At 38.4% G+C, this 56,659-nt stretch carries 44 protein-coding genes and 1 pseudogene; 25 read left to right on the forward strand and 20 right to left on the reverse strand.

The window, feature by feature from the left end; genetic code table 11:
* Window positions 1-451, forward strand: a pseudogene (locus Q7J63_RS12275) (hypothetical protein); the annotation flags it as partial.
* Between the two features lie 271 nt (window positions 452-722).
* Here the strand turns inward: Q7J63_RS12275 and Q7J63_RS12280 are convergent.
* The 4 genes from Q7J63_RS12280 to Q7J63_RS12290 form a co-directional block, all read right to left on the reverse strand.
* Window positions 723-1,253 carry a hypothetical protein gene (locus Q7J63_RS12280; RefSeq protein ID WP_304886474.1) on the reverse strand — a complete coding sequence of 177 codons (531 nt, stop codon included), beginning with the start codon at window positions 1,251-1,253 and terminating at the stop codon, window positions 723-725.
* A gap of 29 nt (window positions 1,254-1,282) precedes the next feature.
* The gene (gene yidD, locus Q7J63_RS12285) at window positions 1,283-2,419 is read right to left on the reverse strand and encodes a membrane protein insertion efficiency factor YidD (RefSeq protein ID WP_304886475.1); all 1,137 of its coding nucleotides are present in this window, start codon (window positions 2,417-2,419) and stop codon (window positions 1,283-1,285) included.
* A gap of 411 nt (window positions 2,420-2,830) precedes the next feature.
* Window positions 2,831-2,932, reverse strand: coding sequence for a hypothetical protein (locus Q7J63_RS20880; RefSeq protein WP_370691905.1), 102 nt, complete (start codon window positions 2,930-2,932; stop codon window positions 2,831-2,833).
* A 548-nt stretch (window positions 2,933-3,480) separates the two neighbouring features.
* A complete protein-coding gene (locus Q7J63_RS12290) occupies window positions 3,481-4,503 on the reverse strand; it encodes a LacI family DNA-binding transcriptional regulator (protein ID WP_019600123.1) in 1,023 nt (340 codons plus the stop codon).
* Between the two features lie 241 nt (window positions 4,504-4,744).
* Between Q7J63_RS12290 and Q7J63_RS12295 the strand changes: the two genes are divergently transcribed.
* From Q7J63_RS12295 to Q7J63_RS12385, 19 genes are all read left to right on the forward strand, one after another.
* The gene (locus Q7J63_RS12295; RefSeq protein ID WP_304886476.1) at window positions 4,745-7,852 is read left to right on the forward strand and encodes a TonB-dependent receptor; all 3,108 of its coding nucleotides are present in this window, start codon (window positions 4,745-4,747) and stop codon (window positions 7,850-7,852) included.
* A 12-nt stretch (window positions 7,853-7,864) separates the two neighbouring features.
* Window positions 7,865-9,232, forward strand: coding sequence for a RagB/SusD family nutrient uptake outer membrane protein (locus Q7J63_RS12300; protein WP_304886477.1), 1,368 nt, complete (start codon window positions 7,865-7,867; stop codon window positions 9,230-9,232).
* Between the two features lie 43 nt (window positions 9,233-9,275).
* Window positions 9,276-10,721 carry a DNRLRE domain-containing protein gene (locus Q7J63_RS12305; protein WP_304886479.1) on the forward strand — a complete coding sequence of 482 codons (1,446 nt, stop codon included), beginning with the start codon at window positions 9,276-9,278 and terminating at the stop codon, window positions 10,719-10,721.
* A 97-nt stretch (window positions 10,722-10,818) separates the two neighbouring features.
* The gene (locus Q7J63_RS12310) at window positions 10,819-11,586 is read left to right on the forward strand and encodes a 6-phosphogluconolactonase (RefSeq protein WP_304886481.1); all 768 of its coding nucleotides are present in this window, start codon (window positions 10,819-10,821) and stop codon (window positions 11,584-11,586) included.
* Window positions 11,587-11,733: 147 nt separating this feature from the next.
* A complete protein-coding gene (locus Q7J63_RS12315; protein WP_304886483.1) occupies window positions 11,734-13,296 on the forward strand; it encodes a family 20 glycosylhydrolase in 1,563 nt (520 codons plus the stop codon).
* 2 nt (window positions 13,297-13,298) lie between these two features.
* Window positions 13,299-14,780, forward strand: coding sequence for a sodium:solute symporter family protein (locus tag Q7J63_RS12320; RefSeq protein ID WP_304886485.1), 1,482 nt, complete (start codon window positions 13,299-13,301; stop codon window positions 14,778-14,780).
* 3 nt (window positions 14,781-14,783) lie between these two features.
* Window positions 14,784-15,932 carry an N-acetylglucosamine-6-phosphate deacetylase gene (locus Q7J63_RS12325; protein ID WP_304886487.1) on the forward strand — a complete coding sequence of 383 codons (1,149 nt, stop codon included), beginning with the start codon at window positions 14,784-14,786 and terminating at the stop codon, window positions 15,930-15,932.
* Between the two features lie 44 nt (window positions 15,933-15,976).
* Window positions 15,977-17,581: a beta-N-acetylhexosaminidase gene (locus tag Q7J63_RS12330; RefSeq protein WP_304886489.1), complete on the forward strand. Its 1,605-nt coding sequence runs from the start codon at window positions 15,977-15,979 to the stop codon at window positions 17,579-17,581.
* 538 nt (window positions 17,582-18,119) lie between these two features.
* Entirely contained in the window at window positions 18,120-18,674 is a 555-nt protein-coding gene (locus tag Q7J63_RS12335) for an RNA polymerase sigma factor (protein WP_304886491.1), read from the forward strand.
* A 119-nt stretch (window positions 18,675-18,793) separates the two neighbouring features.
* Window positions 18,794-19,762, forward strand: coding sequence for a FecR family protein (locus Q7J63_RS12340; RefSeq protein WP_304886493.1), 969 nt, complete (start codon window positions 18,794-18,796; stop codon window positions 19,760-19,762).
* A 74-nt stretch (window positions 19,763-19,836) separates the two neighbouring features.
* Window positions 19,837-23,295, forward strand: a complete 3,459-nt coding sequence (locus Q7J63_RS12345; protein ID WP_304886494.1) for a SusC/RagA family TonB-linked outer membrane protein — start codon at window positions 19,837-19,839, stop codon at window positions 23,293-23,295.
* 11 nt (window positions 23,296-23,306) lie between these two features.
* The gene (locus Q7J63_RS12350) at window positions 23,307-24,776 is read left to right on the forward strand and encodes a SusD/RagB family nutrient-binding outer membrane lipoprotein (protein WP_304886496.1); all 1,470 of its coding nucleotides are present in this window, start codon (window positions 23,307-23,309) and stop codon (window positions 24,774-24,776) included.
* Window positions 24,777-24,785: 9 nt separating this feature from the next.
* Complete coding sequence (locus tag Q7J63_RS12355; RefSeq protein WP_304886498.1) at window positions 24,786-26,312, forward strand: alkaline phosphatase family protein; 1,527 nt, start codon at window positions 24,786-24,788, stop codon at window positions 26,310-26,312.
* 485 nt (window positions 26,313-26,797) lie between these two features.
* Complete coding sequence (locus Q7J63_RS12360; protein ID WP_304886500.1) at window positions 26,798-28,399, forward strand: class I SAM-dependent DNA methyltransferase; 1,602 nt, start codon at window positions 26,798-26,800, stop codon at window positions 28,397-28,399.
* Between the two features lie 92 nt (window positions 28,400-28,491).
* Window positions 28,492-28,788, forward strand: a complete 297-nt coding sequence (locus Q7J63_RS12365; RefSeq protein WP_019600136.1) for a type II toxin-antitoxin system HigB family toxin — start codon at window positions 28,492-28,494, stop codon at window positions 28,786-28,788.
* A 9-nt stretch (window positions 28,789-28,797) separates the two neighbouring features.
* Window positions 28,798-29,166 (forward strand): type II toxin-antitoxin system HigA family antitoxin, encoded by a 369-nt coding sequence (locus tag Q7J63_RS12370; RefSeq protein WP_304886501.1) that lies wholly within the window; start codon window positions 28,798-28,800, stop codon window positions 29,164-29,166.
* Between the two features lie 41 nt (window positions 29,167-29,207).
* Window positions 29,208-29,534, forward strand: coding sequence for a KilA-N domain-containing protein (locus Q7J63_RS12375; protein ID WP_304886503.1), 327 nt, complete (start codon window positions 29,208-29,210; stop codon window positions 29,532-29,534).
* Window positions 29,534-30,799: a restriction endonuclease subunit S gene (locus tag Q7J63_RS12380; RefSeq protein WP_304886504.1), complete on the forward strand. Its 1,266-nt coding sequence runs from the start codon at window positions 29,534-29,536 to the stop codon at window positions 30,797-30,799. The genes Q7J63_RS12375 and Q7J63_RS12380 overlap by 1 nt, the downstream gene beginning before the upstream one ends.
* Window positions 30,796-33,807: a type I restriction endonuclease subunit R gene (locus Q7J63_RS12385; protein WP_304886506.1), complete on the forward strand. Its 3,012-nt coding sequence runs from the start codon at window positions 30,796-30,798 to the stop codon at window positions 33,805-33,807. The genes Q7J63_RS12380 and Q7J63_RS12385 overlap by 4 nt, the downstream gene beginning before the upstream one ends.
* Window positions 33,808-33,924: 117 nt before the next feature.
* Here the strand turns inward: Q7J63_RS12385 and Q7J63_RS12390 are convergent, their stop codons facing one another.
* From Q7J63_RS12390 to Q7J63_RS12415, 6 genes are all read right to left on the reverse strand, one after another.
* The gene (locus Q7J63_RS12390) at window positions 33,925-34,665 is read right to left on the reverse strand and encodes a hypothetical protein (protein WP_304886508.1); all 741 of its coding nucleotides are present in this window, start codon (window positions 34,663-34,665) and stop codon (window positions 33,925-33,927) included.
* 206 nt (window positions 34,666-34,871) lie between these two features.
* Entirely contained in the window at window positions 34,872-36,362 is a 1,491-nt protein-coding gene (locus tag Q7J63_RS12395) for a P-loop ATPase, Sll1717 family (RefSeq protein ID WP_304886510.1), read from the reverse strand.
* A gap of 368 nt (window positions 36,363-36,730) precedes the next feature.
* Complete coding sequence (locus Q7J63_RS12400; RefSeq protein WP_304886512.1) at window positions 36,731-37,237, reverse strand: hypothetical protein; 507 nt, start codon at window positions 37,235-37,237, stop codon at window positions 36,731-36,733.
* A gap of 67 nt (window positions 37,238-37,304) precedes the next feature.
* Complete coding sequence (locus tag Q7J63_RS12405) at window positions 37,305-39,239, reverse strand: UvrD-helicase domain-containing protein (RefSeq protein ID WP_304886514.1); 1,935 nt, start codon at window positions 39,237-39,239, stop codon at window positions 37,305-37,307.
* A complete protein-coding gene (locus Q7J63_RS12410) occupies window positions 39,221-41,302 on the reverse strand; it encodes an ATP-dependent endonuclease (RefSeq protein ID WP_304886516.1) in 2,082 nt (693 codons plus the stop codon). Before Q7J63_RS12410 ends, Q7J63_RS12405 begins: the two co-directional genes overlap by 19 nt.
* A 594-nt stretch (window positions 41,303-41,896) precedes the next feature.
* Window positions 41,897-43,021 (reverse strand): SDR family oxidoreductase, encoded by a 1,125-nt coding sequence (locus Q7J63_RS12415; protein WP_304886518.1) that lies wholly within the window; start codon window positions 43,019-43,021, stop codon window positions 41,897-41,899.
* Window positions 43,022-43,880: 859 nt separating this feature from the next.
* On the opposite strand from Q7J63_RS12415, the gene Q7J63_RS12420 reads away from it, so the two are divergent.
* A complete protein-coding gene (locus tag Q7J63_RS12420) occupies window positions 43,881-44,111 on the forward strand; it encodes a hypothetical protein (protein WP_304886520.1) in 231 nt (76 codons plus the stop codon).
* Window positions 44,112-44,674: 563 nt separating this feature from the next.
* Here the strand turns inward: Q7J63_RS12420 and Q7J63_RS12425 are convergent.
* The 5 genes from Q7J63_RS12425 to Q7J63_RS12445 all read right to left on the reverse strand — a co-directional run bounded on the left by Q7J63_RS12425 (window position 44,675) and on the right by Q7J63_RS12445 (window position 48,581).
* Entirely contained in the window at window positions 44,675-45,547 is an 873-nt protein-coding gene (locus Q7J63_RS12425; RefSeq protein WP_304886522.1) for an exonuclease domain-containing protein, read from the reverse strand.
* 123 nt (window positions 45,548-45,670) lie between these two features.
* Window positions 45,671-46,462, reverse strand: coding sequence for a M15 family metallopeptidase (locus Q7J63_RS12430; RefSeq protein ID WP_304886524.1), 792 nt, complete (start codon window positions 46,460-46,462; stop codon window positions 45,671-45,673).
* 297 nt (window positions 46,463-46,759) lie between these two features.
* On the reverse strand, window positions 46,760-47,419 hold the full coding sequence (locus Q7J63_RS12435) for a hypothetical protein (RefSeq protein ID WP_304886526.1): 660 nt from the start codon (window positions 47,417-47,419) through the stop codon (window positions 46,760-46,762).
* A 9-nt stretch (window positions 47,420-47,428) separates the two neighbouring features.
* Window positions 47,429-47,791: a hypothetical protein gene (locus tag Q7J63_RS12440; RefSeq protein ID WP_304886528.1), complete on the reverse strand. Its 363-nt coding sequence runs from the start codon at window positions 47,789-47,791 to the stop codon at window positions 47,429-47,431.
* A complete protein-coding gene (locus Q7J63_RS12445; protein ID WP_304886530.1) occupies window positions 47,781-48,581 on the reverse strand; it encodes a hypothetical protein in 801 nt (266 codons plus the stop codon). Before Q7J63_RS12445 ends, Q7J63_RS12440 begins: the two co-directional genes overlap by 11 nt.
* Before the next feature lie 1,054 nt (window positions 48,582-49,635).
* Between Q7J63_RS12445 and Q7J63_RS12450 the strand changes: the two genes are divergently transcribed.
* From Q7J63_RS12450 to Q7J63_RS12465, 4 genes are all read left to right on the forward strand, one after another.
* Entirely contained in the window at window positions 49,636-50,643 is a 1,008-nt protein-coding gene (locus tag Q7J63_RS12450) for an AAA family ATPase (RefSeq protein WP_304886532.1), read from the forward strand.
* A 115-nt stretch (window positions 50,644-50,758) separates the two neighbouring features.
* Window positions 50,759-51,982 carry a hypothetical protein gene (locus Q7J63_RS12455; protein WP_304886534.1) on the forward strand — a complete coding sequence of 408 codons (1,224 nt, stop codon included), beginning with the start codon at window positions 50,759-50,761 and terminating at the stop codon, window positions 51,980-51,982.
* Window positions 51,876-53,207, forward strand: a complete 1,332-nt coding sequence (locus Q7J63_RS12460; RefSeq protein WP_304886536.1) for a S8 family serine peptidase — start codon at window positions 51,876-51,878, stop codon at window positions 53,205-53,207. The genes Q7J63_RS12455 and Q7J63_RS12460 overlap by 107 nt, the downstream gene beginning before the upstream one ends.
* A gap of 37 nt (window positions 53,208-53,244) precedes the next feature.
* Window positions 53,245-53,961, forward strand: coding sequence for a hypothetical protein (locus Q7J63_RS12465; RefSeq protein ID WP_304886537.1), 717 nt, complete (start codon window positions 53,245-53,247; stop codon window positions 53,959-53,961).
* 592 nt (window positions 53,962-54,553) lie between these two features.
* On the opposite strand, the gene Q7J63_RS12470 is transcribed toward Q7J63_RS12465, so the two are convergent.
* The 5 genes from Q7J63_RS12470 to Q7J63_RS12490 all read right to left on the reverse strand — a co-directional run.
* On the reverse strand, window positions 54,554-54,775 hold the full coding sequence (locus Q7J63_RS12470) for an integrase core domain-containing protein (RefSeq protein ID WP_370691907.1): 222 nt from the start codon (window positions 54,773-54,775) through the stop codon (window positions 54,554-54,556).
* A gap of 111 nt (window positions 54,776-54,886) precedes the next feature.
* Window positions 54,887-55,315, reverse strand: a complete 429-nt coding sequence (locus Q7J63_RS12475; protein ID WP_304886541.1) for a hypothetical protein — start codon at window positions 55,313-55,315, stop codon at window positions 54,887-54,889.
* Window positions 55,312-55,701: a helix-turn-helix transcriptional regulator gene (locus Q7J63_RS12480; protein WP_304886543.1), complete on the reverse strand. Its 390-nt coding sequence runs from the start codon at window positions 55,699-55,701 to the stop codon at window positions 55,312-55,314. The genes Q7J63_RS12475 and Q7J63_RS12480 overlap by 4 nt, the downstream gene beginning before the upstream one ends.
* Window positions 55,698-56,228 (reverse strand): hypothetical protein, encoded by a 531-nt coding sequence (locus tag Q7J63_RS12485; RefSeq protein ID WP_304886545.1) that lies wholly within the window; start codon window positions 56,226-56,228, stop codon window positions 55,698-55,700. Before Q7J63_RS12485 ends, Q7J63_RS12480 begins: the two co-directional genes overlap by 4 nt.
* Before the next feature lie 67 nt (window positions 56,229-56,295).
* Window positions 56,296-56,659, reverse strand: a 364-nt coding sequence (locus Q7J63_RS12490) for a helix-turn-helix domain-containing protein (protein ID WP_304886547.1), incomplete at its 5' end; no start/stop codon positions are given.

Below are 56,659 nucleotides of genomic sequence, written 5' to 3' on the forward strand. Positions count from 1 at the left end.
TTATACCTTGAACCAAGGTTTTTCTTCCCCAACCAGGTTACCAAAACTGGCAGATGCAGCTACTTATGCGATCATCCGAAATGAAATAGCCTATTACAACAACAACCAAAATGGATTGAATCAAGTCTACAGTCCAGATGAAATTGAGCTATTCAGAAATGGATCAGATCCGCTGGATTATCCAAACACAAATTGGCAAAGAGAAACCCTTCAGAATTTCGCTTTGCAAAATCAGCATAATTTTGAGCTCAAATACTTTTTGTCGGACCGCGAGAATGTCATCAAGATCCAAATATGGGTGGCGTTGATCCTTAACCTCTTGTTTACAGTCCTACACAGGCGGTTAAGGGAGGCGGAGGATTTTTCCACCATGGTCATAGTAGCGGCAAAAAAATTTATTTTCCTATGTCAAGTCTGGAAAAAATTTCACCCATGCCAAAGCTTATTATAAAAGGATGTACCAAAAAGACCTTTAAAACGTACAAAACCATTTATTCATGATAGGATAGGGGGCACTTTTTGTGTTTTAACAAAAATCCTTTACAACGATATTAGAGGACTTTATTTTGATTTTTTTAGTTTAGTCGGATGACAGTAATTATTTTTCAGCTATTCAAATAGCTTTGATTTAATCAAAAAGCCATTTAAATAAGTTTAGTGAAGCTGCCAGGATAAAGACAGCTTCACTAAAACCAATAAACTTCTAAGTCAATATCCTTTTGTTAATCTACTGCAATCATTACATCGTTCCCAACACGGGCATCAACAGAATATCCCTGTGGGATAACTCCATTTTTACCCTTCATCGTTAAAAACAAAAGGCAAACCAATACACCCAAAACGATAGACAAGGTTTGTTTGTCTTCTCCTTCCTCATATATTTTGGCACCAGTTAATAAAATTTCAGAACCATCGACTGCAGGTAAGGAACGAATGTCTATTTCTACATAACCTTCTTTTCCAATACCTTTTGCTTTTTGTACGCGTTGTACCAGCCCTTTGGCAACAGTTCCTTTTCTTACAACAACTTTGTCATCGACTTTTATGTCAGTTCGCACAAAGAAATCGATGGATTGGCCTGCAATCACAGTGGCAGAGTTAATTTCTTGAGCGGATTCGAGTGCAATCAATGTTCCTGATTTCAAAAGTATTTTTTCATAATTTTTTGGCACAAAAGACATGAATGAAATGGAAAATGTCAGGAGTAGTGATAATACCCAAACTGAATTTGAATTGGAGATTTTTTTGATCATGATTTTAGAAATTAAATAAGTGAAATTGTTTATTGTGTGATGTATAAAAGTTTGGATTTTAAATTCTTTTCCTTGTTTAGGTTTTGTCTTTTTATTGAATTGATTCCACCTGTAATGCTCCCTGAATAAAAAGTCACCGTGAAAATTCCAGCTAAAATACCAACTCCATGATTTCCGGTTTTGAAACTGGTATAACTGGCATACCCCATAAGCCCAGTTAGTATTAAAGAAGTCAAACCCGTAGTATTCTGACCTGCATAAAAATAACCGCCGCCAGGTACCAGTCCCAAAACTCCAGCGATATATGGTTTTTTTCTTTTAAATGTTTCGATACTATTTATTATCAATACATTACTTTTCGCATAATCCAAATAAATAAAATCTTGATCTACATCATTAAATTCAGTTAACGCTGCTTCATAATTGTTTAGATAGGCATACGACACCCCAGATAATAAATTTTTATAAGGATAGTATTTATCATGCAGATTTATAGCCGTTAGCGTAGATATAGCATCTTCAAAGTTATTTAATCTAAATCGTGCATCTGCCAACTCTAATAAAATTTCTGGCTCCTTTTTTATATGATCTTCCAATCGGTTTTCAAAATAAAAAATTAATTTTTCATGTTCTCCTATGGCATTTAATGCGATCAAATGATTCAATTCAAGTATTAATACTTGCTTGTTTTTTTCACCAAAATGGACTAGGCGTTTGTATTCAATAATTGCGCTTTCATAATCTTTAGCGTTTATCAAAGAAAGGAAAAAGGTAGTGTCATTTTTATCGTCGTAAAAAGTAATATTTTTGGAAAATTTCGCCGGATAACGTTGTGATAATGGGCTTTTACTAAATTCCCAAGTTGGAAAATCCTCAAATTTTGGTTCTCCTTTTTTCCAATTAAGATCATAGAGACGCTGTTCATGACCACATCTGATGAGTCTATCTGAAGTTAGTAATAGACCTTTTAAGGCACCAAATTGACTGAAAGCCTGCATTGAATAATGTGAACAACTCGGATACATTGGGCAACTCTGACCACGAGTGTCACTTATAAAATCCGTATAAATGTAAAACAGATCAGAAATACTACTATCCTTGTCCTGTCCATATCCTTTTGAAATATGTAAAAAAATTAACGTCAAAATTAATATAAAAGATTTCATTAAATAATTTTATTTCCAAGCATTTAAAAAAAAAACTACATTTCGAATGCGAACTAGCAAATTAAAACACAGTTTTGCAAATTAAATTTTATTTTTATGAAAATAGTTCAAAGCTGTATGTGTAGTAATGATGAAAATTTTATAAAAAATAACAACAAAATTTTGTTTAATAATCTATTAAATTGAATGTTATTTATAATTTATTTAATTATTTCTTTTTGAGAAGTTTAATTAAAATACTATAAACCCGAGTTCGACTTTAAAATAGAGTATTCTGGTTAAAAAAAAGACCTAGTCATATTTGATGGCCTGCTTTTTTGGGAAGAATGAGTACAAGTCTTGGATAAGGCTGGGAATGAAATTCTCAAATGAATCATGTCTGGAATACTCAATCTGACTGATGTTTTTCAGTTAATTGATGACCGTTTCGATCACTGATCTTTTTTTAAGCAATATTTTGACTTTAAGCTCCAAAAGTGTATTCTTCGTATTGTCGCGAATACTGAAGATCAAATGTACTATATCCCTAAATAAAGCTCATACAACTCCTTGGAAATGCATCCATTATCCGCATATAGTTTGCCCTTTGATCCGAAATTTGCACTCGCTTTATTAATGAGGTTGAAACGCCATGAAAATCAGACTATCTGGAGAATAGGCTGTGGTGCCCAAAGGGTACATTCATAAACATTTAACAAAGACTGATTTTTAATCAATTTCAGGATGGAATAAAATTGAAAATGGAGAAAATTGTTTAACCCGTTTTATGCATTGCGAATCCACATCCATTTATCAACATTGGTGGATACAGCAATCCCTCATGCAGAGAATGGGGTCTAAGAACAATTATGCCAAAGTAATCCGAGCTGGATGGGTAGGGGATTAGGATAATTGGCGGGCTCGGATTTCCAAGACCTTTGTTTCAAAAAAACTGGTTTTTTAAGGAAGAAGGGTCCTTTTTTTTATTAGAATCCCTCCTCCGGAAAACTGAAATACAAAGTGAAAAGGGACGATTTTTACATCGTTTTATCAAGAGTGCTGGATTCCAGTCACCAATGAAATTATCTTGAACTTGATTCTCGAATCAAAAGCTCTGTTTTAATGGTGATGATTTCAGTTTGGATGATTTCTTCCTCCTCCTCAATTTGACCAATCAATAATTTTGCAGCCGCCAAACCCATTTCGAAAGCGCGATCGTTTACGGTTGTTAGATGCGGTTCTATGATTTTTGAAATAGGATAATTACTGAATCCGACAATAGCGACTTCTTCCGGGATTTTGACCAGCTTTTTTTGAAAAACCTGAATGGCACTGACAGCTGTATAGTCATTGGAACAAAAAACACCGTCAGGTCTGGGAACTAGATCAACTAGTTTTTCTGCGAAAAGAGCTCCTTCCTCATAACTCAAGTCTTTTGTGAAATAGATCAAACTTTCATCAATTGGGAAATCATGCTTTGTCAATGCAGCCTTATAGCCTTCAAATCTTGCTTTGAAGATACCTGTAGATTGGTTACCACCAATATGACTGATTCTTTTACAACCGATTTCGATAAGATGTTCAGTTGCTTTGAAGGCAGATTCAAAATCATTGATAACGATTTTATTCGCTTCCATACCAGTAGGCACCCTGTCATAAAAAACCAAGGGCACTTTCATTCTGTTGAGCTTTTCAAAATGCTCATAACTATTGGTTTCTGTTCCTAGACAAATGATTACACCCTCTGACATTTTGTTTTGGAGGATTTTGGTGATTTCTTTTTCTCTTTCTAAGGAATCCCTTGATTGAAAAATAGTCACATTGTAACCCGCTTTGTAGGCAAACTCCTCAATACCACTGATGACCAAAGAGTGAAAGTGGATGTCAATTCGTGGGACAATCACTCCAATCGTCAAAGTTTTGTTTTTCTTGAAACTTGAGGCGATTGAGTTCCTTGTGAAACCCAGTTCTTCTGCTTTTTTTAAGACTTTTTCTTTTGTCTCAATGCTTATTCCGGGGTGATTGTCAAGAGCCCTGGAAATTGTTGAGGCAGCCAATTCCAGTTCTTTTGCAAGGTCAACGAGGGTAATTCTCTTTTTTTTCATAAAGTTACTGGTTGCAAACGTTTGCAATATAATGAAAATTTTAATTTTTTTATTATATGTGTTTATGTGAATAAAAGGCTGTTTAGCCTGTTTTATTTACTGATTTTGACTAATTATTCAAAAATCCCCCGCTCTTTCTTGAAAAATATCATGCAAACGTTTGCATGATATTGTCTAAAATTTTACATTTGAAGCAGGTACTTAAATAAAATTCTATTGAAACACATTTAACTTCAATTCTATGAGCCAAAGAATCAGAAATGCCCTATTTAAATATATGGGCAGTCGCTTAGCACTCAAAATAGGACTTTCTCTTCTCGTCATGTTCTTTTGTTCAATTTCAGGATATGCACAAACCCCTGGCATTACCATTAAGGGTAAAATTACAGATAGTAAAACAGGAGAACCCATTTTTGGGGCAAGTGTATTGGTAAAGGGGACCTCAAACGGCACGTCAGCTGATTTAGATGGTTTGTACACGTTGGGAAATATTTCCGGTCAAGATATAATAAGATTTTCTTATTTGGGTTTTGAAACACAAGAAATCCGGGTAGGAAATTTCAGTGAACTGAATATATCCTTGCAATCATCGACCAGTGATTTGAATGAATTTGTAGTAATCGGCTATGGAGTTCAAGAAAAGAGAAATTTAACAGGTGCTGTTGTATCCGTTGGCAGTGATGAAATCTCGAAAACAAATTTTCAAGACCCGATTTCTGTCTTACAAGGTAGGGCAGCAGGGGTTCAGGTTACATCAAATTCCGGAGCACCTGGTGGCGGGATGACCATTAACATCAGAGGTAATTCCTCCTTAAATGCGGGAAATTCTCCACTCTATGTAGTGGATGGCGTGCCGATAGAGACAAACGTGTCTTCTTCATTAAACGGAACGGAGAATTTTGGTTTGAATCCCTTGGCGGATATTAATCCGACAGACATAGAGTCGATTGAAGTTTTGAAAGATGCCGCATCTACTGCGATTTATGGGTCACGTGCCGCAAATGGAGTAGTCATGATCACTACCAAAAGAGGGAGATCTGGTAAACCCCAGGTGGATGTGAACTTTAACTCAGGCATCAGTACTGTTTCCAGAAATCTGGGTGTCTTGAATGCAAGTCAATACAGGAGTGCTGTTTTGGATTCTTATCGAAATGCAAACAGTTCAGAGCAAATAATACCTGCGGTTCTTGATTCATTAAGTGCTATCAACAATGGTGATTTTGACTGGCAAAGTGAAATGTTTCGTGTGGCGAAACAAAGCAATATAGATTTTTCAATAAGAGGTGGTTCTGACAACGTGAGATATGCATGGAGTTCCTCTTTCTTTGATCAAGATGGGGTTATTTTAAATTCCAATTATAAAAGAATCACTTCCAGGCTTAATGTTGATTTTGATGTATCCGACAGGCTTACGATTGGGCAAAGTGTGTCCTATACAAATGCTGTAAACAATAGGTCTAATGCTGCAGGATCCGGGAACTTAAGTATCGTAAGGGAATTGTTGATACGGCCTCCAACATTTGCCATGAACTTGCCTGACGGATCCCTCAATGGGTATCAATTGGGAAGAAGAAACCCTGTAGGCCTTGCACAGCTTTCGACCAACTTGAACAAAAGTAACAGGCTGATTGCGAGTCAATACGCAGAATATAAAATTGCTGAGGGTTTAAAATTCAGAAGTAGTATCAATGTGGATTTTGTCTCCATGAAGGAAGACACCTTTATCCCTTCTACACTTGACTTTCGTGCAGGATACAATACTGGTTCGGTGAGGTCATCTAACAACATGACTTGGGCTAATGAAAACATCCTGACTTATCAAAAGCAGTTTGGAACAAGTCACAATTTTGGAGCACTTGCAGGATTTAGTTACCAAGATTGGAAATATGAACGTACAGGTCTGGATGGGCTCTTTTTTACAAGTGATAATATCAGGACCCTGAACGGTGCCGGTACGATTTCCAATCAAGGTGTCAACGTTGCCAGCGAACACTCCATGTTGTCTTATTTTGGTAGAGTTTCATATGATTTTGAGCGGAAATATTTGTTTGAAGCAAATATCCGTGCGGATGGATCCTCCCGATTTGGTAAAGATAACAGGTTCGGGTATTTCCCATCTGCATCGGTTGGATGGAGATTTTCAGATGAAGGCGTTTTTGATAATGTGAATTTCATGGATGATGGTAAAGTTCGTTTTAGTGCTGGGAAAACCGGAAATGAAGCGATTGGCAACTATACTTCACAGGGTGAGTTTTTAGTTGGGACCAATTACTTGGATTATTCAGGAGCTTCTCCCTCTGTGATGCCCAATTCCGGATTGACATGGGAGACCACTACGCAATACAATGCCGGATTGGATCTCTCTTTTTGGGAAAATAAACTGATGATCAATGTAGATGCATATATCAAGAATACGAATGATTTGCTCTACAATGTGCCAATTCCAAGAGAGACAGGTTTTAATTTCATCACCCAAAACATTGGAAGCATCCAAAATAAGGGAATTGAATTGTTGATGACCACACGGAATGTTTCCACTCTGGATTATAGCTGGTCAACAAGTTTTAACATCAGTTCCAATCGGAATAGTGTAAAAGATTTGCCCGACAACTTGCTGACAAATGGTTTTATCCAAAATGGCGCTTTTCACATTTTGAAAGAAGGATTTCCCATTGGAACTTTCTATGGTTGGAGGTTTGACGGAGTCTACGCCAGGGATGAAGACAATGTCAACGGGATCACAAACGGAGCGCAAGGCCCTGCATACAGAGGAGGAGATCCGATTTGGCACGACGTCAATGGAGATGGTTTTATAGACCAAAACGATAGGCAGGTGATCGGGAATGCAACCCCGGATTTCTTTGGAGGGATCAACAATGACTTCACCTATAAAAATTTCAGCCTAAGTGTTTTCTTCCAATTTTCTTATGGAAATGATATCTACAGTGAAATCAATCACCAAAGAAATTCAATTGTCAGATACAATAACCTTTCTACAGACGCCTTGAATAGGTGGAGACAGCAAGGTGACATAACAGATTATCCCAAGCCTGTCAGAGATGATCCTTTGCAATCGATGAACAGAATTCAAAGCAGATGGGTTGAAGATGGATCTTATATCAAACTCAAGAATGTACATTTCCGATATAGCTTGCCAAATAAAATGCTGAATCGTTGGAAGATTTCCAAATTGGATGCCTACGTGACAGCTACCAATTTGATCACCTGGACAAACTATACGGGGTATGATCCTGATGTAAATTCTTATAGTGGATTGAGAGTAGGAGTTGATGAAGGTTCATACCCTCAGAGCCGTACCATTATCCTAGGTTTAAATATTGGGTTATAAAGAAATACAGCTATGAAAAATACATTAAAGATATTTCTAGGAATTTTATTGCTGAGCATTTATTCTTGTTCAGATGACTTATTGCAAAGAGACCCCATCAGCAGCTTTTCAGCTCAAGGGTTTTACAAGACATCAAGTGACGCTCAGGCTGGTGTTTATGGAATCTATGACGCTGTTCAGGCTACATATTCCACAAATTTCTCCTTGTGGGGAGAAGGTCGAGCCGATGCTGTCAATACAAACCAGGCAGGTGATCCCTTTCTTCTTCAGCAGAACACTTTGAATTCTATTTTGGCATCTGCGAGATGGAACAATCTTTATGAAACAATCAGTAGGGCAAATTATGCAATCAAGTATATCCCTACCGTGTTGGAAGATGACAACGAGTTTGGACGACAGCTTGTAGGCCAAGCCAGAGCGCTGCGTGCACTTTCTTATTTCTATGCGGTAAGAGTATGGGGTGATGTTCCCTTGATTTTAGAGCCTTATGAAAGCGTTCAGCAGAATATTTTTCCGGAAAGGTCTGATAAAGAGCTGGTTTTGAATCAAATTGAAGCAGACTTGATTTATGCTTCAGAAAATTGCAGAGCAAGTTTTGGTGGAGAACGGAATAGAATTTTGATTACCAGAGGGGCCGCGGAGGCAATGCTGACGCACCTTTACATGTGGAAGAAAGATTATCCCAATGCCATTGGTTCGGCTGAAAAAGTACTTGCAAACAATCTGTACGCATTGGTACCAATGAATGATTGGTCACGGATATTTACCCAGGGATATACCAATGAAAGTATTTTTGAAATTGGCTACAATGAAGTTCAAAGGAATTCATTGAGGGTACTCTATGCACTCGGATCGGATAGTAATTTCTTTCCAAGTCAATCTTTCAGGAATTCTTTTGAAGATGGGGATTTGAGGCAAGATTTGATTTATGATGTTGCCGAAACTCAGCCACGGAAAATATGGAAGTTTTTTGGACAAGGTTTCAGTGACGAAAGTCCGGACCCTTCAGATAAAAACATCGTTCTCTTCAGATTAGCGGATATTATGCTATTAAAAGCTGAAGCCCACCATCAGATGGGGCAAACTGCTGAGGCGCTTTCCTTATTGAATACCATCAGAAACAGGGCGGGGCTTGCGAACTTGGATGAGGCTGGAGCCACCAATTTATATGGCGATGTAGAGTCTGCTATTTTACATGAAAGATTAATAGAGCTTTCATTTGAAGGACACAGGTGGTTTGACTTGGTTAGAACTGGAAAGGCAATAGAAGTCATGAATCCAATCAATGGATTAAACGATGAACGGAATTTACTTTGGCCAATCCACGAAGATGCCCTGAACAGGAACCCAAACCTTTCGCAAAATTTATTTTATCAATAAATAATGTGATGCCTCTAGTATCGTACAATCTAAATCTATCAAGATGAAAAATATAAAATTTACAAAATCCATATCCTTTGTAGTCATGTGTTTGGCTGGCTTGAGCATGTGCTTCAGTTGTGTGATTCAGGATAATTTCGATTATAAGGAATCAGGGACAACGGGTGACTTGGGCGTGTCGGCTTTGGAGTTTATTCAGACAAATGATTCGTTCTCAATGTTAAAAAATGCTATTGAGTTGACTGGACTTGAGGGTGTTTATGGTGGTGAGTCAATCAGGACATTTATAGCGCCTACAAATGCCGCTTTTACTACTTATCTTCAGAGTAACGCCTACAGCAGTTTATCCGAAGTTCCAGTTCCTATCTTAAGAAATGTTTTGAGGTACCATATTGTGAAGGCCAAAGTATTGTTTACAGATCCTGAATTATTTGAAAGCAATTTCCCCATTTCTTACGAAACAGAAAGTGGCCAGTCAATATTCTTGTCTCACAATACAAATTTCATAGGTCTAATCAATCAAAATACCAGCAGACAATGGGAAATATCCACCTCAAATCTGGAGCCCACCAATGGAGTGATCCATGTGGTCAATTCAATTGTTTTCTTCTCTGCCCCCTCTGTGAATTTCGATGCTTTGGACCCATCGGTCAGAACAGACACCATCTTTCCTCTTTTTGATAGCTTTGTGAATGGAGGTGCTCAATCGAATGCGAATTTCGGGACAAATCCTCTTCTGAGAGTGAAAAACGTAACCGGCGCAGGGGATTTTGATAGAAGAGCCTATTTGATGTTTGATTTAAATGAGCTTGAAACTGAAGGTGTAATCACTGATTTGAGATTTCAAATTGGGGTTGTATTTACACACGCCAGAAATAATGATTTGGACCTTTACCACGTGAAGGACACCACCTGGACAGAAATGGGGCTGAATTGGAACAATGCCACCCTTCCGGATGATGGTCCGATTGCAACGCTAAAAACCACAAAAATCACTGCATTCAATTATGACATAACGGATTTCTTTTCTACCCAAAATTCATTGGGAAGGGTGACATTTATGCTGGATGGTGAATTTACCAAAGACGAAACAAACGATCTCGCTTCCAAAGAGCACCCAACGATTGCACCTCCAATGTTGATCGCAACCATTGCGACTGGGGATAGCGCTCTGGAATTTGTGACCAATGCAGGTTTTACGGTCGAATCTGGAGGTTCATTTGTCTGGAACAAAGAGATGCTTGAAATCACAGGAGCATCCGTCAATGACATCATCTATACTGTCGTAGAAGGTCCGGAAAGAGGTTTTCTGGTTAGAGGAGCAAGTATTTTGAAGGTTGGTGACCGATTTACCCAGAATGATATAAATGTCATGAATCTCCTTTATATCAATGATGGCAATGGGAGTACCGATAAAATTGTGTTATCAGCAAGGGATAGGGCCGGTGCCAGATTGGATGCGTTCGACGTATTGATCACCATTCAGTAAAATATTTTCTTTTTCAATTGGTACTGAGACAGGTGGGCTTTTTCTCCATAACCGAGGGTGAATCTTTGCCCCCCTGTTTCATTTAAAATTTAAAAAAATGACAGATTTTCAAAAAGACGTCCAAGTCTTTTCAGAACAAAATAAAGTGGGTATAGCCGCCGGAAAAGCAGTTGAAAATTGTATACTCAAATTACTGGACAATCAGGATGTTGTTCGGATTGTCTTTGCGGCTGCGCCTTCTCAAAGTGGTATGCTTGAGTATTTGGCAGCGTCTAAGCGAATCAACTGGCAAAAAGTAGTGGCAATGAATATGGATGAATATATAGGCCTGCCCAAAAATTCAAACCAATTGTTTTCCAAATTCCTTGAAGAAAAATTATTTTCAAAAGTGGCACTGAAAGAGGTCAATCTAATCGACACACATGCCCAAACACAGGATGAAATCACAAGATATTCAAGATTGATCCATAAGGACAAGATTGATATAGTTTGTTTGGGAATAGGAGAAAATGGCCATATTGCTTTCAACGATCCCCCTGTAGCAGACTTTGAAGATCCGGAAACCATCAAGGCAGTTGAACTGGATGAAGAGTGTAGGATACAACAAGTCAATGATGGATGCTTTGAAACAATTGAGGATGTCCCGAAATTGGCGCTCACACTGACAGTACCTACGCTGATGAAAGGAAAACACCTATTTTGCGTGGTGTTGGGAGCCAACAAAAGCGAAGCGGTAAAAAACACGCTTACGGGTCCCCTGTCCCATTCTTGTCCTGCGTCAATCCTGACCACGCATCCAAATTGTAAGTTTTATTTTGATAAAGACGCAGCAAAGGGTCTTTCGATTCCTGAACTTGAAGGTTGAATCATAGAATGCTTTCATGGGCTTCCTTTAGATTTAAAGGATTTAGAGGAAGCTCGGAAAGCCTAAGGTTGCAGCCAGAAAGTTATATATAGGTTGCATTCACAGAAAATACCCCAACAAAAAAAGCCAATCAAATTTCATCCCGATATGATTAGAAGAAAACTCTTAACCATTTTATGCCTTGTTCTATTGACAGCGGCTCATATTCCTCTGTCTTTTGCAGGGGAGTCGGTAAATTCAAAAGAGGAGGATTTCAAAATCAAAGGGTTTCACCTTGATCTTAGAATCCAGGTAATGACTCCCGATGCACTCAAGGCCTTTGCGGAGGAAATGGTGGGTTTTGGTTTGAACACCTTAATCGTTGAATGGGAAGGGACATATCCTTTTGCCAAGCATGCCACTATTTCAAATGAATATTCTTACTCCCGAGAGGAAGTAGTGGACTTTATTGAATTTTGTGAAGGGCTTGGAATCAAAGTGGTGCCCCTGCAACAAAGTTTAGGGCACGTCGAATATATTTTAAGAAATCCAAGATATAGTCATTTAAAAGAAGACAGAAAGGATATCTCACAAATCTGTCCCTTGAAAACTGAGGAAAGCAAGGAGCTGTTTACGGAGTTGTTTAGAGATTTGATAGAAACCCACAATTCTGACTTTATCCACATAGGAGGAGATGAAACCTACCTTTTGGGACATTGTGAACTTTGTCGTCAGCGGGTAAGCGAAGTTGGGAAATCCAAATTGTTTGTGGATCACATGAAAATGATCACAAACATTGTCATAGAAATGGGGAAAACCCCTTTGATGTGGGCGGATATCATTTTGAAGTATCCTGAAGCAGCAGCAGAACTGCCAAGTGAGACAATTTTTATTGATTGGAATTATGGTTGGAAGATCAATCATTTCGGAGATATTCCGAATCTTCAGAAATTAGGCTATTCCTTTTGGGGAGCTCCTTCCATTCGGAGCCATCCTGACAACTGGTACGTAACAGATTGGCCAACACACTTCAAAAACCAAAGAGAGTTCATTCCCCATGCAAGAGAAAACAACTATACAGGGATGGTCATGACTTCATGGTCAACTACCGGGTTGTACGGCTTTACATGGGATGTGGGATATGATGTGGTGGACATGACACAGATCAGAAATACCTATCCTATGTCTGGATTTAGAATTTTGATAGCCAGCTATGCGGAATCCTTGAAAAACAGCAAACCAATTGATGCCAAGGAATTTATTCTTCGGTATGGCCAAGAGCGATTTGGACTGAGTGAAAATGAATCTTTGAAATTATGGGCTTTTTTATCATTTCCGCCTGAACTTATTGTCAATGGGAAGCCTGAAAAAAGCAAGAACATAGAGGCGATGAAGGAAAATTTCAGGAAAGTAAGAGAGGAATTGGTTCAAGTTTCCACCAAAAACAACGACCATGAATTTGCTCATTTCAAACTCATGGCCGACCTGAGGATGCATTATTTAGACTTTAAAGAAATTGAAGCAATTTATAATTCAGAGACCTTTTTACAATCGATGACGCCTGAATTGGTAAGTCAATTAGAACAGATATTGGAGGATGCCAAGGTGTTGAGCGAGAGATTCACGCAGTTGAATAAAGGATTTTTGTACGACTCGGAATTGGAGGATCAAAACAAGCTAAGAACACAGCAGATTCTTGTGCTTCACAACCGTTTGTCAAAGTTGAAATAAGGATGGAATTACTCGATTGGATTGTTCTGTTTGTCTATTTCCTGATGCTTTTGTCAATTGGCCTTTGGGCGTATTTCCGGGTAAAAGACTCCGCTGATTTTTATACAGCAGGAGGGAAGTTGCCCTGGTGGCTTTCAGGTATTTCCCACCATGTTTCTGGATACAGTGGGGCAGTATTCGTCGCTTATGCCGGAATTGCCTACACACATGGATTCACCTTATATGTTTGGTGGGCCTTTACAGTGGGACTCTCCACCATGATCGCTGCATTTTACATAGCGCCAAGGTGGTCAAGGTTGAGGATTTATGCTGGAATCCAATCGCCTACGGAGTATTTGTTGATAAGATATAATTTGCCTACGCAACAGCTGATCGCCTGGACGGGAACGATCATCAAAATTTTTGATACAGGAGGGAAGCTCGCCGCCATAGCTGTTCTCCTGAATGTATTTAGTGGCACCTCGATTGCTTTTGGAATCCTTTTGGTCGGATTGGTTTCTCTGGTTTACATTACCATCGGGGGGCTTTGGGCGGATGTATGGAATGATTTTGGACAATTTATTGTCCAGCTGCTTGCGGGTCTCACGATGTTTGTCATGATTTTACTCAAACTCGACGATGGAATCAGCGGTATCGTGACGATGTGGGACAGGCTTCCCTCCGGGAATTCCGATTTTTTCAATGATCCTTACACCATCACTTTTGCACTCGTGATGCTGGTGATTAATTTTTTTAGTTACAGTGGGGGCACTTGGAATCTTGCCACAAGATTTATCTCAACTTCTTCGGGAAAAATGGCCAAAAAAGCAGCAATATTGTCATCCCTGCTTTATTTTACATGGCCTTTGATTTTGCTTTATCCGATGTTTGCCACGCCCATTTTTTTTGAAAACATGGCTGATCCAACCCTTTCATACGGCATGATGGTTTTGGAATTTTTGCCATCTGGTTTGGTGGGTTTGGTACTGGCCTCTTTGTTTGCCAACACATTATCCATGACGGCTTCTGATTCCAATACAGTTTCGGCGGTGATCAGTCGGGATATTCTTCCCGTTATTTTTCCTTCAATCAAAACCTATTCTAAAAGTCAACTCTTGCGGCTTGCACGAATAACAACACTTTCTTTTACAATATTGACGATCCTCACGGCATTGAACTCGGGTTATTTCGGAGGTGTATTCGGCTTGATCATTTCATGGTTTGCAGCACTTTTGGGTCCGATCGCCATACCCATGATATTGGGATTATTGCCTGCTTTCAGGAAAAGTGACGGGAGGGTTGCCATCATTTCGATTGTCGGAGGTTTATTGACATTCATTCTCCTCAAAGTAATCCCAATTGCTTCTCTATCCATCGAGATTGGTTCACCAATTTTAGTTTCATTTTTGTTATTTGTGATTTGTGGATATTTTAATAAAAGAAAAGTCCCTCAAAAAGTAAATGAACTTCACATGAACCTGGGAAGAATTGAGAAAAACCAATAAGCTATGAAACACAGTATGGAAGGTCTGCACTATAAATCGCTGAAGACAATTCGGGTTGATATTGAGCAGGACATCATTTCAAATATTGCCGAAATCAAAAGCAGTAAGAATAATTATTGGATAGCACCCGGATTGGTAGATCTTCAGGTGAATGGCTTCAGAGGAAAAGATTTCAATCAAGAAGACACCAATATTGAGGATGTCGAGCTGATCACAAAATATTTATGGGAAACTGGCGTCACAACTTATTTTCCCACATTAATCACAAACAGTGATGCAAACATCAGGCATTCCATTCAAAACATCGTCCATGCCTGCAAGGAGAAGTCAATAAAGGAAACAATCGGAGGAATCCACCTTGAGGGACCATTCCTTTCAAAAGAGAATGGTCCTAGAGGAGCACATCCGCTTGAATTTATCCAAGCGCCCAACTGGGACCTTTTCTGTAAATGGCAAGAAATCGCCGAAGGCAAAATTAAGATGATCACACTTTCCCCCGAATGGTTAGCATCAACTGCGTTTATCAGTAAGTGTGTGGACAGGGGTGTGGTCGTCGCTATTGGTCACACCGCTGCAAGTCCCGCACAAATCCAAGAAGCAGTAGCCGCCGGTGCGTCCATCTCAACCCATTTGGGTAATGCAACCCATGCAATGCTCCCCAGACATTCGAACTATATTTGGGAACAGCTTGCTTCTGAAGGCCTATGGTCCACCATCATCGCCGATGGTTTTCATTTGCCCGACTCCCTCTTAAAAGTATTGCTGAAAGTAAAGCCCGAAATGACTGTATTGGTGAGCGATGCAACAAAATTTGCAGGAATGAAACCCGGCAGGTATCATAGCCACATTGGAGGAGATATTGAATTGGATCAACAGGGCAGGCTGTTTATGAAAGATTCCCCGGATTTTTTGGCCGGATCGGCCAAGTCCCTTCTTGACTGCATAGAAAATCTAAGCAACCGCCAAATAACTTCTCTGGCCAAAGCTGTTGATATGGCCTCCATTAAAGCCCTGGAGGCAATAAAGGCAAGGCCTTCTTTTGGATTAGAAATCGGTAAAAAAGCCGATTTAATGGTTTTTGAACAAGTAGAAGGCAAAATAAATATTGTCCAGACGATAAAGGCAGGAAAAATTGTCTATTCACGCACATGATCCAAGCATTCAATAGTTCGAAGCAGATTCACTCATTCTCAAATATGAAAAAAAACATCATTTACCTACTCGCTTTTCTCACGGTTTGTTGCGGAACCATTTTCAATTCAAAAGCGCAGATTATTCCACATCCATTAGAGATGAAATATGGGTCCGGAGAGATGGTTCTTGAAAGTGACTTGGTTATTATTGGATCAAGTGAGGTTCAAAATGAAGCCGAATATCTGGCTGATTTTTTGGAAAAAGGATTTGGAAGGAAAGCTGCGATTCGCCCAATAGGAGAGGGTTTGAAACTGGTGCTGGAAAACAATTTGATAGAGAAGTTAGGCGTCGAAGGGTATCGGCTCCGTGTTCAGGGGGATGGAATAACCATAGAGGCAGCCACTCCCACAGGGATCTTTTATGGAGTGCAAACCTTTAGGCAATTATTGCCCGTGACATTTGAACACAGTTCAGAAAGTCAAGCCATCACCATACCCTATGTGGAAATCACCGACAAGCCAAGATTTCAGTGGCGCGCCTTTATGCTGGACGAATCCAGGCATTTTATGGGGGGTATGGAAGTGAAAAAGCTTTTGGACCAAATGGCTTTGTTGAAAATGAATACCTTCCACTGGCATCTCACCGATGATCAAGGCTGGCGGATAGAAATCAAAAAATACCCAATGCTTACAGCAATAGGAGCAAAGCGGAAAGATACCCAGATGGAATACCGCAGCGAAAAGCGATACGGGGAATCTCATGAAGGCTTCTATACCCAAGAAGAAATAAAGGAAATAATTTCTTATGCAAAAGAGCGGCATATCACCATAGTCCCGGAGATCGAAATGCCCGGTCATGCCATGGCTGCCATCGCGGGTTATCCTTGGCTTGGAGCGCTGGGGACTACAGAAACAGTTCCGGAGATTTTCGGTAAAATGCCAGATTCATTTAATATTTCTGACCCAAAAGTAGTGGGTTTCTTGAAAGATGTTTTGGACGAAGTGATTTCATTGTTTCCAGGGGAAGCCATCCATATTGGAGGAGATGAGGTGAATTATGATCCTTGGATCAAGTCAGATGAAATTCAAGCCTTTATGGCCAAGGAAAACCTGAAATCTCCTGTGGATTTACAGATATACTTTACAAATCAAATTTCAAATTATCTTGAGAATGCCGGTAAGCGCATGATGGGTTGGAATGAGATCATGGGAGATGACATCCACGAGGAGAGGGAAGAATCACAGGATGCTGTTGAACAGAAATTGGCTTCATCCTCCATCGTTCATTTTTGGAAAGGGGACCTTTCCTTGATCCAAAAGGCAGTTGAAGGGGGCTATCAAGTGGTAAATTCCAATCATTGGGACACTTATCTGGACTATACCTACGAGCGGTTGCCTCTTTCTAAATCCTATGCCTTCAATCCAATACCGGATGATTTGGAAGAAAAATACCACAAAAATATACTCGGAACGGGAACGCAAATGTGGACGGAATGGACCCCCAATGTGGAAGCCTTGGAAAAACAGATATTCCCAAGGTTGATTGCGTATGCTGAGGTGGGTTGGACTGTTTTGGAAAACAAAAATTATGAAAGGTTTTTAAAGGCTCTACAGGAGTACAAGCAAAGATTGAAATTGAAGGGAATCAGTTTTTATGAATCCCTATAAAGAACCGGAACAGGCCCTATTTGTTGGACCAATAGTATTCCTTCCAAAACTACGGTAGGCATGGGGAGGAAAAATCAAGTGTAGTCCACCTTGGCATGCAGTAGAGCCGAATGGAATAGCGGGATACTTTTGCAGTGCGGTGCCGGAAGGTGATGAATGAAGAGAGTGATCCCGAGCATCCGGGAGAGCGAAGGGAATGAATCTTCTGGAGGAATATGGGAGGGGGGATTATCTTTCCCTTTTTATATGAAATCAGAACTTGGCTTGCATCAAATAATTGAATTATTCCGCCAATGTAAACTGGGTTTTGGTCCTTTTAAGGGTTCTTTTATCTTCTAATAAGGTCTAAAGGTCAATCCTGGCTTCTAGGAAATAAATTTAATTATTTTTTTAACCACTGGTCAAATAACAAATACTGTTTGAGTCCCCTTTATTTCCCCAAACCCATCCCCGGCTTAACCCAATTTTAATAATTTCTTAAAACAGAGATGTCGCCCAAGCCTTTGATACTGTTTAAATTTGGAGTGATCTAACAGTTATGCAAAAACTCCAATCAGATATCATTCTACTGGAAAAGATCAAAAAGGGGGATGCAAAAGCATTTGAACATCTTTTTGGCCAATACTGGGACTTACTTTTCAATGCGGCTTATGGAAGACTCAAGGCAACTGATCTGGCAAAAGATGTGGTCCAGGAAGTATTTATTGACCTATGGAATAGACGAGAAAAGCTTCAGGTTACTTTTAGCCTAGAAACTTACCTACTTACAGCAGTCAAGTACAATATTTTCAAGGTTATAGACCAAGTCAACCTAGAGGAAGGTCTCAATGCCGACTCTGGCATGATCCCAATGCCGGATGAGGACGTTCTTCCATTGGAAGAATTGTACAATCAACTGGAAGTAGCTTTGGAAATGCTTCCTGAAATGGCCGCCAATATTTTTAGAATGAATAAACTTCAAGGAATGTCTGCCACGGACGTAGCCCAAGAATTGGACATCAATGTACAATCAGTCCACAATTCCGTACACAAGTCTATGAAATTGCTCAGAAAATCCCTCAGATATACTACCGTTTCCATTCTATTTCTTTGATTTTTTGCAAAAAAGCACTTAACCATAGATTACTTTTTTATCATCTTTTCACTTCCGAATTAACTTTTTGATAATCTGAAACCTGAGTAGTTTCTTACCGATTCCAGCACTTATCAGTGATGAAAAGACAAAATCTCCATGGACCCGGTATTAAAGATCTGCTTTACAGACTTCTTCGGGGAAAGCACCTCCAAAAAGAACAAAAGGATCAGCTTGACCTTTGGTACAATGGACTTTATGAAAAACCTGAAACTCCCCAGGATCTAGAGAAAATAAAAAATGAGGCTTTCAAGGCAATCCAAAAGGAAACGGGTAAGCGTGATCCTTCCATTTTTTACATTTCCCGATTTGCAGCGGCTATGATCGCGTTGGTTTTGGTGGCCTCATTGGTCTTTTACATCAGCTTGAATAGGAATGACAATGGGCTTTTCCGAAACAAAACCACTGCTTGGCAAACCTACCAGACCCAAAAAGGAGAACGGAAATCAATTCTATTGCCAGACAGCTCTCACGTATTCCTTGCAGGAAATTCCAAAATCTCCATTCCCGACAATTTTATGAAAGGCCGAAAGGTTAAATTAGTTGGTCTGGCATTTTTCAAGGTGAAATTCTTTGATAATCTCCCTTTTGAAGTCCAGACAGCGAAGCTTCAAACCGCTGTTTTAGGCACTTCCTTCAATGTTTATGCTCCTGAAAATGGTGAAGAACGGGTGGAAGTAAAGACGGGTAAAGTCAAGGTTAAACAAAATAATGGGGGTAAACAGACCACTTTAACCAAAGGTCAGCGAGTATCCACAAGGGAAGAAAACCTGATAACAGCCCTGATTTCCGAAAGAGAAGATACCTTTTCATGGATAAACAATACCCTGATTTTTAACAATGTAACAGTCTCGGAAATGGCTGAAAAGATCGAGGATTGGTATGGGGTCGAAGTGAGAACACTGGAGGAATTCAACACCTGTAGAATTACGGGTAAATACCAAAACCAAAGTTTGGATGAAGTCTTACATATCATCAACTATTCAATCAACCTCAAACACAAATGGGAAAATGAAACACTGATCATCGAAAAAGTCACCTGCAAATAGCAAGCAGGGCTGCGTCAACAGCCCTGCTAAAATGCTGCATCAATCGAGAAACCATCAACACAACAAACAAAACTATGAAAAAAAACTTACCTGACAGTACTCCAATTAGGAGCTTCGTCAAAGGAACAATCATTTGCTTTTTATTGGTAGCCTTGGGGCTGCCAAACATGGCACATGCAAGCAATCAGCTTTCCTTCAAAACCAGTATTAAGATCTCCATTGGAGAGAAATATGTTACTGAAATCTTCGCACTGATAGAGAAAAAAACAGACTTTACTTTTTCTTATGCAACCAATTCAGTCAAAAATACCAAAGTCAATCTGGATAAGGAGAATCCAACTGTGAAAGAATTGCTGGAAATATTGGAAAAACAGGCAAACCTGGAATTTAGATTCATAGATGACACCATTGCAGTCATCACCAAAAAGGCTCCCTCAAACCTGACCAATGAGAAAGTCAATATCAAAGGGGTAGTTGTGGATAAGGTTTCAGGAGAAACTCTTCCCGGAGTCAATGTATTGGTAAAAGGCAAAAACCTGGGAACAGCGACAGATATTGATGGGAAGTTTTATCTGGAATTGGAAGAAAATGATGTTTTGACCATTTCTTTTATCGGTTATGAAACAAGGGAAATAAAGGCATCCAATCAGTCTGTTTTCAAAATATTGCTTTCGCCAACAGAACAAGCGATGCAGGAAGTTATCATCACTGCTTTGGGGATAAAAAGAGAAGAAGCTTCCTTGGGTTATTCCACCCAGTCAGTAACTGCTCGTCAGTTAACAGATGCACGAAGCAATAACTGGACAAATTCATTGGCAGGTAAGGTTGCAGGTCTGCAGGTAGTTGGAGCAGGAGCAGGACCAATGGGCTCACAGAGAATCACCCTTAGAGGTGAAACTTCCCTCAATCTGAACAACAATGAAGCCTTGATCGTGGTAGACGGTGTTCCGATTAATGGACAGATTTCCGGGACAGGCTTTGGAGGGCATCTCAACTCAGATAGTCCAGTGGACTTTGGATCCGCAGTTTCAGATCTCAATCAGGAGGATATCGAAAGTGTGACGGTACTTAAAGGACCGGCAGCTGCTGCTTTATATGGGTCAAGGGCAGCCAATGGGGCTTTGATTATTACAACCAAAGGAGGAAAGAAAAACCAAAAAGGAATAGGCGTAAGCTTCAACTCCAATATCAGCACAGAACGAACAGGATTGAGATGGCCTGAATATCAATATGAATATGGTGAGGGAAGAACAGCTGAATACTATTCCTATCTTAACTCTGAGGATGGTCCCAATACCAGCACAAATGTAGCAGCAGGAAGGGCCTGGGGTCCAAAATTCAATGGTCAGATGTACTACCAATACAATCCCGATCATCCTGAAGGAATACCTTCCGAAAGGACACCTTGGAAAGCTTATCCTGATTATATCAAAGGATATTTCAATCCGGGATATACCATTACCAACAATATTTCCTTAGATGGTGCAACAGACAAAAGCTCCGCAAGGGTTTCTGTTACCCATATGAAGAACAATTGGATTATGCCCAATACTGGCTTTGAAAGACTTTCTGTTTCAACGGCACTTGATCATCAAATCAGCGAAAAGCTCAAGATCACTTCCAGAGTCAATTATGTCAATAAGAAAAGTGACAATTTGCCAATGTCAGGATACAACAATCAAACCGCCATGTACTTCATGATCATCGGAACGACCCCCAGTACCGATATCAATTGGTTTAAGGATTATTGGAAACCGGGCTTGGAACAGATCGAACAGAAAAACCCCTTCAATCCCGGCCCAGACAATGTCTATCTCCAAGCCTATGAAATGCTCAATACCATTGACAAGCATGGAGTAATAGGATCCGTTTCAGCCAACTATGACTTCTCCGAAAAATTGAGCCTGATGTTGAGAACTGGACTAGACCTGTCCAATGAAAACAGAACACAAAGAAGACCCTACAGCATGACCAAATACCCAAGAGGCATGTTCAGACAACAGGCAGTTTTCAATTATGAAATCAACTCTGATTTTCTCGTGAGTTATAAGGATAGCTTTGGCCCCAACTTCAATGTTTCTGTACATGCCGGAGGAAATACGATGATCAATCAAAATAATTTCAATGGGGTATATGCTGACCAGTTGGCAATGCCAGGCCTCTACATGATCAGCAATAGCCTTGACCAGCCAGTGGCTGACCCAAGACTGTTGAGAAGATCTATCAATTCCCTATATGCCTCAGGACAGTTGGACTATAAAGGAATGTTTTATGTTGACATAACAGGTCGAAATGATTGGTCAAGTACCTTGCCTATTCAGAACAATTCATTTTTCTATCCTTCGGTAAGTACAAGTTTAATCCTTGACGAGGCATTCAACCTGCCTAGCATGTTCTCTTTTGCAAAGGTGAGAATGTCTTATGCCCAAGTGGGAAATGATACCCGGCCTTACCAGACAGCACGTTATTATGACCAAATCTATGCGACTAGCTTCACAAACAATGCTACCCTGTTCAATGCCGACCTGAAGCCTGAAATCACCACAGCTTATGAAGCAGGTATAGACCTTAGGTTATGGCAAAATAAAATAGGAATTGACATCACAGCCTATCAAAGTGACAGTAGAAACCAGATTTTGGCCATTCCATTGGATATCACCACAGGCTATCAGCGAATTCTAACCAATGCGGGGCTGATCAGAAGCAAAGGACTTGAAGTGGTATTGAACACAAAGCCCTTGACCAGACCAAACTTCAGCTGGAATTCAACCTTCAATTGGTCTTACAACAGGAGTTATGTGATCGAACTGGCAGAAGGACTGAACAATCAGATTATCGGTCAGCATTCTGTGGTCAGTTTAGAAGCAAGAGTTGGTGGGAGAATGGGTGATTTATATGGTCTGGGTTTCCAGAGATCACCACAGGGAGATATCATATACAACAGTTCAGGCCTTCCCGCCCAACTGGATCCGGAAAGAAAGAACTGGGGAAATGCTTTTCCGGACTGGAGAGCAGGAATTCTCAACCAGTTTTCTTTTGGCAAATTCAGGGCATCTGTCTTGTTTGATGGCCAACTTGGCGGAAATGTGTTTTCCATGACCAATCACAAGCTGAATACCCTTGGCAAAACAAAAGTAACCTTGCCTGGAAGGGAAGAAGGCATTATTGGAGAAGGAGTGGTTCGCAATGGAGATGGTACATTTTCTCCAAATACGGTTAGGACTACTGCGGCCAGATATTATGATGAATACTACAAACATTCCAATGTGGAAACAAACATCTTCGATGCTTCTTTTATCAAGCTGAGGGAGGCAAGGATTGAATATAGTCTTCCATTGACCTTTATCAAGAGGATTGGAATTCAACAAGCGTCGGTTGCACTTTATGGTAGAGATCTGCTACTTTTTACAAAATTTCCAGCCTTCGATCCTGAAGTGGCCATGCTCAATTCAGGTGCTTTCCTTCCGGGGGTTGAAATGACCCAATTTCCATCTACCAGGACCATCGGAATGAACCTTTCACTCAAATTCTAATGAAACTTCCTATGAAAAATATGATCTTTAAGTTATTGGCATTCAGTATGTTTTGGGTGTCTTCCTGTACCAGCGGTTTTGATGAACTCAACCTGGACCCAAATAGGCCTACCAAGGTTTTCCCTGGGGTAATGCTCGATCAGCTTCAGTACAGATTGGTCAACTCAAGCATAGGCAGAGCCCGTGGATTTTCTCATGAATTGATGCAGGTATCTGCTCCAAGGATGAGTATCAACAATGGCATCCACAGATATTTCATAGAGCCCAATAACTCAGCAGGATTTTGGGACAATCATTATGCATTGATGACAGATGCAGAAGACATTTACCGGGTAGCCGAAGGTTTGGACGCCAAAGCATATATGGGTATCGCTTTGACCTTGAAGTCCTGGAGCTACTCACTCTTGACAGATGCCTTCGGAGATGTTCCATACAGGGAAGCCAATAAAGTGGAGACCGGGATTTTGAAGCCTTCTTTTGATCCACAAAGAGAAATTTATGTGGATCTCCTGAAGAACCTTGAACTTGCAAACGAGCTTTTGTCCCAATCCAATACTTTTGTTTATGGTGGAGACCTGATCTATGAAACCAACGGACCAAACGGGATTTTGAAATGGAGAAAGTTCACCAACTCTCTTCGCTTAAGAATGCTTTTAAGGATCTTTTCCAAAGACGGGGATATCAATGTGAGTCAACAGATTAGCGCCATCCTTTCCAATTCGACAAAATATCCCCTGATGGAATCCATTGCAGACAATGCCATTCTAAGGTATCCTGGAAGTTTTCCGTTTTTCAATCCCTATTACAATGCTCGAACATTGGATTGGAGAGAAGGAACCTATTATTCAGAATACTTTATCGATTGGCTCAATAGAAATAATGATCCCAGAAAAACAGTGTGGGCAACCACGGTTTTGGAAAACGGGGAGAAAGTGTATAAAGGAATCCAAAGTGGATATCCCAGCAATGTGGAATATACGGTCAACTCCCACTCAAGCTACAGAGATGAATTGAAAATCTTGCCCGAATTGGGGATCATCATGACCTATGCCGAATTGGAATTCATTAAAGCTGAATTGGCCTTACGCGGATTTTCTACCGGAGCAAACATCGAAGAACATTATGGCAGAGGCATTGCCGCCTCCATGCAACAATGGAAAGTAGCTTTGCCGAGTGATTATATCGATCAGGGAGAAATCAGAATCAACGGAGAAGATGCTTTTGATCAGAAACTGGAGAAAATTATTCAGCAGAAATATTTTGCTTACTACTTTAATGATTTTCAGGCATGGTTTGAAAAAAGGCGAACAGGATTCCCTGTATTGCCAAGAGGTGCCGGCGTTCCGGTAGAAAATCAATTCCCTTCACGAATCACATACCCCAACTACCTGCAGGCACTAAATCCGGAAAACCTTCAAGCTGCCGTGGCACGCATGGGAGGCGATACGCAGGATACTAAAGTCTGGTGGGAAAAAAAATAACCTGAAACCATGAACAAAAACATAAGTATAAAATCAATAGTCATTCCGGTAATTCTAATAGGACTGACCTTTTTTTCCTGCATGGAGCAGGAAAAAAGCAAGCCTGATTTAAAGACTGTTGTCATCATCATCGATGGACTAAGAAAGGATTATTTATCAGAGACAAATTCCCCCAACCTGTATAAACTTTCAAAAATGGGAGTAGAAGGGCTCCATTCCCATTCCATTTTCCCGACCCTGACCCGAGTCAATTCCACTTCTTACGCAACTGGAAGTTATCCTGTGAGACACGGGATTTTGGGCAATTCGATTTATTTACCTGCGGTGGATGCAGTCAAAGGGATCAACACGGGAGATTTTAAGGCCTTGATGAAGGCAGACAGTGTGGAGAAAGGCAGGCTGCTGCTTGTCAAAACCTTCGGAGAATGGGTCGAAGATCAAGGGGAAACTGATTTCACCATATTCAGCTCAGGGACTACAGGCCAATCATTCCTTCTCAATCAAAGAATTAAAGGGAGGGGAATAATAAATCCTGATTTGATTTTACCTTCCAATCTAGAAAAAGAGGTAATAGCCAAGGTTGGTGAAATCCCCGCAAAGGAGAGGCCCAATCTGCCTAGACACAAATGGATAACCGATGCTTTTATTGAATTTGACTTAAAGTCAGATAAATCCTCTATCAGTACGATTTGGTTTTCCGACCCCGATGGAACCGCCCATGCTACAGGGATTGGTTCTCCGATGACTCTTGCTTCCATTAAGGGTGTGGACGACCAAGTGGGAAGAATCCTCCAGTACATTCAGGAAAACGGGATGGAAAATCAAGTGAACATCATTATCTCATCAGACCATGGATTCAGTACGCACATAGGGGAGGGCTCTTTGGAAGATTTCCTGATTGAAAAAGGATTGAAAACCGGTGAAGACTCTGATGATGTGATTGTTGTGGGCAATGCTGTCTATGTGAAGGACAAAGCGAAAATCAGAACCATAGCAGAAGCCTTTCAAAAAGAGGATTGGGTTGGGGCTGTCTTCTCAAAAGAAGAGGAAACGGCAAATATTCCCGGTACCCTTTCGCAGCATCTGATTTATTGGCAACATGCGGAAAGGGCCGCCGACCTCTATGTTGACGTTAACTGGAATGATGAAGAGAATGAATTTGGCTATAAGGGCGCTTCTTTCAATAGGGGCACGGCAGGACATGGCTCTTCCAGTCCATTTGAGATGCAGACCCCTTTCATCGCTGTCGGACCCAGCTTTAAAAAACAATTCGCAAACCCTCTTCCAACCGCTCTGATAGACATTATGCCCACAGTATTGCACATCCATGGGATCAAAATCGATCAGGAGATAGACGGCAGGGTTTTGGATGAAATACTTGTTGAAAACACAGCGTTCTATTCTGAACAACCACAAAAAACCCTAAAAGTCGAACATAAAATCGATGGGATCTTTTACAAGATTGATTTGTTTCAAACGGATTGGAATGGAAAAACTTACTTTGACTATTCCAAGACAGGAAGAGTGGTCGAGTAAACGAATCAAAAATAGTAAAGCTAAGAAGACACCCCAACCAGCTGCATTTTGGCTTTGGTTGGGGTTTTTTAAATTAAAATTTCTTTAGGATTCGTATGAGGTTTTGCTAATCAAGGCCTGGACTTTCACTTTGTTCTTTGGTATTGTTTTTCAAAAACATTAGCCATTTCAATACAGCATTTTCTTAATGCCTTTTCTCCACACACCGGAGACTGGTTTTTAAGGTGAAAAGCAATAAAAATGCCGTTCTGCTTCTATTTCAAGTTTTTGTTTAAATTATAAACATTAAATTGGCAAATAAATAAACAAATCAGGAATGGCATTCGCAATGCATAAAACGGGTTAAACCCAAACCAATTCTTTCTTTCTTTCTTTCCACAAAATCACCTCCCTATTTTCCCTTTCCACTTGCCAAATCAAGAAAATCCAACCATATTGTTTGATTAACTAATCCACCCCATTAAAGAAATTACCCAATACTATAAATGGCAAAGGCAGACATCGATTTTGAGAAGGAACTCTGGGATGCGGCAAACGAACTGAGAGGGGCTGTATCTGAGAATAATTATAAGAACTATATTTTGCCGCTGGTATTTTTGAAGCACCTCAGCGAGCGGTATGAGCTGGTGCATGAGAAGATCCAGAACTTACTCCAGGATCCAAAATCCGAGTATTATACCAATGACAAAGAGGAGATCAGCTATGTGCTGGAAGACAATGACGAATACCGGTCCAGAAACACCTTTAAAATCCCCAAAACGGCTTCCTGGCAATACCTGAAGGACAATGCGGAGCAGGATGATATCAAAGTAAAGGTCGATGATGCCTTTGATGTGATCCAGGAACTGCTGACGGGCTATAATCCCCAGTTGAACAACCTGCTGCCCCGGATTTTTGTCAGAAGTGAGTTGTCCCCGAAGCAGACAGGGGGGATCATCAACCTGCTTTCCCATCCCAAATTCTCAGAAAAGGAAAATCCGGAGAGTGATATCCTGGGCAGGATCTATGAATATTATATCGGGCGTTTTGCCATGGCGGAAGGCTCGGGTGCGGGACAGTTTTTCACGCCGGGCAGCATCGTCCGCCTCCTGGTGGAAATGCTGGAACCTTACAAGGGAAGAATCTTTGATCCGGCCTGTGGCAGCGGCGGGATGTTTGTCCAAAGCCTGAAGTTTATCCAGGAGCATGGGGGCAACAAAAAGGACATTGCCATCTACGGACAGGAGATGACGGCGCAGACCCTGCGGCTCTGCCTGATGAACCTGATGCTGCGCAACCTCTCCTTTGACATCAAGCTGGGCAACTCCCTGCTGGATGATAAATTCCCGGAGCTGAAGGCGGATTATATCATTGCCAACCCGCCCTTTAACGTCAGCAACTGGCATCCCGAAGACCTGCCGGATGGGGATCCGCGACTCTTTGGTCCCAAGGAGGAATTCACCACCGACGGCTCTGCCAACTACATGTGGATGCAGACCTTCTGGCACCACCTCAGCGATACCGGCACTGCTGGCATCGTGATGGCCAACGGCGCCATGACTTCCAACACCAAAGGCGAGAAAAACGTCCGACAGCACATGGTGGACAAGAGCATGGTGGACTGCATCGTCCGGCTACCGGACAAGTTGTTCTTGACCACGGGCATTCCGGCCTGTCTTTTTATCCTGAGCAAAAACCGGGATGGCAAGGACGGCATTCACCGCGAGCGGAGCGGAGAAATCCTTTTTATAGACGCCTCCAAAATGGGAGCAATGGTCAGCCGTAAACTGCGGGTTTTCAATGATGAAGATGTCAGTAAAGTAACCGATACTTACCACCGATGGCGGAATACGGCCGAAGTGAATGCAGCAAACGAGTCAATTCCCTATGCCGACACAGACGGTTTCAGCAAAGCCGCTTCCCTGGCGGAAGTACAGAAACAGGATTACAAACTGACGCCGGGCATTTATGTAGGCACCGAAGCGGAAGAAGATGATGGTATTCCCTTTGAAGAAAAGATGGCCGGGCTGAAGGCCACTTTGCTCGAGCAATTTGAAAAGGGGGAGGAACTGAAAAGGAAGATATTGGCTAATTTTGAAAAATTGTAAGCATATGAAAAACAGGCAATAGCACTATAATCTATAGTTTTAAAAGTTCCCAAATTGAGAATTTTATCCTATCTTTGCATAAGTTGAAAATAATGGAAAGAATTTTTGCAAAAAGTACTTTAAGAGCTTATTGGGAGAAACATCCCGAAACAGAGCAGTATCTAAAAACCTGGTATGATACGGCAATTGATGCGGACTGGAAAACACCCAATGATGTGAAACAAAGTTACGCCAATGCAAGCATACTTAAAGACAGCAGGATAGTATTCAACATCAAGGGGAATGCATATCGTTTGGTAGCAAAATTCAATTTCGAAAAACAGTGGATCTTCATCAGATTTATCGGAACCCACAGTGAATATGACAAAATTAATGCAGATACGATTTAAAGATGCAATATGGAACTTAGGCCAATAAAAACAGAAGACGATTATCAGGCAGCTCTAATGAGGCTTGAAAAAATATTTGATGCCCCGGTGGGAACCGTGGAAAGCGATGAGGCTGATATTCTGGCTTTGATGGTGGATGATTATGAAAAGAAGAAATATCCGATCGAAGCTCCGGACCCGATCGAAGCGATTAAGATACGCATGGAAGAGCTGGAGCTTAAGCAAAAAGACCTGGTAAATATCATCGGTGGGAAAAGCAGGGTATCTGAAGTTTTGAACAGAAAAAGGCGGCTGACGGTGGAAATGATCCGTAACCTGACCGAAAAACTACATTTATCACCTGGGCTTTTGATTTCTGACTATGAATTGTTGAATTGAAAAAAACAGCACAATGAAAATTTGATTTAACCCAAGTTGATATGTCAAAAAATCATAAAATTGAGGTGCAAGGCATAGCTGTTTGGGTCACCAAAATAAATGAGGACGATTATATATCGCTGACTGACATCGCAAGACAAAAGGATGCCATCCGAAGTGATTATATCCTTCAAAACTGGATGCGAAACAGAAGTACACTTGAATATTTAGGACTTTGGGAACATTTGAACAATCCCGATTTTAATTCCATCGAATTCGATGGAATTAAAATTCAGGCGGGCTCCTATAGATTCAAACAGCTCAACCAAATTGCCTTTTCTCAAATGACCTCTTTGCTAAATGCAAAAGGATTTAAAAAAATACAATAATGCCGGAAAACTGGAAGACATACAAGCTAGGAGAAATATCAAGAATTGGAGATGGTGCTCATACTAAGGTAAAAAGAGTTGATGAGGGAATTTTATACTTAACTTCTAAGAACTTTAAAAAAGGTCAGCTAATTTTAGATAAGATAGATTACATATCAGAAACCGATTATAATAGATTATTTTCTTCGAACTCAAAAGCAGTAAATAAACCTGAAGTTGGGGATATCATTTTAGGTATTATTGGAACACTTGGTAATGCATATCTTTATAAAGAATCCGACATTTTTGGCATATCAAGTTCTGTTGCAATAATAAGGGCAGATAAATCTAAAATTTTCCCAAAATTTTTATATTATTATATTACTGGCAACAAATTCAAACATTACCAGAATGCTCATAATGGAGCATCAGTTCAAGGATATACAAATATTCCTTCTTTAAAATCAATTCCAATTTTTTTTCCCTCACTTAACGAACAAATCGTTATATCCTCCATCCTATCCGCCCTAGATGACAAAATAGAACTCAACCTCCAGATGAACAAAACCCTGGAAGAAATGGCCATGGCTTTATACAAGCATTGGTTTGTGGATTTTGGCCCTTTCCAAGACGTTGAATTTGTGGAATCTGAATTGGGGATGATTCCGAAGGGTTGGGAGGTGAAAACTTTGGGTGATGAGTTTGATATTACAATTGGAAGAACACCTCCAAGAAAGGAATCTAAATGGTTCTCTTTTACTTCAGGAGTTAAATGGATTTCAATTAAAGATATGGGGAATGCTGGAACATATATATTTAATACGGCTGAATATTTAACCGATGATGCAGTCAAAGCCATCCCTAAAGTCCCCGAAAACACTGTAATACTCAGTTTTAAACTAACAGTTGGAAGGGTTTCAATTACAACGGAAAATATGGTAACCAATGAAGCAATCGCTCACTTTATTAAAAACAAAAGGACCTCAATAAGTAGTGAATACCTTTATTTAGCCTTAAAAATATTTGATTATAATTCTCTTGGAAGCACCTCATCAATAGCTACAGCAGTGAACTCGAAAACGGTGAAAGGGATTAAAATGGTTATACCATCACATATAATAGTAGATTCTTTTCAAGAAAAGGTAGAATACCTCTTTCAAAATATTAGGAGTAATACTAATGAAACTCAAACCCTCACCACCCTCCGCGACACCCTTTTACCCAAACTTATCAGCGGAGAAGTCAGGGTAAAAGACGCTGAAAAAACTTTATCCGCTGCCCTATGAGCAAGATGATCGAAATCACGGTTCAGAAGGCGGCCATCGTCCTATTGCAGGATTTGGGTTATGTCCATCAGGAAGGGAACTCCTTAAAAAGAGACCTTAAGAAAGTGGTGTTGGCGGATGAGCTCCGTAGGTTTTTGCAAAGCACATACCCTGATGTTCCGGCCACCGCCATCAACGAAGCCATGGTTTCCTTCACCCAGCACCAGGGCATGGACACCGATCACCGCAACCGGGATTTTCACCGAAAAATGACACAGGGGATTTCTGTGAGTTGGAAGGATGCCGGGGGAAAGGAACAAGCCAGGCATCTCTATCCCATCCATTACGGGGATCCGCTAAAAAACAGGTTTATCTGCGCGGACGAGATGACCATCATCGGCAAAAACACCCGCAGAACGGATTTATTGATCTACATTAATGGGCTGCCCCTAGTACTTTTTGAATTTAAGAACATGTTCGACAAGGAAACCGGCGTTGACAATGCCCACCGGCAGATCGGTCATTACGGACTGGACATCCCGCAGCTGTTTGATTACAATGCCATCAGCATCGTTTCCGATGGACTGGAAGCCCTGCACGGGATGTACAATGCCGCTTTGGAATGGTTTGCCCCCTGGAAAAGCCTCGAAGGAGACGACATCGAACAGGATCAGGCCCTCCAACTGGAAACCCTTATCAATGGCCTTTTTCCCAAAGCAACCCTGCTGAATTACCTCCGCAACTTTATCTTTCACGAAGACCATAACGGGAAGATTATTAAGAAGGGTGCCAAGTACCATCAGTATTGGGGCGTGGACAAGGCGGTAAACAGCGCCCTCGAAAATATCAAACCTCATGGTGACGGTCGTCTCGGCGTGGTCTGGCATACCCAGGGTTCGGGCAAAAGCATTTCCATGGCCATCCTGACCGGGATTTTGCGGCAGCTGCCCGAAATGAAAAACCCCACCATCCTCATACAGGTGGACCGCTCCGATCTGGACCAGCAGCTGTATGAGAACTTTGTGCTCTGCAAGGACCTGGTGGGTGATGTACAGCATGCCGATACCACCGATGACCTGAGGAAACTCCTGAGCAGCGATGGCGGTGGGGTGATTTTTACCACCATAGAGAAGTTCCGGCTCAAGGACCTCGAAAACGGAAAAGAAACGGCACATCCCGTCCTTTCCGAACGCTACAACCTGATCGTGATGGCGGATGAAGCCCACCGTACCCAGTACGGGTTCAATGACGGCGGCTTTGCGCAGAACATCAGAAGGGCGCTGCCCAATGCTTCCTTTATCGGTTTTACGGGTACGCCCGTGGATGGCAAGGATGCCGATACGCAATTGGTTTTCGGCAAAACCATCCATACCTACGACATCAAACAGGCCGTGGAAGACGGAGCCACAGTGCCCATCTACTATGAGCCCAAGATGGTGCCGCTAAACATCAAAGGCGAATACAGCAGGGAGTTGGAGGAAGTGGCCGAAGGGGCCGAAGGGGCCGAAGAAAGCAGCAATGCCGTCTGGGCAGCGGTGGAAGATGCCGCCGGAGCGGAAGAACGGGTGGCCAAAGTTGCCGCCGAAATCCTAAAGCATTACGGGGCCAGAACAGCCACGCTGGACGGCAAGGCCATGATCGTCTGCATGAGCCGGAGAAACTGTGTGAAGATGTACGAGGCCATCACGGCTTTGGAAGGTTGCCCGGAAGTGGCCGTGATCATGACCAGCAATGTGAGCAAGGATCCGTTGACCTGGAATCCCCACGTGCGGACCAAGGAAAGCATGGAAGCCGTCAAGAAGCGTTTCAGAACACCCGATGACGCTCTGAAAATCGTGATCGTCCGGGACATGTGGCTGACCGGATTTGATGCGCCCTGCGCCCATACCCTCTATGTGGACAAGATCATGAAAGGCCACAACCTGATGCAGGCCATCGCACGGGTAAACCGGGTATTCAAAGACAAACCCAACGGGCTGGTGGTGGATTTTATCGGTATATCCGGCTTCCTGGCCGCCGCTACCAAGAAATACACAGGCAGTGGGGGAGAGGGGAAGCCTACGCTGAACATTGAAGTAGCCGTTAGCTTCTGTCTTGAACAGTTTGAAATCGTGAAAGATCTCCTTGAAGATTTTGATATCGAAAGTATCAAACTGATGGCTGATCTTGAAAAGATGAAATGGTCCAATACTTTGGTCAACAAACTGTTGCGGTCAGATCCGATTACCGATAAATTCTTGCAGGAAGAAAGGAAGTTGACCGAGTTGGTGGCCATGTGCAATTCCGACGAACGCATCTGGCCCATCCAGGAAGAGGTCGCGGTGATCCAAAAAATCCGGCACCTGATCCGCAAGATCAAATCCCCTCCCGGCCCACAGCGCCAGAAAAACGACCGGATCAAAGACCTGATCAGCAAATCCATCGAATCCCATGCCATCGTGGACCTGGCCTCCATGTACGATCTGGACCAGATAGACATCTCCATCATCGATGACCGCTTCCAGGCCATCGTCAAAGAAAAAGGTGGAGAAAACATCAAAATCGAACTCCTCCGAAGGATCATCAACGATGAGCTCAAGGTCCGCATGCACAAAAACATCAAAAGGAACAGAAGCCTGAAGGACGAACTCGAACGGGTACTCGGCCAATACCACAAAAACAGCCTTGACTCCATCGCGGCCATCAAGCACCTCCTGGACATCGCCACCGAATTCAAAAACGACGACATCCGGACCAGAGAACTGGGCCTCACCGAAGACGAGCTCGCCTTCTATGACCTCCTCTCCGCCAACGAAAAACTCCTCAACGAAAAAGGCCCGATCCAGGATCTGGTCCACAAAGTAGTGGCTTCGGTAAAAAGGAACCTCCAGCTCGACTGGACCAAAAAGGAAGACGCCCGCGCAGCGATCAGATTGGCGGTGAAGAAGGAATTGAGGGGAAAGGTGCAGTTTTCGGCTTTGGATCAGTTGCTTCAGGAGGTGATTGAGCAGGCGGAAGGGCAGTATGGGGATTGGGTGGCAGAGGGGTGAGTTTTAAAATCTGAACCACTATTTTTTAGTAGGTTCTATTATGCGGTTAAGCTTTTTTCTCTCTGAAATATTTTGTACTTACTCCGGTTTAATGTATTTCGAATTATCCAATGTTTATCATCTTTGCTGTAATGCAATGATTGGATACCAATGCGTGTTATAAATCGTCAGCAAAGCAATATAAACTTCTTTAACCAATTGAACTCGATTATTGGTATTGAATTCATATTTTGCACTTAAACCATCGTCTTGACTTCTTATTATTTGACTTAGCTTAACAGCTTGTTGATAGATTGTCAAATCACTTTTATTGTCTCGAAAAAGTTCAAAGGGATTAATGGATTTAATTTTTTTAATTTCAGTTGGTTCCGAAAAAAGTCGTCCCCAATTATGTCTTGGACTGTAAATTAAATGATGATGCCCGCTCATATAAGCTGGAAAACTATCGATTGGAAAAAATGCTGAGTTTAAAACAATTTTGTCAGAAGAATAAAAAGTTCCAAGGTCAGAAGTTGTGTGAAATTCTGGTGTTGCATAATAAACTTGGTTACCTGGACTTTGAAGGTCTTTCAAAAGTTTGAATTGATATTCATTAGTCTTAAGTTTAATTTTAAAATAGTCGTGTCCGAATACATTCCAATGTTTCCGAAAAAAATTTGAAACTAAGTCGTGGTAAACAGGTGTTTTAAACTGAAAATAAATGTTACCATTTATTTGAACATCATATCCCCCTCCTAGTTTTCCTTCGTCAATGGTATTAGGAAAAAACGGAAGTGGAACAGCAGGGAAAAAATGTTTGATAAACTCAAAAGTAAAGCAGAAGGAAAATTGTGTTTCTGAAAATTCGCAATGTTGCATTGTATATATTTGTAATGTTAGTGTTTATAATTTATCAGTCAATATTTCAGGTTAGCAATATCTCCATGCATATATTATATAGAATATTATATCTTTAACAAATGCAACTTTAAAGATACTTTTTATGATTAGCTTTGGAAGGTGTTTTTGAAGGAGGCAAGCGAGCATCAAAATAATTTTAAATTTCTAGGTATAATTGTACACAATTATTTATTTATTTCTTTAACTTCTTTCCTAATTAAAAATTTTATGACTGGATTCTGAACTTGATAAGTTTTGGCGCCATTTTCAGTTTCACCAATGTAATGAACGAGACCATAGTTTTGAACAATCTTGATGTAATTTATGGCTGTAGGAGTACTTACTTTAGCGACATCAACATAATCCTTTGTTTTTATTTCTTCGTTGCCAATTTTTAAAATTCGATTCACATTAACAAGAATATCCTCTTTTGATCCTTTTTTACTGGGGAAAACTGCATAAAATTCAAAGTCAATACAGTAGTTTAGTTGACCTTCTTCAATGGCCTGCTTTGAAATAGTTGTAGATTCTGGATTAATATTATTTTGAGTATCATATATCACCGATAATTGACGAAATAAATATCTTGGGGAATTATCACTAAGCTCTATTAGTTCCTTAATGGTTGATTCAGAAAATATATTGTCCAATTGTACTTTACCATTACTAAAGTGTTCTATTCGCTTTGTTAATATTTCTTTCAGCTTTACATATGACCAGTTAATGTTAAAAGGCTTGATTTTATCAAATCGCACGCCTAATTGATCAAAATCGTTTTTTGTGGCATCCCATAAACCAATGACTATTGAATAATTTTCAGACAACAGTATTGTAGTATCAGTTAAGAGTTCTTTCAAGAATGTTGTAATAGAGTCGATTCCTTGTCCTAATGAAATATACTCATCCGCTCTGTCAAAGAAAACAGTGGTAGTTTTGAATCCAGATTTATTTATAAGATTCGCTAAATCAAGCCAAATTAGTTTGAGAGCTTTAGCGTCTTCCAAAAATTCACTTGGGTTCTCTGATTTTTTGATTGTTTCAAGTTCAATTTCAGGCAAATAGTTTTTATACAAGCCATTAGCGTTGGTGTCAGGCAGTCCAAATGATTTTCGAACAAAGTCTGAAGCTAATTCAAGCCCACCTCCAATCAAAAGGTTAATTGGCTTATGAAATAAATTATTATATAAATTTCTGAAGATGTTTCTAGATTTAAATTGGGTCGCCTTGTTATAGTAATCTTCATATTCTCTTACACTTAAGCTTCTAAAGAACTCAGCTATTATGAAAGATAGTTTTTCTTTGTCATTCTTATCCAATTTATTAAGTAAAGTTGGGTTTTTAGAAAGAGTTGCGCAGTAAAGTTTAATGGTTTTAGTAATCATTAATTTAAGAAACTGCTTCTTATTATTTTTTACTGGGATACCTTCAAAATCATCAATAAGAATAGCAAAGACATTTTTTTCTTCAAGCTCGCGTTTGAGTTTATAAATAAGTGCTGTCTTTCCGATTCCCCGCGCACCTATGATAAACCTACTTCTATTTTCAATTATATCTGAACGAAGACTGTTATAATTGTTTGGGTATATGAAAACATCGTCAAGAAACTTCCTCTCTTGTTCAGCCGAAAAAGTCGAAAATGGGTTCTTGTTGAATTTTAATCTTTCATATAGTTCCATATATTTTTTTTAATATTGTTCAACTCATTTATATCTTTAAAGGTGTATATACCTACATAATAAACATACTAAGATAACCTAGAGCGAAATTATTTTTGTTAGCGGTTAAAACTAACCTATTCTTCCTTACCAAAAAAATACCTAGATCAGGGTATTTTTTACTTATCATACTAAATTCATAAAGTAAAGGCCTACTACGAAGAATGTCCTTATGTAGGAACATTTTCCAAGTAACCAAGCCGGGTGTTTTTAAAGGAAAATGGACAAAGCAGCCAAACTATTTGACTGTCCTGCTAAAATACTCATCATAAAATCATCAAGCCTTTTTTTCAGCACTTGATGTCCTAAGTTTTTCTTTTGCCTAACCATTATTCAATGCTTGGGTTAATCACAAAAGCATAATTCAACTGGTCAGCTCCACTTTCCTTGGCATTCTGCCCCAATCCAAAGCGAGGTTTTTTAATCATTTCTGATTTTGGAAAGGAATGGTTTATTATTTGAGTTTTAATTGATTGAGAAAAAGCATTGTTTTCACTAAAAAGCTTCATGGCACAGACCATAGGGCCTTTTATCATTGTTTTCCTGTTAATTTCAAAGATGCCTCTTATTAAAATACCACCATATCCTCCCGTTTCTTCATTCTTCAGAGCAATATCAACTCCTGAATAATGGAATAACCAATCCCCTGCCTTGGGATCAACATGCTTACGCTTGTAAGTGCTGTTGTCAATATGATTTGGTGAATTCCAATAAAATTCAATTTCAATAAGTCTGTATATAGCTTTGTTGGTCTGGATGGCATAACTGTCAAACAATGTTTGGGCGATGTTCGCAAACTCACTTTCGGATTCTTTTTCTATTTTTAGGAATTCCATAGGCAATATAAGTTGTGAAATGACTTGTCGCAGCTAAATGAAGGTGGCAATTTTGAAACTTTAGGCCTTAATTTTCAATATCTATGACGTTATCTTCACCAAACCATTCTTTCGCTTTTTCTATTACTTGAGCTTCAGGACTATGAAAGAAGACTGCTAAATTTTCTTTTGCCCGAGTACAACAGACATAAAATATTTTTTGGGTTCTCTCCAATACGCTTGAGGAACCTGTACTTAAAAATAGATTTCCAAAATTGTAATTATTCCACCCTCCATTATTAAGTATGACTAGAACATTATCAAATTCAGCACCTTTGGTTTTATGCTGCGTTGAAAATGGTGTTTGTCCTTCAAGGTATTCATATAATTTTTGAAATTCAAGAAACTTAACTTCCTTCACTCGATTATATAAATACTGCTTATTCGCTTTAAAAGCAAATAATTTATCATCAATCAAACAGATTCCTTTTTCGTCAGCATCGCTAATGACTTGCTCAATTGTATTATCTCCTACATTAACAAGGCTTTCAATGTTTTCTTTTAAGGCTTTTTTGCTTGCGATACTTGTCACTTTAAAATGATAATCTGTGGCTCTTAAAAACTCATTGTACCTTTTATTTTGATAGAGAGAAATATTATTCTGAATTTTAAATAAGTGTTTTATAAGATTATCTCTTTTTGAACCTTTCTTGTTTTTATCATCTTCATCTTGCTTTTTATCATCAATTAAAGCATCCTTATTTAAATAGATTTTTCTTATTTCAGAGAATGGTTTATCCTTTAATTGATTGTACAATTCTGCTTTAATAGGGTTTGCCAATAAAATATCTTTTTTAAGTTCTTTTTGTCTGTTTTTTAGTTCAAACTTATCTACGACATTATCAAAAGTATCGTCTTCATCAATTTTAATTTCCGGTCTATTACTTTTCTTATTATCCTTTATTTTATTGAGGATGTCCGTCTTCAAACCTATGATAGGGTCACTATCATAAATATCCATCAAGGTTCTAAATCCTGCTTTATCTGCTATTAGATTGTGAGTAAGATTAAGTTCTTTTGTTTCCTTTGAATTATTAAAATTCCAAGCACAATTAGCTTCTAAGAATGCTTCAACCTTATTAATATCGCCATCAGTGGAATGTAGGAACAAAACATTACCTTGCTTTATTACACCTTCAACCATATTGGGTGCTTTCGGGTCGGCTGATGGTTCTTGAGTTAAACCATCAGTACGAAGTTTATTCGCCAAATCAATAACAAGTTTGGGATTCCTTCTATTTTGCTTCTTTTGAATTTCGTTTACTTTTTCTGCATCATCTCCTTTATAATCGTCTAAATTGCCAATGCCATCTTCATAAATTGCTTGCATAGCATCTCCAAAAAAACCTACGATATTCTTTTTTTCACTTTTCTTAAAATGTGTAAGAAATGTTTCTACGACAGCTTTACTTGTATCCTGATATTCATCAATAAAAATAAAATTATATTTATCTTTTACGATACTGCTAAGTTTGGGGTATTTTTCATAAAGATAATTTGCAACTATAAGCAATTCATCGTGAGATATAATTCCTTCACGTATTCTAACAAACTCTTTGTACTGTACACCAGCAGGCAAAACTGCGTAATAATTTTCTGGTACGGGATTGACTTCTTCAATGGAAATTCTGGTTACTTCCTCATTGTTCGCTAAGGAAATCAGTGCTTCTTTAAGTTCTTTTTGAAAGTGTTTAATGCTATCCCACAAGAAATCGTGTATCGTAGATACATTAAGATTTTTGTGGTTTACCCTTTCTTCAATTTCTTTAACGGCTGCATTAGTATATGTCATACAAGCAACCTTAGCCGTTGGATTTTCAGCTATCGCCTGTCGAATTACACTTACCAAGGAATATGTTTTTCCACTTCCAGCACCTCCGCTTAATAAAAAATTCCTACCATCATCAATTGACTGAAAAATTTCCTTTACTTCTGGCTCTAAACTTAATCTTCCTTCAGCCATAACAAACCATTTTTAATGTAAGCCGGAATATTCCAATTACTAAATTTTTCATCACTGTGATACAATATATCTAAAGCGAAATGTGTTTTCTTCTTAACACAATTCGCTGCTAAAACATAAGGACTTTTCGAATCATCATCAAAATCAGAAGCATTTTTTATCCCTTTGAAAGTATCTTTATTTTCTTTTACGAATCCTCTATTTAGGTGTATAAAGGCATCTTCAAAACTTCTTGCGTGATAAGTGCTTTCTTCCTGTTGGTAACATATACAAACTATAGAGCTCCCGACAATAATTGTTCTATTAGCAAGAGGTAAGGCTTTTAAATCAGCCCAAGTTACAGCATTTAAGAAATGATTAATTGCTGAGTTACTTGTTTTGGTACCTTCATTTACTGGACACGCTCCCCATACCTCTTGCCCTTTTGCATTTTGACCTGTTATATTTATAGCGTCGATATCTGTTAATATCAATGATTTAATACCCAAGAAGTCAATAAACTTTTCAAAGATTTGTGAATATGCACCAACTTCGATAGTTGATATATTTTGTGATAAAAGTGGTAGAAATGTATCCTCATTTCCTGCTGCTTTTAAACGTGAAGCTTCTTCCAAATCAACTTTTCGCATAAAAGTTGGTATCAAAATCCTTTCGGTATCTCCTTCAATAAGAACAGCTTTATCAGCAAAAAAGATTTCAGCTCTGCTGATCGTTAGATATTGTTTTAAGAATTGATACTGTTTTGGGTCAGCATTATATTGAATTCTTAAATCTTTCAGATTTTTCGCAGTTACGTTATTCTTTGCTATTGCTTTCAAATATTTAATATCATCGAAATCACTATCTGCTACAATGTGTGATGAATGCGTTGTGATTATGTACTGTAATGATCTGTTTATACCATCCTCTCTTTTGACACCTTCTCCAAGCAGTTTTTTTATATTTTTTATAAAGACATACTGCATTTGGGGATGGGTATGAGCTTCCGGTTCTTCTATAATAAGCAAATTAATATCTGCTGGCTTTTTCTCTTTATCTTTTTTGAAATCCTGTATCAAAATTTCAATTTCAAAAATCATACTTATTAGGTTCATATAACCTAAACCGTTATAGTGCTCTGGTAATTTATGGTCATCGTGAGTATATACTACAGTAGTATTTCCTTCAAGTAATTCTCGGTGTTGTAATGTCGAGATAATTGCTATGTCAGTATCATTCAATTTAACGCCTCCAAAATTCTGTACCTTTTTTATTACATCTTTAAATAAGTTTTTATATATATCGCTTAAGGTACTGTCGGTTTCCGAAAGCTGGTCTTTGAAATCTTCTGTAGCCTGGGTCTTATCGCTACTATTTTCTTTTTTTTTATAAAGGCTAGAGGTTTGTTTTGAGAGTGTGTTTTCCTTTTCTTTATTTGTCACATCTCTTCTTGCACTTATGTACTTAAAGCTGATGATGTCCCTTAAATCAATGTTTTCAGTAACAAGATCAATTGGTTTAGTATCGGTAATCTTGTTTGTAGCTGTATCGTATTCAAAAGAGAATTTATGAATTTTAAAATAAGCTTCTAATTTTTGCTTTAAAAAATCTTTTAGATTCCTTGGCTTATATTCATTTCTCTTTACATTTTTGCCATTTTCACTTGCTTCGAAGACTGCATAGTCTGCTTTTATTTTTAATAAATCATCATAGATTACAGTGAACTCAAAACCTAAAACAATATTATTATTGTCCGGGTCTAAATCCATCAATACTCTGCTAACATTAGATAAGTCATCAGTGTCGTTATATTCAATATAAATTTTCAGCTTAATGCCTTTGGGTAGGAATTCGTCTGGAACATCGGGCGACTTAATTAAACCTTCTAATTCATTTTTGAAATCAATATTGAAATCATCATAAGAAAATTTACTTTTCTCATTTATAAATTTATTAAGAACTGACAGAATAGAAGTCTTCCCTGTATTGTTTTTTCCGATAACAAGAGAAAGTTCATTTTCAAGGTCCATTGAGAAAACCTTCAGTAATCGAAAATTTTCAACTTCTATTTTTTTTATCTTCATATTACATTTAATTTTTCTGTATATTATTGGTGTGCTTAAACGAACCTTTCTTAGGCCCCACCAATATCACAAATGCTTGCTACCACTATAAATGTCACCAAAAAATGCCATATATTCCTTGATTAAATTCAGTCTAATATTTGCTTTTTCCGGAATTTATCGACCTTTCGAAAATGATTAAAGGAAGAATGATATTTAATCAGTTTACCTATTTCAGTTAAAATTCCTCTTAAAATGGATTTATCCTACGGTTCAAACCTACAAACTTCTCACCATTTAAAATATACCCCGAACAGGGTATATTTACCACGATAATAGTCAGTATTTTCTTGCTTAAATACAGAATAGGGAAGAAGGCAAATTTAAATGCAATTGAAAAAGGTTTTGATAAGCCGCAAAAATAAATCTAGCCTAAGAAAAATATTGGAAATCAATTTCAGCAAAACAGCTGATTTTGGAATGTTCCCTGTGGTAGGTGAGGTGGAAAATTCTGCTGGTTTTTGACCCAGAGTCATATGGGGTTAAAATTTTGGGATATATATCCCAATCCTGTAAAGGTATTCGCAAAAAAAAACAGTTTTAAAACAGCATGAATTACACATTGATATCTTTAAAATTATGAATACGTGCATATCGAATCATATTTGTCAATGCTTCTGCGTCTATTTTCGGGATTTCTAAAATAGAATTCAACAAGGTGGTATCATATTCATTTGCTTCTGAAATGAAATAAGGTTTTAAATGTTTACCAATGCTTTCGTAATACATTTTTTCAATCGCATTCACATAGTTAAAATCCAAGGTATTTGGCACCATAGAAAAGTTTGTGTAACCCACTTCTTTCATAATTAATTTCAAACCTTTTACAATATTAAAACTCGTATGGTTGACGATATTGAGTTGCTTGATGTCGTCGCGTTGAAAGGTGCTTAGGATTACTTTTGCCACATAATCTACGGGAATAATATTTAATCCTGTCGTGTCATTCACCATAAAACGCACATTTTCCTGTTCAGGACTTCTGTTGGCGGTCAGGTGAAAAAACTTTGCCAAAAGGTAAAAAACCATGAATTTAGGGATAAAAAAATTGCTTTCTTTCCCAATCATTTTACCGCCAATGACACTCGGTCTTAGTATTTGATAGGGCAATCCAATAGACAAACACTGTTCAACGACAAAATTTTCAGATTCAAATTTGGCATTTTCATACGCATTTCGGTGCGTAGGTTTAAATTTTAAATTATGAAAATCATTGTCTATGATGCCGGTTCTTTCTCCAGAAGCAAAAGCGGTACTGATATAAATGAACTTCTTGATAAAGGGACTAAAAGTGTTGAATATTGCTTTGGTGATAGAGGTGTTTTCTTCAAATATTTTTTCTCGCTGCTCCTCATCTGTTGAAAGATTTACATAGCCCGCAGAATGTATAAAATAGGCATCTTTTATCTTGTCCGAATACGCATCCTGTATTTGAGACAAATCGGAATCAATGACTTCAAGATATTCATGCAGTTTTTCCAAGCCCTGTTCCTTCACTATTGCAGGGGTATAGCTACTGGACAGCAGCTCGTTTATTCTGTCTTTTGCGCTAATTTTGCCTTTATTTCGGGTGATCAAGAACAGTTTTCCTGTGATTGAATTTTTTATAAAATGCGTCAATGCCTCATACATAATATGTGAGCCTAACACGCCTGTTGCGCCTGTAATAACGATTTTCATTAGTCTTTTTTTCTATTCTGCCCAAATGTAAGTTTAAAATTCAACCTTTAAGAAGAATAGCGCCTTAAACGGATAAAAGGTAAAGGAATATGAACATTCGATTTTAAACGCAACTCCTGTTGTACAGCAAACTTTCTTTTTGTGAATCAAACACCAAGTCGCTTGCCTGGCAAATGTAAATGACAGGATTTTGGTTTAAAGGTCTATTGCATCGCTGGTGCTGGTACCTGGATTTGCAACAATAAAAGGGACCAATATATTTAGCCCGTTGATTTGTTGATTCCCGTCGCCTGCCGCGGGCTCCTCAAATTGCAAGTTGGCGGGTTGGGTGATGATCGGGGGGGGCAAATTCGCTGACACCTCTGTTCAGGGTGTGAATGCGGTGATGAGGCACTTGTTTGTACTTCCTTCAAAATCAAATTCAATCTTGGCTGATTTCCTATAAATGAACCGAGGTTATGCCATGCTAAAACCTCGTTTCTCCCATACATCCAACTTTCTTTTTCCAGCTGTCTTAAGTTGCCGGATAAATCCCATGCTTGTTTAGGGTAGGTTGGATTCCATTTTTCTTCTCCTCTTCCAGGATTTTAAGCTTTTCTTTTGTGGCAATTGTTCTTTTTTTCATTACCGAAAAATTCAAATATTTTTAACCATAATTGCGGCCGACTATATAAGAGGCCTATACACTGGCTTGTGCCACTTTTCGCAAACAGGTCCAACAGGCATTCCATCTCTCCGGTGGTATAGTGTCTCATGGTGGTGAGTTTTAAACAATCCTACCACATTTCATTGGTTCAGAAAATATTTAGTTGGACGGGTGGAGACAATGAGTAGAGGTATATCCGAATGCTTTGGATGGATGGAAAGATTTTTCCGAGCAAATACCAGATTTTTTATATATAAATTTAGTGATGATAATCGAGATAATATATTTAAAAGTAGTAAAATTCCATTTAGATTGTGCAAAAGTGCTGTCAAAAATCTGGAAATGAAAGGCATGAAAATAAAAGGTAATGGATATCCTAAGAATAATTTAATGTTGAAAAATATTAAAAAAAATTTACCCCCGTCAGAATCACCAAATAATTAAATATAAGAATTAATTACTATGATTTAAGATGTTAATTGTAAAGGAATTAAATAGATTTTAGACCAGGTTCAATACTTATGGTTAATAAATTTCATATTACCCTGTTTTTATTATTTTTTGATGACATTTGTATAATTAGTTTTCGGGAAAATCCCAAATAGAAAAAGACCGACGGCAATCGGTCTTCTCTATCATATTTCATTTAAATGAACAAACGCATGCAGTACATGGAGTTTTCATTTTTCTGTTTTGTTATCTTCGGATTGATTGCTTCAATCAATCACATTGACCAAATCAGAAGGAGAAACAAGTGAAATTAATTTTGTTTCTTTTAGAACCCTCGGCATCTGCCGAGGGTTTCTTTTCGAAAGTACGGTAATTACTTTCTTATAGTAAATATATATTTACTATTTTTTCAATTTAAAGGCTTAAAACTTTAAATTTGGACATCAAAGAGTTGAATTTTAATGGTATAAATCTCAAATTTTTGTTAAAAATATCCACAATTAAAAAAATATGCTTTAGTGGGGTGAAATAACCGGCTCTGTCTAGTAATTAATTCATTACTGCAAATCTGCCATCCATTTAAAATCCTCTTCGGAAAAAATTTGAATGGATTGACCTTTCCCTTTTAATAATTCAGCCTTTCTCTGTTTAGAACTTTTATCGTATCCAGCCAACCTGTATGCAGTTTGAAAACCTACCACTAAAATCGTTGTTTCTTTGTTCACTCCATCCGATACATTGCAACCTGCATGAGCTGCTATTTGAGCCATTTCAGCTCTCGGACGTGATAGGGTACCAGTAAATACCACGGATTCCCCATACAATGGACCTTCTGGATTTCCGTCCGTTTTAAAACTTACATAAGTTCCCCCATAGGTCCTTGGTGTTATGGGTTTTTCAATTTTTATTAACCAGTTTCCTAGAGTAATATTGCTGGCTATAAGAATATGGGATACCACTTTTCCTGCCGCTATCGCATCTTCCAAAGCATCGTGGGCTGTAAAATTAATTCCAAGATGACCACAAATTTTCCCAAGGCCATATCCTTTGCTTGAAAATTCACTCCAATGCCTCCTGACCATCTTGGCAGAGTCCATCCAGTCTACATCCAAATGGTTCAGAAGATAATTTTCACATGCCCGGTTTAGGGAGCAACGATCAAATGGCATGTGGTGTATAAGCTTATGACCTTTCAGCATTTTGGAAACCTCTTCCATTATTTCTGGAATTTTTGGGGCATTTTGAACTTTCTCTTCATCAATTCCATGAATCGAGGTAAAAAACTCATCAAAATACTGTTCCGGATTCACGTAGGTTTTCCAGGATCCTATTAAATCTCCATTCATGAATTCAGCAATTCCAATTTGACAGATACTGCTGTAATCAGCATTTGCGGTTTCTACATCAATGGCAAAAAAATGATTTTCCATGTATTATAAGATTAAGTAGATTCAAGATTATACAAATAAAGAGAGGTAGAAAAAATCCAGAATCGGATATATTTTATCCCTTAATTCATTGGAAATTTGGCATTCTCATTAAAATTGATTGCATCAAAAACGGTCTTCCGGAAAAAGTCGTGCAACCTCAAAATGCATCCCATCAAGTCGGGAATTGAAATGCCCACCCCAATAGAAGCCAAATTTATTGGCCAGTGGAACCAATTTTCTCACACTGCCCTTTTGCCCAACAAGTGCAGGCGTATGTCCCAAACCATTCCATGCAACATTAATATCGAATGCCGTTCCAAAGGAATGGTTGCTTAAAACAGGCTTTCTTCCTCTGATATACCTGGGGTAATAGGAGCCTCCCCATGTTTCCACAAGGTCCATAAGCCCGGCGTTCTCCCATGCCTCAAATAATCCTTGTAGCTGAGGTGCCGCTCTTTTATGAAACCTTATATTTCCACTTTTTGGACCTCCTGTCAGGTGTTTGACAGCGGGAATGTGAATAGAGATGATATTATCCGAAGGCCAGTTGCAGGTGATTCTTATTTCATCTCCTATACCTGCGTCTTCAAAATTAAACTTGCCAAAATGTTTTTGTCTGCTTTTTGTATTCGCTAAAAAGGGGAAATCAGGCTTTGGAGGCCAATTGATGCCAGTCTCGGAGGAATCATTTGGATCGGACAAAAACGGCAATCCCCTTTCAAAAGCGATCATATAAGTTTTGTGGCCCACTACACCATCAGGGTTCAATCCATTTTCAACCTGAAAAGCCTTGGTCTTTCTTTCTGTAATTGGGCCATATTTACCATCAACACTTAAAGGATATCCTTCGCCTAATAAAAAAAACTGCCATTTTCTGACATCTATACCGATGGATTGTAACCTTAAGATTTTCATTTTTGATGGGGTTTACTTAAAATCTAGAAAGTCTCTAATTATAAAAGCCGAGAAAATTTTTCATTTATAGAATCAAATAGGGTAGGAGTTTTTTGTTTCATTAGCCAAGGAGGATTTAAATGATTAAGCTGGCATATTGATTAAATTTACATTTGGAAGAGATTTCATAATACAATCAAAAGAATTATTTTGTTAAACCTCATAGTTATTATTGTTAAATTAACAGATAAGGAGTGTGTATTCGGATTGCAAATATTTATCGATTTGGTGTAAGATGATATTTTGTATAATTTACTTTCACCATTGAATAGAATAAATATTTTGGTCTTCATCTAAGTCTAATTCAATAGGGTCACATCCAATTTTTATTGCGGATTTTATTATTTCTATCTTGAGTAAATTATAACCTTTGGTTCCTTTAATTCCCCATGACACTAATTCTGGGAGATCTTTAAAACCTTTTTTACCTCCCTTTAGGCCAAAAAATTCAGCATTGATTCTCCTCATGTAATAGTAAATAAATGGATTTGCTCCATCTATTGATTGTCCAATGAAGGTTTGCATTAACATTCCTACCTTTTTATCGAATGAGACAAGAGCAGTTTCCACCCAATATTCCATTTGAAGCAATATTCCTTCGAGCAATTTATTTTTTGGATATTTTGTTTTCTCGCTATTGATAAAGGAAATCACAAAAATAAGCTGTACCCAGGAAATCTGGAACCCGAAGGATGGAACACTATCCGAAAGAAAATGACTAGACGTTCTAGTGAAATGATCTCCTTGATAGGCGTGCCGGATATTAAAAAGAAAATCACTTAACATATTCTCAGCCGTAGTTTTTTGTATCTCTAAGTCCCATAACGTAGATATTACTTCGTAAATAGTACAGAGGTCATTATATGAACCCCAAAATTCTACTCCTAGGCCTCTTTTGGTTGGGATTAAATAAAACATACAATATATTTAAATTGATAACTGGGAAAGTTTTTCTAATTTTAAAAAATAACTTTTCCAACTGTCTTTTATTTTCCCAGATTGGTTTGTTGGATTTGTGGAATCATTATAGAGAAAAACATATCTTATTTTACCATCATTGTCTTTTTTTATATCATTTGGATCATCAACAATGGATAATAAAAAATTTTCTGTTAAACCCTTGTATTTTGTGTAAATTGGGTGTTCTTGGTAACTCTTTCCAGGTTGTTTTTTATATACCATACTATTATAACCTAGAGGCATATATTCTCGGTTAAAGGCCATCCACTCTCCATTTTCATTCGGGGCAATACCATATGGAAGGTTTATTCTAAAGAAATTATTTAACATTTTTTTGTGAATTTAAAACATGAGAAATAAACATTTTTCCAAAGTCAGTCAGGAAATATTCTTCCTTATTATTTCCAAGATTCTTATTTCTATCAACCATCTTGAATTGGACTAAATCATTCTTTACTTCATTTTTTATGTCATGAAGATAAGTGTCCTTATTTTGCAATGAACTAAGTGCGTTTAAAATATGAATTTGTTCTTGATCGGAATATCTCGATGTAATTAAATCGAGAGTATATTTTGAATAAATGGATCGAATGTGGTCCATTTGGGCAGTTAGATTAATATTCTTTGATTCTACGGATTTAAAAATCCCCCTTAATTTTTCGTTTTGTTCAATATATTCTTTATTTGACTTATCCAAATATTCAATTCTGTCATTGAGATCAGAAATAGTCATTTCTCCCGCTTTAGCAATTTCAATTTTGTGATCCCAGTGAGCTATTTTTGCTTCTTCTTTTTTTTGAGCTTCTTTTATTTCAGAAGCAGCAATAATTGATCTAGTTTCTGGCCATTTAATTAACATTGCAATCATTAAACTCAAAAAGGGTATTACCAAAGAATAGGAAATGGAAATTCCAATTGGTATGACAAGAATATTCCAAAAATTAAAGTACTCAGAATCATCTATTAAATCAATTGTGTATTCAATTGATCTATTTGATGATAAAATTAATAAAATAGGCTTCCAGTTCCAAAAAATTAAAGAAATCAAAAAAGATCCAAATACTCTGTTTCTAACTCTTTCGTTAACGGATTGGAACAAATCTTTTATAATGTCTGTCATTAAATATATTCAGATTTTTTTTGAATTAAGTTAGTAGGATTTTATATTAATTTTTTCCAGAATCAACTTCTATTCTTTTATTTAATAAATAAAGTGTTAATATAATTATTGAAAATTATGGATAATCCAAAATAGGATATTCATTTAAATTAGGCATTGTAAAATATATAAAACTATTAATTTAAATTTCAAAATATTTCTATTGGTGAATTAAATCTGACAGCAATTTGATTACAAGGCTCATTTTTATAAAAGCATAAATCCATAGGCAATGTGAATTTTGTCAGTAAAATCCTCAATTTGCTTAAATATTTGTTTTTTTCGCCGTGGGACCATTTCTTTTGCTCATGAAATAATCTATTTTTTAATATTTTTAACCTTTGTCCTCCTATTTAATAAATATTTTTTTGAGATTAAGTATTCAAATATAAACCATTCGTTGATATGAAAAAATACCCATTCTAGGGTATTTTTTAAGTAATTTTCAAATCATTTTTAACAATTCAGAAAATAAAAGCTTATTTGGCTAATAAAGCAGTATCATATATTCTTAACAATTTCGGCATGTTTGCGAGTCGCCCTTCTTTTTTAAATAAAATCTAACATTTCAGAAAATTATCAAATTGAAAAAAATCTTCTCTCAGTAAAGGGATTTGGGGATTTTCAGAATGCTAGATTTAGTATACTTTTTTTTTCAAAGTTCATTCGGGAATTTTGTATTATGGCATTGTACGTACGAGTGATCGGGGAAGTTTACCACGTAGGCTGCTTGTCAATGGTTGCAAATTCTTATGAAATAGGAGATTGTATTCGCACGCAGTGTTATTCATTGAATGCATTGGCAAATCAAAGAAAGTCTGCCAATTGCTGTCGTTTTCGAGATGCATTCAAATTCGAGAAAAAGATACCCTACTGGAGGTATTTCTTTTGTTATTTTTTTCAGTTAAGTTGAACGATCTTTTAATTTTACGGTAAAAAGGGGAAATTTTTAGGATTCAAAAATTTAGAACCCTTTTTTTTGTTATTTTGGGTAGTATTTAGAAAAATGAAGGTAATGGCGAGAGCAGATTTGTTGGTGAAATTAGTGAAGGCTGGAAGTTCCGGTGATACGGGGCTTTTCAAAAGAATTGCCGAATCTATCATCGCCGAAGAAAAACACAAACAGCATCATGTACTGGCAAGTCAGTTGGAAAGTGTGTTGCGCAATTCACCTGGAAATCCTTCCAATACGCCAAGAAATACTGGCAGTTTATTAAGCGAAAAGCTTGATAACTTTCTGTTTAGGGTGCATCCACAAAAAAGTCTGGATAATGTAATCCTGACAAATGAAAATAGGAAAAGCATCACTGATCTTGTAGAAGAGCAGCACCGGAGTGATCTTTTGAGGTCTTATAATTTGGAACCACGCAACAGGATTCTCCTAGCCGGTGCTCCCGGAAACGGGAAGACGTCTTTGGCAGAAGCCATAGCCAGCGCTTTAATGCTTCCCCTTTATGTGATTCGATATGATGGGATAATAGGGAGCTATTTGGGAGAGACAGCATCTAGGTTGAAGGCCATGTTTGATTTTATCCGTACACAGGAGTGTGTTTTGTTTTTTGATGAATTTGATGCGATAGGAAAAGAAAGAGGGGATACACATGAAACGGGTGAAATCAAAAGGGTGGTCAGTTCGCTTTTGCTTCAGATTGACCGCTTGCCTTCTTATGTGGTTACAGTGGCAGCAACCAATCATCCCGAACTCCTGGATAGGGCGGTATGGAGAAGGTTCCAGGTAAGATTGGAATTAAATAAGCCAAATAAACAAATGATCAACGTTTGGTTAAAGCAATTTGAAAATCAGGTTAAATATACTTTGCAACACCCCCATGCATTTCTCGCCAAAAAATTGGAAGGCTTAAGTTTTTCAGAAATTGAAGATTTCATGCTTGATATCCAAAGAAGGTATATCCTTTCCCTGCCGGATATCGATGTTAAGAGGATTGTTGATGAATGTTTGAATCAGCTTACTTTTAAATATAATCCAAATGATGAACAAAAAACCCCTTCTGATCTTCCCTAAACCCATTATTGCAGACCGAAAGAAAAAAGATAATTTTCCTTTTAAATTAAAACTTCCCACAAGGGAGGAACAAATTCAAAGAATTGGACCTAGATGGGTCCAATTACAAAAAACTTTGCAGAATCAATCGCTGGCAATTGGGCCGACGCCTACAGGTACTTTTCCAGAGCTCATGCTGGTTTTTGAACTTGCCGGTTCAGTAGAAGATTTTTTTATAGCAGTCAATAAAGTTCCGGATCTTTATTTTCTTAAGGAATATGAAACGGAGTTTCCTGCAGATGATTTTTTCGCAGCAGAGAGCGATAAGCCAGTGCCAGGAAGGATATTTGTAAGTCTGGCTAACCAAAAAGCACTCAAAGATCTACAACGTCTATGGAATATTTATATACAGCCTGATGAAAAGCAATATTTTGAAAAAGGATTGGCAAAATTCAAACAATTTTTTGGCCAACTGCGGGATGTAAGGCCTTATTCTATCTTAGACAGGATTAGGGATACAGGGCTTGAGACATATATTTTAGAGTTAAAACAACAGGGAGAGGAATGGGTGAAATTTGAAATTGAATTTGCATATCCCGAATCTTCTCCAAAAAGAGAGAAAGGCCTTAAAGAAGTCAGGCGCTTATTGGAAGCGCATAAAGGACAAGTATTGGAGGACTCAATAGTTGACTTAAGAGCCATCCACTATCTGGCATGTATCGCCGAAGCCCCCATTTCTGCATTTGATGACCTCACCGAAAATACCGATATTAAATTTCTGAAAGCTTCCCAAGTATTGTATTTCAGACCGGTAGGGCAGGTTATATTACCGGAAAGGAAGATTGATGGGGAATTAGAAAAGTATCCGGAGAGTGATGAAGGTGAGGAGACTTTTGGAAACCCGGTAATTGCTTTATTAGATGGAATGCCATTGTCACATCATCCAGCATTGGAGGGAAAACTAATGATTGATGACCCGGATAATTATGAGGCCACATACGAAATCGGAAGCAGAAAGCACGGAACATCAATGGCCTCTCTGATTCTCAACGGAGATCTAAGTGACAATAAAAATAAGTTGGTTAGGCCCATTTATGTTAGACCTGTCATGAAAGCCAACAAAATGGGTAGTGAATATTTTCCCGATGATATCTTACCTATAGATTTATTCCATAGGGCGGTAAAAAGAATGTTAGTGGGAGAGGGTGGAGAAGCGCCTACAGCTCCGGAAGTGAAAATCATCAATATTTCAATTGGAGATATTTTTCGACCTTACCTATTGGAAGTCAGTTCTTGGGCTAAATTATTGGACTGGTTATCTTGGGAGTATTATAGTCAGTGCAGGAAATTCAACCGATGATATTTGCATTCCCATACCACCTGATAAATTCGATAAAACCGATCCGGAAAAGATTCAGCTTGAATTGTTAAAAATATTGGTCGACAATAACTATAGCCGCAAGATCCTTACTCCCGCGGATGGTTTCAATGTGCTTACAGTAGGATCTATCCACCAGGATGCATCCGAAGTTGATTTCAGCCAAGCGCAATTTTTGCAAAAGCGGAATCTTTTCATCTTGCATGGATTGGTAAGCCCCCACAGCCGTTTTGGACTGGGGCACAATAAGAGTATTAAACCGGAGATTTTAATGCCCGGAGGAAGAAGCTTGTTCCGCAAGGCTCCTATACAAATGAATCCCCTTCATACAAAATTTAAAATGGACCCAGCAGAATGGAACGTGCCACCCGGGAATAAGGTCGCTTGGCCTGGACATTCCGGACAATTCAACCATGTTGTTTATACCTGCGGGACAAGTAATGCTGCTGCCCTTACCACAAATTTGGCAGGTCAATTATATGAAGTGTTGCTGGAATTAAATAGCACCGGTGATGAAGATAAAAAAATTGACGAAAATTATTTTGCCTTGGTAATTAAAACACTTCTTGTGCATGGTGCATCATGGGGGGAAGAGGCCGATCTGATAAAAAATATTGTGAAAGAGCTCCCAGCTGTCCCGTCAAATGGGGTGAAAAGACGAGTATCACCTTTCATTGGATATGGTGGAGTAAATGGGGAAAGGGTGTTGGACTGTACAGAAGGAAGGGTAACTTTAATTGGAACAGGGAGTTTGTGTGCACAAGATGGTGAAAATGCACATGAGTTTAAATTCCCATTGCCACCATCCCTTTCGGGCAAGGTTATGGAAAAGAAATTGGTGGCAACACTAGCCTGGTTTTCCCCGATCAATGTCCTGTCCAATAGATACAGGAAGGCACATTTATACATGGAGAATTTAATGAAGAATGAATCCTTAGGACTTAAAGGTCAGTCTTATGATTTAAACCAAAGCAGCAAAGGGACTGTTCAACACCAGATTCTCCGTGGTGAAAGCGCTGATGTATTGATAGAAGATAATTATTTGACCATTAAAGTAAATTGTAGGAAAGATGCTTCTGGAATGGAAAATTGGGAAAAGGTTCCCTATGCATTGGCAGTGACTTTGGAAATCCCCGAAAATATTGAAGTGAATATTTATGAGGAAATCAAGGAGAGAATCCAGGAAAGGGTACGGCCTAGAAATTAATTTTGTGAATTGAGCAAAAATCCAACTTAAGATAAATATGGAATTGAAATCTTTTTTTGAAGAGGGTTTGGCCAATGATCTCTTTATGGCGCAGCGACACTATTTCATTTTTAGGACGATTGGGGAACATGCACATTTGATCAATAAGTTTAAGGACAGCAATAAGGCTAAAAATTTAGCATATTTACAAAGTGCTTCGGAGAACATGGTGATATTAAGCTTGTCTAAAATCTATGATGCTCAGAGTAAAAACAAAAAATATTTGGTGAGAAGCCTTCAATCACTTCTACATTCAGAGGCATTTTTAAGCGGTGAATTTCCTTATGAATTGGATTATTTAGACAGCTTTAATGAGCTTCAAAAAATTTCAGGGATTCCATTCCAAGGTAATATTATAAAAAGCCAAGAAGATTTATTTGAATATTTAAAATCTATTCTTGACACTGAATTAATTAAAAGCAAAATCAACGATCTAAAAATTATAAGAGATAAGTACATCGTTCATAATGAACATGTCGATGTCAATCCTAAATTACAAACTTTTTGGGAGGATGTGTTTGTGCTACAAGAGGTGGCTAGGCTCATGCTTTCAGTTGTGGGAACAATATTCTTACGTTCTGAGTATTTTCAATTCAGTTTATTGGGTACGAGTAAAATTCATTACTCGATTACATCAGAATTATTTTGGGTACTAAAATTGCTTGAAGAAGTAGTAGGAAAGGAAAATATCAATATATGGTGGGAGGATACTTAGGTACGAATCCAGGAAGTAATTAAAATTATAGCTTGAATTTGCATCAATATTAGAAAAGTGGACCGCTACCGTAAATTTTGTAATATATCAACCAAAATTTTGACGGAAAAATTATCAAAAGACAACCAAAATGATGAGCTTAAGTCCCTATTTTAGCTTTGCTCCGAAGAAGATAAAAAGTAGGACTGAAAATAATCAGCCCTACAGTAGATGAACTTCCGTGCAAAGAATCGCCTGAAGCCCTCTTTTCCCTAATATAAATTTAAGAAAAAATCTACAAATCACTTGCTACTTAAGACAGTACCTCGATTATGCCTTGTTTTTTTCATTCTTCAATTTGTTAGTCGTAATTGCTAGTCTAAGTCCAAATGCAAAATAAACTAATAACATTCCAAATGATAATTTAAAGTCGGTCCAAAAACTATCTGCAACAATGTCATCGGCACTCTTCTTTAATTTCAGGTTTTTGTTGATATTTTCTTGCCACTTTATTATTTGGTCATATGGATAAATTATAACACTATAACACTCCCCATTTGTTGGACCAAAATTCTCAGTTGCTAAGTTAATTTATTTGTTCATTACTTTTTGGTTATCTTACTATTTCGGTTGTCCCTAAATACATTTCATCCGGTTTTTGCTTTGTGGTATGATGGACCTTTTGGTTGTAATATGCCATCTGGTTTTGTAGACCTTTTGCCAACTCATACCCGTCATCGCAGGGGTTCAAGTAGGTATAATCATATTTGATGGATCTCCAGAATCTTTCGATAAAGATATTGACCAAGGCCCGGCCTTTTCCGTCCATGGTCACCCTTATTTCTTCTTTTTCAAGGTAAGCTATCCAAATTGAAGATGTATACTGACTTCCTTGGTAGGTGTTGACGACTTCCGGTTTCCCGTGGATCTGAATGGCGCTAAAAAATTAATTAAATAGGGATTTTGGATCTATTACCGGTAAGGTATAATATTCTAAGGGTGTACCTGATAATTTCTCAAAAAGGATACCTCTTAGGGTAGAATAGGTAATACCTGTACAAGTCAACCCAATAATAGCATCATATTTTACATCACCCTCTTCAACTACATTAAATTCTTCCAAATTTTCTACCTCTATTAGAAATTTGCATTTGAAATGAGCTGAATGTAGCATTTCATTGTCGGTATTTCTAATTTCCAACTTCCCTTCGTAAATAAAAGTAAGTCTTTTTTCCTCTGGTGAAATTGTATGTTGCATTCCAATTTCGAGACTTGGATTTTGCTTGGTTGAATTATCTCCTCCATCCATGCTTTTAAAAGAAAACTCCAAAACCCTCAGATCCATGAGATGTATTTTATCAGGAATTACTTTCATGCTGCCATGGCATAATTACTTTCACCCATTTCTACCTTTTTACTAGCCGTATAAGTCGAAGAAGGTATTTCTGGTATAATCGAAGTTTGTGCGGCAGTAATTGTTTTGTACCGCTTAGGAGTACAAATAATAGTATCTCCCAATGCAACTTGAATCTTGGCCAAAGTCAAAATAGAAAGATTATGTATTCCGCTGAGCAATCTGCTGACTTCGGATTCTCTTTTTCCCATCTTGTCAGCCAACACTTTTTGAGACCAATCCTTCGATTCCAATATGTCGTAAATTTGGTCTACAATATCCAAGGTTATTGAAGCAAATTCTCTATCATGAGGTTTAACCTTTGCTTTCAACCTTTCAAATGCAGATGTCTTAGGTTTATTGTTCATAACATTAATTCAAATTTTGGTTTGATTTTTAATTCGTCTGATAGAATTCTTATATCACCTTCTTTGATAGCTTCATCAATCATTTTTGTTAATTTTTCAGCCTGACGAAAAAATGGAGATACTTGAGGACATTCCAATGCCTTATCAGTAGTTTTTATTCCTCCGTTAAATAATACCACAATAGTGTCAGACAATCGAAGACAATATAACCTCCAGTTGTCAATAGGTTCAAATGCATCAAGTTTAAGCTCTTTAATCTCTTTGTTTTTAGGTGGAAAGGCATCAAAAGCATTTTCTTTTCTAAAATACCTTTCTTTTGCACCTCTATGATTACCTATTTCTTCAAAAAGAGCGATAAATCTGGAAGAATCCTCTTCTGCGGCAAATTGCTCCATTTTTTCAAAGAATTTATCCGCTTCACTCACATCATCTTCAAATGTCACTGAATAAAATTTAACTCTTTGATAAGTAAACTCCCTACTTAGGGTAATTGTTGCAAACTTATTCACATATATGTTAAGTAACAAACAAAATTTGATAAATTAAAATTTCTTGTTCAAAAAATAAACCCCGGTAAAAAAATTGATTTCTCAATTAATTCTTTCCCTCCAAAATCTTTTTAATGGTCTCATTCATCTGCATCATCTGCATCATCGTCTCCATCATTTTCATCATGACCTCGACTTGATTTTTGTCAGCGTAGTTTGCTTTAACTCTACCAGAATTAAAGGCAACGTTGGAATTTGTCAAGTTTTCAATAACGTAACCTGGATGGGAGGTAACGATCTGAAGGGGATCCACATTTAAAAATTCAGCAACTTTTTGGATCAGATCAATGTTGATTTTGCTTTCCCCTCTTTCATATTTGGTATAGGTCGCTTCCTTGATGCCAAGATGTTCAGCGACTTCCATGGCCTTTCTGTCACGCAACTTTCGAAACGTGGACAGATTCCTGCCG

The organism is Rhodonellum sp. (assembly GCF_030656585.1).
Classification (GTDB): Bacteria; Bacteroidota; Bacteroidia; order Cytophagales; family Cyclobacteriaceae; genus Rhodonellum; species Rhodonellum psychrophilum.

What these genes read in the sequence shown, in the direction of transcription:
- Q7J63_RS12380 (WP_304886504.1), top strand. Translation starts at nt 29,534, where the DNA reads ATGCCGGAAAACTGGAAGACATACAAGCTAGGAGAAATATCAAGAATT.
- Q7J63_RS12385 (WP_304886506.1), top strand. Translation starts at nt 30,796, where the DNA reads ATGAGCAAGATGATCGAAATCACGGTTCAGAAGGCGGCCATCGTCCTA.
- Q7J63_RS12450 (WP_304886532.1), top strand. Translation starts at nt 49,636, where the DNA reads ATGGCGAGAGCAGATTTGTTGGTGAAATTAGTGAAGGCTGGAAGTTCC.
- Q7J63_RS12400 (WP_304886512.1), bottom strand. Translation starts at nt 37,237, where the DNA reads ATGGAATTCCTAAAAATAGAAAAAGAATCCGAAAGTGAGTTTGCGAAC.
- Q7J63_RS12305 (WP_304886479.1), top strand. Translation starts at nt 9,276, where the DNA reads ATGAAAAATATAAAATTTACAAAATCCATATCCTTTGTAGTCATGTGT.
- Q7J63_RS12290 (WP_019600123.1), bottom strand. Translation starts at nt 4,503, where the DNA reads ATGAAAAAAAAGAGAATTACCCTCGTTGACCTTGCAAAAGAACTGGAA.
- Q7J63_RS12390 (WP_304886508.1), bottom strand. Translation starts at nt 34,665, where the DNA reads ATGCAACATTGCGAATTTTCAGAAACACAATTTTCCTTCTGCTTTACT.
- Q7J63_RS12405 (WP_304886514.1), bottom strand. Translation starts at nt 39,239, where the DNA reads ATGGCTGAAGGAAGATTAAGTTTAGAGCCAGAAGTAAAGGAAATTTTT.
- Q7J63_RS12320 (WP_304886485.1), top strand. Translation starts at nt 13,299, where the DNA reads ATGGAATTACTCGATTGGATTGTTCTGTTTGTCTATTTCCTGATGCTT.
- Q7J63_RS12440 (WP_304886528.1), bottom strand. Translation starts at nt 47,791, where the DNA reads ATGTTAAATAATTTCTTTAGAATAAACCTTCCATATGGTATTGCCCCG.
- Q7J63_RS12420 (WP_304886520.1), top strand. Translation starts at nt 43,881, where the DNA reads ATGGAAAGATTTTTCCGAGCAAATACCAGATTTTTTATATATAAATTT.
- Q7J63_RS12360 (WP_304886500.1), top strand. Translation starts at nt 26,798, where the DNA reads ATGGCAAAGGCAGACATCGATTTTGAGAAGGAACTCTGGGATGCGGCA.
- Q7J63_RS12345 (WP_304886494.1), top strand. Translation starts at nt 19,837, where the DNA reads ATGAAAAAAAACTTACCTGACAGTACTCCAATTAGGAGCTTCGTCAAA.
- Q7J63_RS12280 (WP_304886474.1), bottom strand. Translation starts at nt 1,253, where the DNA reads ATGATCAAAAAAATCTCCAATTCAAATTCAGTTTGGGTATTATCACTA.
- Q7J63_RS12425 (WP_304886522.1), bottom strand. Translation starts at nt 45,547, where the DNA reads ATGGAAAATCATTTTTTTGCCATTGATGTAGAAACCGCAAATGCTGAT.
- Q7J63_RS12365 (WP_019600136.1), top strand. Translation starts at nt 28,492, where the DNA reads ATGGAAAGAATTTTTGCAAAAAGTACTTTAAGAGCTTATTGGGAGAAA.
- Q7J63_RS12410 (WP_304886516.1), bottom strand. Translation starts at nt 41,302, where the DNA reads ATGAAGATAAAAAAAATAGAAGTTGAAAATTTTCGATTACTGAAGGTT.
- Q7J63_RS12445 (WP_304886530.1), bottom strand. Translation starts at nt 48,581, where the DNA reads ATGACAGACATTATAAAAGATTTGTTCCAATCCGTTAACGAAAGAGTT.
- Q7J63_RS12415 (WP_304886518.1), bottom strand. Translation starts at nt 43,021, where the DNA reads ATGAAAATCGTTATTACAGGCGCAACAGGCGTGTTAGGCTCACATATT.
- Q7J63_RS12375 (WP_304886503.1), top strand. Translation starts at nt 29,208, where the DNA reads ATGTCAAAAAATCATAAAATTGAGGTGCAAGGCATAGCTGTTTGGGTC.
- Q7J63_RS12465 (WP_304886537.1), top strand. Translation starts at nt 53,245, where the DNA reads ATGGAATTGAAATCTTTTTTTGAAGAGGGTTTGGCCAATGATCTCTTT.
- Q7J63_RS12340 (WP_304886493.1), top strand. Translation starts at nt 18,794, where the DNA reads ATGAAAAGACAAAATCTCCATGGACCCGGTATTAAAGATCTGCTTTAC.
- Q7J63_RS12330 (WP_304886489.1), top strand. Translation starts at nt 15,977, where the DNA reads ATGAAAAAAAACATCATTTACCTACTCGCTTTTCTCACGGTTTGTTGC.
- Q7J63_RS12315 (WP_304886483.1), top strand. Translation starts at nt 11,734, where the DNA reads ATGATTAGAAGAAAACTCTTAACCATTTTATGCCTTGTTCTATTGACA.
- Q7J63_RS12395 (WP_304886510.1), bottom strand. Translation starts at nt 36,362, where the DNA reads ATGGAACTATATGAAAGATTAAAATTCAACAAGAACCCATTTTCGACT.
- Q7J63_RS12295 (WP_304886476.1), top strand. Translation starts at nt 4,745, where the DNA reads ATGAGCCAAAGAATCAGAAATGCCCTATTTAAATATATGGGCAGTCGC.
- Q7J63_RS12310 (WP_304886481.1), top strand. Translation starts at nt 10,819, where the DNA reads ATGACAGATTTTCAAAAAGACGTCCAAGTCTTTTCAGAACAAAATAAA.
- Q7J63_RS12335 (WP_304886491.1), top strand. Translation starts at nt 18,120, where the DNA reads ATGCAAAAACTCCAATCAGATATCATTCTACTGGAAAAGATCAAAAAG.
- yidD (WP_304886475.1), bottom strand. Translation starts at nt 2,419, where the DNA reads ATGAAATCTTTTATATTAATTTTGACGTTAATTTTTTTACATATTTCA.
- Q7J63_RS12325 (WP_304886487.1), top strand. Translation starts at nt 14,784, where the DNA reads ATGAAACACAGTATGGAAGGTCTGCACTATAAATCGCTGAAGACAATT.
- Q7J63_RS12350 (WP_304886496.1), top strand. Translation starts at nt 23,307, where the DNA reads ATGAAAAATATGATCTTTAAGTTATTGGCATTCAGTATGTTTTGGGTG.
- Q7J63_RS12435 (WP_304886526.1), bottom strand. Translation starts at nt 47,419, where the DNA reads ATGTTTTATTTAATCCCAACCAAAAGAGGCCTAGGAGTAGAATTTTGG.
- Q7J63_RS12370 (WP_304886501.1), top strand. Translation starts at nt 28,798, where the DNA reads ATGGAACTTAGGCCAATAAAAACAGAAGACGATTATCAGGCAGCTCTA.
- Q7J63_RS12355 (WP_304886498.1), top strand. Translation starts at nt 24,786, where the DNA reads ATGAACAAAAACATAAGTATAAAATCAATAGTCATTCCGGTAATTCTA.
- Q7J63_RS12475 (WP_304886541.1), bottom strand. Translation starts at nt 55,315, where the DNA reads ATGAAAGTAATTCCTGATAAAATACATCTCATGGATCTGAGGGTTTTG.
- Q7J63_RS12300 (WP_304886477.1), top strand. Translation starts at nt 7,865, where the DNA reads ATGAAAAATACATTAAAGATATTTCTAGGAATTTTATTGCTGAGCATT.
- Q7J63_RS12480 (WP_304886543.1), bottom strand. Translation starts at nt 55,701, where the DNA reads ATGAACAATAAACCTAAGACATCTGCATTTGAAAGGTTGAAAGCAAAG.
- Q7J63_RS12430 (WP_304886524.1), bottom strand. Translation starts at nt 46,462, where the DNA reads ATGAAAATCTTAAGGTTACAATCCATCGGTATAGATGTCAGAAAATGG.